The organism is Variovorax sp. dw_954 (genome assembly GCF_018449755.1).
In the GTDB taxonomy this organism is placed as follows: Bacteria; Pseudomonadota; Gammaproteobacteria; order Burkholderiales; family Burkholderiaceae_C; genus Variovorax.
Genome location: NZ_JAAVVD010000039.1, coordinates 1 through 49399 on the forward strand (window position 1 = coordinate 1; position 49399 = coordinate 49399).

Below are 49399 nucleotides of genomic sequence, written 5' to 3' on the forward strand. Positions count from 1 at the left end.
AGCAGCCACGCCCGCGCCTGCCGCAGCCAAGCCGCCGGCCGCCACGCCGGTGAAAGCGGCTGCACCCGCCGAGCGCGGCTTCTTCGCGGAGTTGATGGACAGCCCGCTGATGCTCGGCGCCGCTGCGCTGGTCGCCCTGCTCATCGGGTTCCTGCTCTACCGTGTGCTCGGCCGCAAGCGCCAGGACGCGGGCGACAGCGTGTTCCTGGAGAGCCGCATCCCCAAGGACTCCTTCTTCGGCGCCAGCGGTGGCGAATCGGTCGACACCAAGAACCGCGGCGCGACCGCGTCGTCGCTCTCGTACTCGCCAAGCCAGCTCGATGCCGGCGACGTGGACCCGGTGGCCGAAGCCGATGTCTACCTCGCCTATGGCCGCGACCTGCAAGCCGAGGAAATCCTGCGCGAGGCCCTGCGTGTCACGCCGGAACGCACCGCCATCCACCTCAAGCTGCTCGAGATCCATGCCAAGCGCCGCGACCTGCGCGCCTACGAAGCCCTGGCCGCCGACGTGCACAAGCTGACAGGCGGCACCGGCACCGAGTGGAACCGCGTGGTCGAGATGGGTCGCGAACTGGACCCGGGCAACCCGCTGTACCAACCCGGCGCACGCTCGCTGCCAGCGAGCGCGGCGCCCCTCTCGAGCGCGGACGACAGCCCGGTCACCATCCCGATGGAACCCACGGCCGTGCGGGCCGCACGCGAACCCATCGCAGCGCCGCCGGCCTTCGTGGCATCGGTAGCGCCGCTCGACTTCGACCTCGATCTGAGCAAGCCCCCGGTTGCCAAGGCGCCCGTGCAGCCGGTTCCGATCCCGGTCGCCGTCCCCGTGCCCACGCCGCCAAGCGCCAGCCTGCCGCCGGCACGTCCAGCCGTCATCCCGGACATCGACGACTACGAGCGCACCGTGCGCGCCCCGCTCGACGACGGCCACCAGCACACCGAGTTCGCCAACGATTTCGACACGGCCCCCGCCGCGCTGGAACCGATGCGCCGCGCGCCCTCGCACCACGACGACGAACGCACCCAGCCGGCCACGCTGCGCGCCGGCCTGCCCGGCGATTCGGGCTTCATCGAATTCGACATGAGTTCCATGACCGGCCGTGCGCCGCTCGAAACCAGCCGGGGCAGCCTCGAAGGCCATGACGACCCGCACGAGAGCCCGCATGCGATCAAGCTGTCGCTGGCGCGTGAACTGCAAGCCATCGGCGATGCCGAAGGCGCTCGCTCGCTGGTCGAGGAAGTGGCGGCCGAAGCCACCGGCGACCTCAAGGCCGAAGCCAGGCAGTTGCTGACGCAGCTCGCCTGAACCATGCCCCGCCCATGACCGTTGCGCTGTGAGGCTGGCCCTCGGCATTCGCTACAACGGTCAGGGCTACCAGGGCTGGCAGAGCCAGCTCTCCGGGCTGACAGTGCAGGACAAGCTGGAGAAGGCCCTGGCGGACTTCGCCCAGCGACGCATCGGCACCCTCTGCGCGGGTCGCACCGATGCCGGTGTACACGGCATCCTTCAGGTCATCCATTTCGACACCGACGTCGAGCGCACGCCCAACTCCTGGGTGCGCGGCACCAACCGCTTCCTGCCGGACGACATCGCGGTGCAATGGGCCGTGCCGGTGCCCGACGAGTTCCACTGCCGCGCGCAGGCGCTGGCGCGCCGCTACCTGTACCTGCTCTCGCAATCGCCGGTGCGGCCGAGCCTGGAGGCGGGCCGCGTCGGCTGGTCGATGCGCGCCTTGGATGGCGACGCCATGCGCGCTGCTGCGGCGCTGCTGGTCGGCGAACATGATTTCAGTTCGTTCCGGGCGTCGGCCTGCCAAGCGAAGTCGCCGGTGAAGAACCTGCGCCGCATCGAGGTCCAGCGCATCGGCGAGGGCGAGCGCTGCCGCTGGCAGTTCGAATTCGAGGCCGACGCGTTTCTGCATCACATGATCCGCAACATCATGGGCTGCCTGGTGCGCATCGGCCATGGCGACGAGCGGCCGGAGTGGATCGCCGAGGTCTTGCAGGCACGCAGCCGCGTCGTCGCCGCGCCGACGTTTTCTCCCGACGGGCTCTACTTCCTTGGGCCGTTGTACGACGCCAGGTGGGGCTTGCCGGCCGAGGCGACGATGCAGTCCGACCGCCCTGCCTATGATGGCTGGGCATGAGCGCGGCGCCACGCTGCGCCAGCCAAGAAATGACCCCCACGACCCGAATCAAGATCTGCGGGCTGACCCGCGAGCAGGACGTCGATGCCGTCGTCGAAGCCGGCGCCGACGCGATCGGCTTCGTGCTCTACGCCAGGAGCCCCCGCGCCGTGAGCGCCGAACGCGCGGCCGCACTGGCTTCCCGGCTGCCGCCCTTTGTCACGCCCGTGCTGCTGTTCGTCAATGAAGGCGCCGCCACCACCATTGCATCGCTCGCCCGCGTGGCAGGTGCCATGGCCCAGTTCCACGGCGACGAATCGCCCGCACAATGCGACGAAGGCGCCGGCAACGGCCGATTCCGCTACATGCGCGCCGCCCGCATTCCGATCGGTGCGGCCGGCGCGGCCTTCGACCTCGTAAAATACGCGGCTGATTTCTCCAACGCCCAGGCCATCCTGCTCGACGCGCATGTCGACGGATTCGGCGGAGGCGGCAAGGCATTCGATTGGTCACTCCTTCCACACGTCGCAAACGCTCACCTCGTCTTGTCTGGTGGGTTGTCGCCTGCCAACGTCGGCGATGGCATCCGTGCGCTGCGCCCGCGTTGCAAGACGCTGGCCGTTGACGTGAGTTCCGGCGTGGAAGCCTCAAAGGGCATCAAGGACGCCGGCAAGATCCGCGAATTCATTGCCGCCGTACGCGCGGCGGATTCGACCGCCACCTGACCGTCGCACCCCATGTTTCCTCCGGGCGTGGGCTGCGGCCAACGAGCTAGAGAAACATGGACACCACCACCTACCAGCAACCCGACGCCAGCGGCCACTTCGGCCCCTATGGCGGCACCTTCGCCAGCGAGACGCTGACCCACGCGATCAACGAACTGCGCGATGCCTACGCGCGCTTCAAGGACGATCCGGCCTTCCTCGCCGAATTCCACTACGAGCTGAAGCACTTCGTCGGCCGGCCCTCGCCGGTCTACCACGCGGCGCGCACCAGCCAGGAAATGGGCGGCGCCCAGATCTACCTGAAGCGCGAAGACCTCAACCACACCGGCGCGCACAAGATCAACAACGTGATCGGCCAGGCCATGCTGGCCAAGCGCATGGGCAAGCCGCGCGTGATCGCCGAGACCGGCGCCGGCCAGCACGGCGTGGCCACAGCCACCATCTGCGCGCGCTACGGGCTTGAATGCGTGGTCTACATGGGCAGCCAGGACGTGAAGCGCCAGAGCCCGAACGTCTACCGCATGAACCTGCTGGGCGCGACCGTGGTGCCGGTGGAATCGGGCAGCAAGACGCTCAAGGACGCGCTCAACGAGGCCATGCGCGACTGGGTCACCAATGTCGAGAACACCTTCTACATCATCGGCACCGTGGCCGGCCCGCACCCGTACCCGACGATGGTGCGCGACTTCCAGAGCGTGATCGGCATCGAGTGCGTCGACCAGATGCCGGCCATGCTGGCGGCGCAGGGCATCACCGGCGAGGCGGAAGGCAGGCAGCCCGACGTGGTGGTCGCCTGCGTGGGCGGCGGCAGCAATGCGATGGGCATCTTCTACCCGTACATCCCGTTCAGGAACACGCGGCTGATCGGCGTGGAAGCGGCCGGCGAAGGGCTCGACAGCGGCAAGCATTCCGCCTCGATCCTGCGCGGCAGCTCGGGCGTGCTGCATGGCAACCGCACCTACCTGCTGCAGAACGAGGACGGCCAGATCACCGAGACGCACAGCATCAGCGCCGGCCTGGACTACCCCGGCGTCGGCCCCGAGCACGCGTACCTGGCCGACATCGGCCGCGCCGAATACGTCGGCATCACCGACGAGGAAGCGCTGCATGCGTTCCACTACCTGTGCCGAACCGAAGGCATCATCCCCGCCCTTGAATCCAGCCATGCGATGGCCTATGCGATGAAGCTTGCGAAGACCATGCGACCCGACCAATCGATCCTTGTGAACCTTTCGGGTCGCGGCGACAAGGACATCGGGACGGTGGCCGATTTGTCGGGCGTCGATTTCTACGACCGCCCGTCGATGCGCGGCCTGCAAGTAAAAGGAGGCAAAGCATGAGCCGCATCGCTGCAACCTTCGAGGCGCTCCAGAAGCAGGGCCGGCGCGCGCTGATCCCCTATGTGACCGCCGGTTTCCCCTTCGCCGACATCACGCCGGAGCTGATGCACGGCATGGTCAAGGCCGGCGCCGACGTCATTGAACTCGGCGTGCCTTTCTCCGACCCGATGGCCGATGGGCCGGTGATCCAGCAGGCCGGTGAGAGGGCGCTGGCGCTGGGCATCGGCATGAGGCAGGTGCTGGCGATGGTCGCCGAATTTCGAAAGTCCGACGCGCAGACACCGGTGGTCCTGATGGGCTACGCCAACCCGGTCGAGCGCTACGACGGCATCCACGGCAAGGGCGCGTTCGTGCGCGATGCGGCGGCAGCCGGCGTCGACGGCGTGCTGATCGTCGACTACCCGCCGGAAGAATGCGAGGACTTCGCGGCCGCGCTGCGCGCCGCCAACATCGACCTGATCTTCCTGCTGGCCCCGACCAGCACCGACGAGCGCATGGCGCAGGTGGCACGCTTGGCCAGCGGCTATGTCTACTACGTCTCGCTCAAGGGCGTGACGGGCGCGGGGCACCTCGATACCGACGCGGTCGGACAGATGCTTCCGCGCATCCGCAGGCACGTGAGCATTCCGGTGGGCGTGGGCTTCGGCATCCGGGATGCGCGCACGGCGCAGGCGGTGGGCGCGGCAGCGGACGCGGTCGTGATCGGCACCAAAATCATCCAGTTGATCGAGGAACAGCCGCGTGACAAGGTGGTTCCGGTGGTGGGCGAGTTCCTGGCGGGGATTCGCCAAGCGCTGGATTCGCTGCCGGCGGCTACCGCGAAGGGCGTGGCTGGTCGATAATTGATCGTTTCGCCCTCACCCCGGGCCTCCCGGCCCTCTCCTGCTTGCGGGAGGGGAGTGAGCAGAGGGGCTGGTCGATGACTCCACGTTTTTCCCTCACCCCGACCCTCTCCCGCTTGCGGGAGAGGGAGTGAATGGTCAAGAAGGTGCCCTTCTTGAATTCTCAGGATTCCAGGATTTCTTATATGAGCTGGCTTGAAAAACTGCTTCCGTCCAAGATCGTCCAGACCGACCCGAGCGAGCGTCGGCAGGTGCCCGAAGGCCTGTGGATCAAATGCCCGAGTTGCGAGACGGTGCTTTACAAGACCGACCTCGAGCACAACCAGAATGTCTGCCCGAGCTGCAGCCATCACCATCGGATCGGCGCCCGCGCGCGGCTCAACGCCTTTCTCGACGCGGAAGGCCGCTACGAACTCGGCCAGGAAGTGCTGCCGGTCGACGCGCTCAAGTTCAAGGACAGCCGCAAATACCCCGAGCGCCTGAAAGAAGCGCTCGAGAGCACCGGCGAGACCGATGCGCTGGTGGTCATGGGCGGCTCGGTGCACTCCATCAGCGTGGTGGTCGCCTGCTTCGAGTTCGAGTTCATGGGCGGCAGCATGGGCAGCGTGGTCGGCGAGCGCTTCGTGCGCGGCGTCGAGACCGCGATCGAGCAGAAGGTGCCCTTCATCTGCTTCACCGCCACCGGCGGCGCGCGCATGCAGGAAGGCCTGCTGTCGCTGATGCAGATGGCCAAGACCAATGCGGCGCTCACGCGACTGGCCAAGAAGGGCTTGCCCTACATCAGCGTGCTGACCGACCCGACCATGGGCGGTGTCTCGGCCGGCTTTGCGTTCGTGGGCGACGTGGTGATCGCGGAGCCCAAGGCGCTGATCGGCTTTGCCGGCCCGCGCGTCATCGAATCCACCGTGCGAGTGACCTTGCCCGAAGGCTTCCAGCGCGCCGAGTTCCTGCAGACCAAGGGCGCGATCGACTTCATCAGCGACCGCCGCGAACTGCGCAAGACGATTGCCAGCACGCTGGCCATGCTGCTGCGCCAACCCGCCGACGCGGTGTCCTGAAGTCCTGTGGCAACACCGACGGCCCGGCAAAGCCGGTTCCGTGGTGTTCCCGGGATTTGGCGGCCCCGGTTTCCGACGCCGCTTACTTGTCGATGACCCGTCGCGCGAATCTCTCGAGGTAGTCCAGCAACTGGTTGGCGCCGGCCACGGCCGCGGCCTCGTCGCCCGTGGCGATGCCTTCTGCGAGTTTCATGTGCATGCGCGCGGCTTCGCCGATCTCGCCCTCGTGCTGGTAGGCGTACCAGAAGCGGCGGCATTGCACGACCAGCGGCACCACGCACTTGACCGCCGACTGGTTGTGGCTGGCCTGGTGGTTGACCACGTCGAGTTCGTGGTCGGCCTGCATGTAGTCATGGAGATTGCCGCGCGACGCGGCCTTGATCATCTTCCCGGCGCGCAGGACGATGGCCTTGCGCTGCTCGGCCGTGGCCCGGCGCGCCGAACATCCTGCTATCAGGCACTCCAGCACGCGGCGCGTCTGGATCACGTCCAGGTGGTCGGCCAGGTCGATGGATGACACCAGCAGGCCGCGACGCGGCTGCTGCACGACCAGCCCGCTGGACACCATGCGCAGCAGCGCCTCGCGCACCGGCGTGCGCCCCAAGCCCGTGCGCTCCACCAGGTCGCCCTCGACCACGGGGCTGCCCGGCTCGAGTTGCAGCGTGGCGATCAATGCCTCGATGGCGTCGTACGCGACGTCCGCGGCGCGGCGCTTGGACGGTGCGGGAGAGGCTGCGGGGGCGAGTGAAGGCATGGCGGGGGCGCTGTCTGCGGGCCTCATTCTCCCTGCGTCATGGGGGAATCCGGAAGCGGCGGCGCGAAGCCGGCAAGGGTGGAGGCGCGCACCGGCGACAACGGGGGACGCGGCGTCCCTGGCGACCAGCCAAACAGAAACTGCGCCGCCGCCCCGCAGACCCGACCTTGGCAAGCTCCCATGCCGCAGCGCGTGTGCAGCTTGGCATCGTTCCAGTCGGCGCAGCCGGTCAGCGCGCCCAGCGGCACGTCCTCGCAGCGGCAGAAGACGGTGTCCGGTTGCGCCAGCGTGCGAATCCCTGCCCCGGGCGAGAAGCGGCGATGCAGTTGCACGGCGAAAGCGTCCCAGCGTGCCAGCGCCTCGCGCATGCCATCCGACGGAATGGTGCGCCCCACCGCCGAATGCCCCGCGATCGCACCCTGCAGCAGCGCCCGCTCGCTGCCGCCGATGCCGGTGCATTCGCCGGCGGCGAAGATGTCCGGCACGCTGGTCGCCTGGTTGGCATTCACGTTGAGCGCGGGTCCGCTTGGCCGCGGCGTGACCGCGCAACCCAGCATGCGGCCCAGTTCGGTGTTGGGCACCAGGCCGAAGCCGCATGCGAGGCGATCGCAGGCGAACTCCTCCATCCCGCCGTGCCCGCGCCGAAGCGTCACCGATGCCAGGCGACCATGGCCCCGGGCCGAAAGCACGTGGGTGCTGCTGCGGTAGCCCGGGTGCATCAGGTTCAGCGCCTGCAGCGCCTTGCCCGGCCACCGCGCCAGCTGCGCAGCGAAACCGAGCACGTCGCGCAGCGGGGCCTGCTCCGCCACGCGCAACACCCTGGCGCCAGCCTGGGCGGCGGTGGCAGCCGCGGCGAGCAGCAAGGGCCCGGTGCCCGCGACCACGATGCGTTCGCCCTTGACCGGCATGCCGCCCTTGATCAACGCCTGCAACGCGCCGGCGCCGGTCACGCCGGGAAGGGTCCAGCCTGCAAAGGGCAGCAGCAGTTCACGGGCGCCCGTGCACAGGATCAGCTTCTTCCATTGCAGCAGCCACCCGCGTTCCGCGTCTTCCAGCAACAGTTGCCGCGCGCGGGGCGCAGCGACCACGCGCGTGCCACAGTGGACGCGGATGTTGGCGCGCTGGACCATGGCGTTGCGGGACTCGCGCGCCGCCGCAGGCAGCTCGACGCCCGGTCCATCGCGCCAGATCTGGCCACCCGGCGCCGGGTTGTCGTCGATGACGACCACCGAGCCCCCGCCGAAAGCCGCCGCGACCGCCGCGGCCATGCCTGCCGGGCCGGCGCCGATGACGAGGACATCGCATTCGTCGAGCGTGAGCTGGGTCACGTCAGTGTCTCCACTTGCATTCCGGCGACGCAGGCGGTCTGGCAGGCCAGGCGGCGCGCGCCGTCGATGGTCACGCGGCATTCCTGGCAGATGCCCATGCCGCAGAACGGCGCACGCAGTTCGCCACTGACGGAGCGACGCGCCACACCCAACCCGGCGACGTCCGCGATGCGCAGCGCAGCGGCCACCGAACTCCCGGCCGAGACAGCGACTGGTTTGCCGTCGATTTGCAACACGATGGACGCATGCTTCATGCCGCAGTCGCCTGTACAAAGCGCCCTGCCGCGTAGGGCGCCGGGTCGAAAGCCGCGGTGCGCCCCGTCATCAGGGCGGCCAGCAAGTCGGCGCTGCCCGTGGCGGTGGTCACGCCCAGGCCTTCATGCCCCACGGCCAGCCAGAGGCTTTCGCGCGAAGGATGCGGGCCCAGCAGCGGCAGGCTGTCGGGCGTGGCGGCGCGCAGGCCGGTCCAGGTTCGCAGGATGTTGAGCCCGGCCAGCCCGGGTACGTAGTCCATCGCGCGCCCCAGCATCCGGGCGAGCATGTCGGGCTCCACGCGCGGGTCGACCGTGTCGAACTGGCGCGACGAGCCCAGCAGCAACTGGCCGGTGGGCCGTGGCTGCAGGTTGAAGGCGACCGAGGGCTTTTCGCTGTGGTGCGCGCTGGTGACGTAGCCCAGTTCCACCAGCTGGTGGTGCACCGTGCCGGGGTAGCGGTCGGTGATGGCGAGATGACCCTTCTTGGGACGGATCGGAAGCCCGGGGCACAGTTGCGTGGCCTGCATGCCGTTGGCCAGCAGCACTTGCGGCGCCTGGCGCAGGCCGCCGCCGACCAGGCGCACGCGGCCGTCCTCGATGGCCTCGACCTGCGCATGCTCGACCTCGATGCGTCCACCACCCTGGGCCAGCAGCCAGCGGGCGGCGTTGGGCGCGTAGACGATCGCGTCGCCCGTGACTTCGAGCGCTCCAGCAAGGCCTGCCCGCAGCGCCGGCTCGGCGCCTGCCAGCGCTTGCGCATCGAGCATGCGGCAGGCGACGCCGTGCAGCGCCAGTCGCGCCTGCTTGTCCTCTGCGGCCGCCATCTCGGCGGCGTCGCCTGCGATCCAGAGCGTGCCGCAAGGACTCCAGGCGCAGTCGGCGGGCATGCGCGGCGCGAGGCCGCGCCACAGTTCGAGGGAGCGGCGGCTGAGTTCCAGTTCCGCCGGGTTGTCGTCCATGACGACGAGGTGCCCCATGCCGGCCCCGGTCGCGCCACCCAGGCGCGCATCCAGCACATGGACCCGCAGCCCCGCCTGAGCGAGCGCATGGGCGCAGGCGGCGCCCACGATGCCGGCGCCAATCACCAGAACATCAGCGTGCATCGGGAAGCCGACCGCGAGGCGTCGGAAGGCGTGGAAATTTCGTGGCGAGGGCGCCGCGGTTATCAAGCGATCGACGCGGCGTCGAAAGACGTGAAGATTTCGCAGCGAGGTCGCCGAGGTCGGGTTGAGGCGCGGAACTGCACTCTCGTGCAGTGAGCACCGCAGACCCGAGATCGGTGGTCGCAGTAGAAATATTCACGCCTTTCAGGGGTGGATGCCCCAGGCGAATGGATCGTCGTCATCGACCAACAGGTTGGCTTCAGCGCTGATGTGCGCACGGCCGCGCAGCGTGGGAACGACCTGGCCGCCGACCATGGCGTAGCTGGCCTCGAACACGCTGCCGATCACGCTGGCCTGGCGCCACACGTCGCCGGGCGCCAGCTTGCCGTCGGCGGCGAGGCAGGCGACCTTGGCGCTGGTGCCGGTGCCGCACGGTGAACGGTCATAGGCGTCGCCCGGGCACAGCACGAAGTTGCGGCTGTCGGCATCGTCGGTGGGGCCGGCGAAGAGTTCGATATGGTCGATCTCGGCGCCCTCGGCGCCAGTGACGCCCTGCGCCGCCAGGGCCGCGCGTACAGCGACCGTGTAGGCCGTGAGCGCGGCGAGGTTGTCGCTGGCCACGCGCTGCCCGTGATCGCTCGCCAGGAAGAACCAGTTGCCGCCCCAGGCCACGTCGCCATGCACTCGGCCATGGCCCGGCACGTCGACCGGCACCTGCGCCAGGTGGCGATACGCCGGCACATTGCGCACGCTCACCGAGCCGTCGTCGTGCAGCGTCGCGGTGACGGTGCCGACCGGCGTCTCGATCCGGTGGTCGCCGACGCCGATGCGCCCCATGTGCGCCAGCGACACGACCAGGCCGATGGTGCCGTGCCCGCACATGCCGAGGTAGCCGGTGTTGTTGAAGAAGATGACGCCGGCCGCCGCTTCGGGCGAGACCGGCTCGCAAAGCAGGGCGCCGACGACGACGTCGCTGCCGCGCGGCTCCAGCACCGTGGCCGCGCGCCATTGGTCGTGGTCACGCGCCAGCAGCGCCTTGCGCTCGGCCATGCTGCCGCGACCCAGGTCGGGGAACCCGCCGACGACGAGCCGCGTCGGTTCGCCGCCGGTGTGCGAGTCGATGACCTGGATGCGGTGCATGTCGATTCAATAGCTCGCGAGTGGCGTCGGCGCGGCGTTCTTGAACGTCGACACCGTGATCGGCGCCTGCGTCATGTTGCCCTTGTCGTCATAGCTGTAGGTGCCGACCGCGCCCTTGTAGCTCGTCTTGTTGAGGTAGGCCGCGACCTTGTTCTGGTCGACCGAAGCGGTCTTCTCGATGGCCTCGCCGATGAACATCAACTGGTCATAGAACGAGGCGGCGTAGGCATCCGGATCGAGGTTGAATCGCTTCTTGAACTTGGCCTTGAAGGCCGCGCCGCCGGCCGCCTTGTCGAGCATCGTGCCGCCCTGGGCGCAGTACACGACGTCGTTGACCGCGTCGCCGCCGATCTTGCCCATCTCGGGGCTGCAGAGCGTGTCGCCGCCCAACAGCTTGGCCGACATGCCCAGGCCCTTCATCTGCCGCACCATCGGCGCGGCCTGCGGTGCGTACCCGCCGAAGAAGATGGCCTGTGGGTCCTGCGCCTTCAGGCGCGTGAGGATCGGCTGGAAGTCGACCGATTTGTCGGTGGTGAACTCCTGGCCCACCACGGTCAGGCCCTGCTTCTTCGCTTCCTTGACGAACTCCTCGGCCACGCCCTGGCCGAAGGCGGTGCGGTCGTCGATCACGCCCACCTTGGTGGCCTTGAGCACCTTGGCCGCGTAGACGGCCATGGCCGAGCCGATCTGGTTGTCGCTCGCAATGATGCGGTACAGGTTCTTGTAGCCGCCCATGGTGACCTTGGGATTGGTGCCCACGGTCGACACCAGCGTGTCGCCCTGGCTGTAGACGCGCGACGCGGGGATGGCCACACCCGAGCAGTAGGGCCCCATGACGAACTTGACGTTGTCATCCACCAGTTTCTGCGCCACCGCGACGCCGGCCTTGGCATCGCACTGATCGTCTTCGGAGACCTGCACGAACTTCAGCGTCTTGCCGCCGACCACGATCTTCTTCGCGTTGAGTTCCTCGATGGCCAGGCGCACGCCGTTCTCGTTGTCCTTGCCGGCGAATGCGTTCGGCCCCGACAACGGCCCGGTCTGCCCGATCTTGACGACCTGTTCCTGCGCCATCGCATGACCCGCGAATGCCACGGCCGCGATGGCCGCCACCGAAACGATATTCCGCTTGTTCTTCATTCCCTTGTCTCCTTCAGTTTGTGGAAAGTCCAACCGGTTTGCCGTCAGGCCACCGATTGATATTGAACCGGCCGCGTCGCCAACGCCTTCTGCACGATCGCTTCGATGGCTTTGCGCTCGTCGCCGATCAGCGGCAAGCGTGGACGACGCATGTGCTCGGTGCCGACACCGACCAGCACATCGATCAGCTTGAGGTTCTGCACCAGTTTCGTCGATACGTCGAGGTGGAGCATCGGTGTCATCCACTGGTACAGCTTGAGCGCCTCGGCGAACCGGCCGGCTTTCACGAGGTCGTAAAGCGCCACCGTCTCGCGCGGAAAGGCGCAGCCGACACCGGCCAGCAGGCCATCGCAACCCAGCGCCAGGCCTTCGTAGGCCAGGTCGTCCACGCCGAGGAACAACTGGTAGCGGTCGCCCAGCGCATTGCGCAAGTCGGTGATGCGGCGGATGTTGTCCGTGCTTTCCTTGATGGCCGCGATCCATTGGCAATCGGCCAGTTCGACCATGTGCTCCGGCTTCAGGTCGACGCGATATGCGACCGGGTTGTTGTAGACCATCACCGGCTTCTGCGCCGCCTCGGCCATGGTGCGGACATTCAGCATCGCCTCGCGCGCATCAGCCACGTAGATGACTGACGGCATCACCATGAAGCCGGCCACGCCGAGCTTGTTGGCCCCGTCGATGTAGCGCAGCGCCTCGCGCGTGCTGGTCTCGGAGACATTGGCCAGCACCGGGATGCGACCGTTGGCGGCTTCCAGCGCGACGCGGGCGACTTCCAGCTTTTCCTCCAGCATCAGCGTGCTGGCTTCGCCGAGCGAGCCACAGGTCACCAGGCCGTGGATGCCGTTGCGGATCTGGAAGTCGATGTGCCGCGCGGTGCCTTCGGCATCGATGCTTTCATCGGCATGGAACTTGGTGGTGACGGCAGGGAAGATGCCTTGCCAGCGGGGGTTGCTCATTGCGTGACGCTCCTGGATTGGGGGCATCGCGCTCCGTGGCGAGGCCTGGAAGCGAGTTTAAATATATTAGCAAGATATCAACGATATCTTTTACCGCCTGTAGCAATCTCGTGCGCTGGGTCCGGCAAGGCGCGCCGGCGGCCCCTGTCCGGCTACCCTTACCCGAGGTGCATTGCCCAGCCCCGCAGGTCGACCAGCACGAAGGCGATGATCTGCAGCAGCACCACGGCGATGAGCGGCGTGAGGTCGACGCCGCCGATCAGCGGCACATAGCGGCGCAGCGGTCGAACCAGCGGCTTGGACAACCGGGCGATCAGGTCCTGCAGCATCGACGAGGCCCCGGGCACCCAGGACAGCACGGCATAGACGATCAGCAGCGCCATCAACCCCGAGACGGCCAGCCGCATCAAGTCGACCAGCGCCACCAGCGGCAGGGTCGTCCAGCGCGTCGCCTCGCCCATCCACATCAGGAACAGGCACTTCACCAGCACCAGCAGCCAGGCCGCCAGGGCGCTCGATAGGTCCCACCGGCGAAACGGCGGCACCACCCGGCGCAGCGGCACCACGATCCAGTCCGACACCGCGAATACGAAGCGTCCCAGCGGATTGCCGAAGGGCACACGCTGGTATTGCATGTAGAGCCGCAGCAGGCATGCGCCGCCGAGCAAGCCGACGATCACTTCCAGGAGATACGAAAAAATCTGAGTCATTGGCGCAATCAGGAACGTGCGGTGATGATAGCCACCGGTCCGGCCGGCGGCGGGCAACAATGGCGATCTGTTCCGCGCGAAAAGAGAAATGCTCGCGCGGCTCCAGCCAGCCAAACGCCAGAGAATTCGTCATGCAGCAGCCTCCCCCGACGACCACACCATTGCCGCTCTTCCCCCTGGGTACGGTGCTGTTCCCCGGCGGGTTCATGCCTTTGCGCATCTTCGAAGTGCGCTACCTCGACCTCATCAACAAGTGCTACAGGAGTGGCGAGCCCTTCGGCGTGGTGAGCCTCACGCAAGGCAGCGAGGTGCTCCGGGCCGGCGCGCAGACGGAGCGCTTCGCGGAGGTCGGGACGGTGGCCAGGATCCGTTCCTTCGATTCGCCGCAGGCCGGCCTCCTGCAGATCGAATGCGTGGGCGCCCAGCGCTTTCGCATCCACAGCAGTGCGCAGCAGCAGTACGGCCTCTGGATGGCGCAGGCGGAGACCATCGAGGACGACGTCGCGCTGGCCGTTCCCGACGACCTGCGCCATGCCGCCGTGGCGCTGCAGCGCCTGGTCGACACGCTCGCGGAGCGGCGCAGCATGCAGGCCATGCACGACATGGGCTTGCCGATCTACAAGCCCTACCGCTTCGACGATTGCGGCTGGGTGGCCAACCGCTGGTGCGAGTTCCTGCCGATCCAGACCCAGGCCAAGCAGCGACTGCTGGAACTCGACAGTCCGCTGATGCGGCTCGAACTGGTCTCCGATCTGCTCGCACACACGGGCATTGCTGAATAGTTTGCTACTTTTTTCATAGCATCCGATGCAGGATTGACGGGCACTCCGGCCCCGATCCGGGAGAACCCCATGGGCTAAAATGCCCGCCTTGCGCAACGCGACTCCCATTCGCCCGCCGCGCCCTCCCCCTCACCTGATTCGCAGCAGCACCCATGTCCGATCACCTGACGCCATCCGTTTCCACGCCCGCAACCGTCGCAGCCACGCCCGCCGTCGACGACAACCAGCTCATGGCGGAGCGTCGCGAGAAACTCAAGGCCATCCGGGCAGCCCAGGCCGAGGGCAAGGGCGTCGCCTTCCCCAACGATTTCAAGCCGGCCCACCGCGCCGCAACGCTGATCGCCGCGCACGGCGAGACCGAAGCAGAGCCCCTCGAAGCGCAAGCCGTGACGGTGAGCGTCGCCGGCCGCATGATGCTCAAGCGCGTGATGGGCAAGGCCAGCTTTGCAACCCTGCAGGATTCGACCAGCCGCATCCAGCTCTACGTCACCCGCGATGCCATCGGCGAGGAAGCCTACGCCGACTTCAAGAAGATGGACCTCGGCGACATCCTCGGCGCCGAAGGCACGCTGATGAAGACCAAGACCGGCGAGTTGTCGGTGAAGGTGACGAAGCTGCGCCTGCTGACCAAGAGCCTGCGTCCGCTGCCCGACAAGTTCCATGGCATGGCCGACCAGGAGCAGAAGTACCGCCAGCGCTATGTCGACCTGATCACCGACGAAGCCGCGCGTGCCCGCTTTGCCGCCCGCAGCAAGGCCGTGAGCGCGCTGCGCGAGTTCATGGTCGCCAACAACTTCCTCGAAGTCGAGACGCCGATGCTGCACCCCATCCCCGGGGGCGCCAATGCCAAGCCCTTCAAGACGCACCACAACGCGCTCGACCAGGAGATGTACCTGCGCATCGCGCCCGAGCTGTACCTGAAGCGCCTGATCGTCGGCGGCTTCGAGCGCGTGTTCGAGATCAACCGGAGCTACCGCAACGAAGGCATCTCGGTTCGGCACAACCCCGAGTTCACGATGATGGAGTTCTACGCGGCCTACTGGAACTACCAGGACCTGATGGACTTCACCGAGATGATCATCCGCACCATCGCGAAAAAGACCGTCGGCACCGAGCAGCTCACGTACCAGGGCAAGGCCGTGGACCTGAGCCAGCCCTTCGAGCGCCTGACGATCCGCGAAGCCATCCTCAAGCACACCGACGCCGGCGCGAATGTCGACGACGTGACCTGGCTCATCAACGCCCTGCGCAAGATCGGCCTGAGCGAAGAGAAGGACAAGCTGTCGCAACGCAGCCTTGCTTCTCTGCAGGTCATGTACTTCGAGGAGACCGTCGAAGAGAAGCTCTGGCAGCCGACCTTCATCATGGAACACCCGACCGAGATCTCGCCGCTGGCCCGCGCCAACGACGACCGGCCGGAAGTCACGGAGCGCTTCGAGCTCTACATCACCGGCCGCGAGTTCGGCAATGGCTTCAGCGAGTTGAACGATGCCGAGGACCAGGCCGCCCGCTTCAACGCGCAGGTCGCCGCCAAGGACTCCGGCGACGACGAGGCCATGTTCTACGACCACGATTTCGTGCGCGCCCTCGAATACGGCATGCCGCCCACCGGCGGCTGCGGCATCGGCATCGACCGTTTCATGATGCTCTTGACCGACTCGCCCAGCATCCGCGACGTGATCCTGTTCCCTGCCTTGCGCCGCGAGGCATAGGCCTGCCGGAATACGGGAGCGGACAGCCGTACGCAGAGGACGCGAAGGTTACGCGAAGGACGTGAAAGGAACACCAAGTTTCTTGTTTGAATTCTTTCGCGTCCTTTGCGTTTCTTCGCGACCTTCGCGTACGGTCAAGTCCGGTCCCGTGTTCGAGTTGATTGATTCCTACCGCATGAAGCGCTCACCCTCCCCCACCGCCATTGGCATCGACTTCGGCACGTCGAACTCGGCCATCGCCTCGGCGGTCGCCGACGGGCCGGCGCGACTGCTGCCGCTCGAAGGCAGCTACACGGCGATGCCGACCGCGCTCTTCTTCAACGCCGAGGACCGCAGCACGCACTTCGGCCGTGAAGCCGTTGCCCTGTACCTCGCCGGCACCGAAGGCCGGCTGATGCGCTCGCTCAAGAGCCTGCTCGGCAGCGCGCTGATGCAGGAGCAGACGGCCGTGTACGACGGCATGCTGAGCTTCGAGGACATCATCGCGCGCTACCTGCACGAACTGGCCACGCGGGCCGAGCGCGAACTGGGTCATCGGCCCGAGCGCGCCGTGATCGGCCGGCCGGTCCACTTCGTCGACGACGACGCCAAGCGCGACCAGCGCGCGGAAGACAGCCTGCGCGCAGCGGCGCGCGTCGCGGGCTTTCGCGAGGTGAGCTTCCAACTGGAGCCCATCGCCGCCGCCTTCGACTACGAGCAGCGCGTGACGAAAGAATCGCTGATCCTCATCGCCGACATCGGCGGCGGGACCTCCGACTTCACCGTGGTCCGCGTCGGCCCCGAGCGCATCGCGCGCGCCGATCGCAGCGACGACGTGCTCGCCACCACCGGCGTGCACATCGGCGGCACCGACTTCGACCAGCGCCTGAACCTCGAGCGCGTCATGCCGCACCTGGGCTTTCGCCACCTCGGGCCGCAAGGCCGCGAAGTGCCGAACACGGTGTTCTTCGAACTCTCGACCTGGCACCTGATCCACTGGCAGCAGACGCCCAAGGCCATCCGCCAGACCCAGCTCCTGCGCACCAACTACAGCGACACGCACCTGCACGATCGGCTCATGCGCGTGCTCAGGCAGGCCGATGGCCATCGCATTGCCAACGCGGTCGAGCAGGCCAAGATCGAAGCCTCGGTTTCCGATGCCGAAGTCATCATCGAACTCGACAGCGCCGAATCCGGCCTGACGACCACGCTGACACCGCTCGACATGGCGCAGCAGCTCTCGGCCCAGCTCGAATCCGTCGTCGCGTGCGCGCATACCTGCGTGCATCGGGCGGGACTTCGCAGTGGCGACCTCGACGCGATCTACCTGACCGGCGGCTCGTCCGCGCTGCGCCCCTTCCAGCAGGCATTGCGCCATGGATTCGTCGGCGTGCCGCTGATCGAGGGCGACCTGTTCGGCGGTGTCGCGGCCGGCCTCGCCTACGCGGCGCGCAGCAAGGCGTGAGGCCGGGTCGCCGATGAAGTACCTCGCCGGCTACCCGCCCGCGCTGCTGGCGCAGGTGAAGCAGCAGATGGAGACCGCCACCGGTCTCGCCGGCATGCTGCAGAAGCGTTACCCCTCCGCCCACGAGATCCGCACGGACCGCGCGCTGTACGACTACGTGAACGGCCTCAAGTCCGACTTCATGCGCAACGCGGAGCCGTTGTCGAAGGTCGCTTTCGACAGCAAGCTGCACGTCATCCGCAACGCCCTCGGCACGCACACCACGGTGCAGCGCGTGCAGGGCAGCAAGCTCAAGACCAAGCGCGAGATCCGCGTGGCCAGCCTGTTCAAGGAAGTGCCCGAGGAATGGCTGCGGATGATCGTCGTGCACGAGCTGGCGCACATGAAGCAGCGCGACCACGACAAGGCCTTCTACGCCCTCTGCACGCACATGGAGCCGGCCTACCACCAGCTCGAATTCGACCTGCGCCTGTACCTCACGCACCTCGATGCCGGCGGCGAGCGCCTCTGGCTCGCAGACGGCTCGCGCACGCAGTAGCCTGCCGCCGCGCAAATCACTGCATCCATTTGCGGGACAGACCGCCAGCCCGCCGCTACAGTCCCGCCTCATGACACAGTTCCTCTGGCAGGACCGGGACCGGCAGCCATACAACTACGTCTTCAATCCGCGCCCCGAGTGCCTGGCCTTGATCCAGCGCATGCCGACGGTGGCGCTGGACATCGGCTGCGGCTCCGGCGCCGTCGGCCACGCGCTGCGCCAGCGCTTCCCGGATTGCGCACTGTGGGGATGCGAGTTCGACCCTTCAGCCGCTCAGTTGGCCCGCCAGCATTTCGACCACGTCGTCGAACAGGACGTCGAGACGATCGACTTCAATGCGATGGGATTGAGCAAGCCCTTCGACCTGGTCTGCCTCTTCGACGTGCTCGAACACCTGGTCAACCCGTGGCAGTTGCTGCACGGCCTGCTGCGCATCATCGCGCCCGACGCGCAGGTACTCGTGAGCCTGCCCAATGCATCGAACCTGCCGATGCTCTACGACGCATTGCGCGGCCACTGGCACTACCGCCGCTGGGGCCTGCTGGACTTCACCCACCTGCGCTTCTTCGCCGACTTCGACGCACGCAAGATGTTCTACCAGGCCGGCTACCGCGTGCTCGACCATCGGGTCACCTACCTCGGCGAAGGCGGCGCGATCTTCCAGCGCCACTGCGGAGAGACCTTTCCGCTGACCTTGAGCGTGGGCGACCTGGCCATGAAGGTCCAGTCGGCCGAAGACCTGTCGCGCCTGTGTGCCGACCAGAACCTGTATCTGATCACGCCGCACCATGGCGAACTGCGCGACGACGCAGAGCGCGCCTTCGCCTCGGCGGCGTACCCGCACACCTTTACCTTTGGCGGCGATTGATGGCCTCCCGGATTCGGGACCGGACAGCCGAACGCAGAAGGAATACCAAAGCTACGCAGAGGTCGCAAAAGAATCCAAAGAAAATTTTGGTATTCCTTCTGCAACTTCTGCGAAACCTTTGCGCCTTCTGCGTTCGGTCCCCGCTTCCGTTCCCGCATTGAGATCAAGCCTCGTCCAGATGCCCCTGCCAAAGCGCGCAACGTTGCGCCAGGTAAGCCTCGACCGCGGCGCGATCCTCTCCCGACACGCTCGGCCGCGGCGACGCCATCGCCTTTCGCAGCACCGCCACGCCGCGCGCGGCCGACTCGCGATCGAGGAACACCACGGCGTTGGCCCGCAGCAGCGGCTCCATCGCCTGCACCTCGGCAAAGCTCAGGTCCGGAAACCACTTCAGCAGCAGCCGCGTCTTGGCCTGTATGACGCCGACCTGCAGCGCGACCATGTCGACCGAGGCCTGGCCCTCGTGCGTGCGATAGCGCGTCATCACGCCGGGGAGGTTCGCGAAGCGGCCGCCGGCCAGCGTGCAATCGACCCACATCCCGTAGTCGCAGCTCAGCGGGAAGCGCGGGTCATTGAGGATGGAATGCTCGCGCAGGAACGCTGTGCGAACCGTGCTGGCCGGATTGCCGATGTTGTTCATGCCGGTCAGCAGGTTGGCCTTGATGGTGCCGTCGTCCGCGGGCAAGCTGGCCACGCCGTTCTCGCGCCCGAAGTACAGCATGGCGCCGCCGCAGACGTCGACTTCCGGGTGCGACTCCATGAAGGCCACCTGCTCGGCCAGCCGCGTCGGCTCGGCCAGGTCGTCCTGGTCGAGCCGCGCCAGGTACTTGCCGCGCGCGAGCCGCAACGCGAGGTTGGAGGCATTCGCGACGTTGAGATTGGCCGGCTGCCGGTAGGCCCTGAAGCGCGGGTCGCGTTTGCAGGCGTCGTCAAGGATGGCCGGCGAGGCGTCGGTCGAATGGTCGTCGATGAGGAGGCACTCCCAGTCGCCAAAGGTCTGCGCCGAGATCGAGGCCAGCGATTCGCGCAGATAGGCGGCGCCGTTGTAGACCGGCACGTAGAAGGTCACGAGTGGCGTGCGCTGCGCATCGGCCACTGCGGTCGCTCCTCAGGCAGTGAAGCGTGCCGACACCGTGCCGAGCACGCCGAAATCGACCTGTACCGAATCCCCCGCGACGATTTCCAGCGGCACCACGCAGGTGCCCGTGGTCACGATCTGCCCCGCGCGCAGCGTGATGCCCAGTTGCGACAACTCGTTGGCAAGCCACGCCAGCGCGATGCGCGGGTCGCCCAGCACATTGGCGCCGATGCCATCGCGCTCGTAGCTGCGCGCGGTGCCGGCCACTGTGGCGTTTACGCGGTGCGCCGCAAGATCCAGGTCGCGCCACGTCACCGGCACCGTGGGGCCGAGAACAAACTCATGGGCGCAGGCGTTGTCCGCGATGATCAGCGCCTCGCCTGCCGTCACGAAGTCCGCGAAGCGGGAGTTGGGCACTTCGATGCCAAGGCAGAGGTCGCCCACCGCCGCCAGCGCCTCCTCGACGCTGTACGCCTTCGCGCGCGGCGGCATGTCGCGCGCCATCCGAAAGACGAACTCGGCCTCGGTCACCGCCATGCGGTTGCCTTTCATCGAGAACGCGCTGCCGTCCGGGTGTACGCGCTCGGCCATCAAACGGCCGGCGAGCGGTCCGCTCACGTTGATGTGCTGCTGCCCGGCCGCGCTGGTGGCGGCGATCTTCCAGCCCGCGATGGGCTTGTCGCTGCGGCCTTCCAGCATCGCCTGGATGGCGTAGCCCTCGGCACGAGTGGTGGGGCGATCAGCAGGCAACAGGTGATCGATGGCCGCACCCAGTTGCCATGCGCTCCAGAACGCGTTGGCGGCCTCGCTCATCTGGTTGGGCGTCATGGTTTTCCTCCGGGTCAGGCTTGCAGCAACGCGCGGGCGCGCACATGGGGTTCGGATGCGACCAACTCCGCCCACGCCGGCGCGGGTGTGCGTGGCAGCAGCGCGCGGCGGCGCCGTTCGCTTTGCGCATCCGGTGCCCAACGTCCATCGTCGCGGGCCCTGGTCATGTCGACCAGCAATTCGTCGAGCGGTGCGCCCTCGCCCACGCTCTGGTTGCACAGCAGCGCCAGGTCGCAGCCGGCGCCGAGCGCGGCCAACGCGGCATCGCCGTAGCTCAGCAGCGCACCGTCGATCCAGCGCGCAGCCTCCATGCTCAGGTCGTCGCTGAACACCGCGCCACCGAAGCCCAGCCGGGTGCGCAGGATGTCGCCGAGCCATTTGCTGGAAAAGCCCGCCGGTCGCGCATCCACCTTCGGGTAGATCACGTGGGCCGGCATGACCGCGGTGAGCGTGTTGGACAGCCAGTCATAGGGTCGGGCGTCGTCCGCGAGGATCGCCTTGAGGCTGCGCCGGTCGACCGGCATCGCCACATGCGAATCCGCCTTGACGAAGCCATGCCCCGGAAAGTGCTTGCCGCAGTTGGCCATGCCCGCCTGCAGCAGCCCTTGCATCAGGCTCTTGGCCAGCAACGAGGCCACGCGCGGGTCGCGGTGGAAGCTGCGGTCGCCGATGACGCTGCTCTCGCCATGATCGAGGTCGAGCACCGGCGTGAAGCTGAAGTCCACGCCGCAAGCGCGCAGTTCCGACGCGAGCACCCAGCCGCAGGCGGTGGCCGCGCGCGTGGCATCCATCGGGTCCTGCATCCAGCGTTCGCCGAGCGTGCGCATCGACGGCAGCCGCGTGAAACCGTCCGTGCGAAAGCGCTGCACGCGGCCGCCTTCGTGGTCGACGCAGATCAGCATGTCGGGCCGGATCTTGCGGATCTCGGCATTGAGCGCCGTGAGCTGCGCGCGGCTTTCCCAGTTGCGCGCGAAGTGGATGATGCCGCCGACCAGCGGATCGGCCAGGCGGCGCCGGTCGGCGGCGGTGAGTTCAGTGCCCGCGACGTCGATGATCAGCGGGGCGTGGATTGCTTCGGTACTCATTGGATGACCTTCGCGCTGCGCGCTGCGGTGCGAGCGCCTTCGGGCGGCCGGGCGCCGCTCATGTCTTTTCAACGACGACGAAACTCGCCGCATAGTCGGTTTCATCGGTCACGGTGACGTGGGCGATCAAGCCTCGCGCCTCGAACCATTCCTTCAGGGCGCCGTGCAGCACGATGGTCGGCTTGCCGCTCGGCAGGTTCGCGATCTCGCAGGAGCGCCAGGTCATGGGCATGCGCATGCCCATGCCGATGGCCTTGCTGAACGCCTCCTTGGCGGAAAAGCGCGTCGCCAAGTAGCTCACGCCGCGCTTCGGCCAGCGCGCGCTGCGGGCTTGCCAGGTTGCGAACTCCGCGTCGCTCAAGACCTTGCGCGCAAAGCGCTCCCCCTGCCGCTCGAAGGTGCGGGCGATGCGGCGCACATCGCAGATATCGGTTCCGATGCCGTAGATCATCGGACCCCCACGCTCGGCACCGACGTGTTCTCGCTGACCCTGGCGCCGATCCAGTCGCCCGCCATGCCCGGCGCGCTCATTCCGCCTCGGCAATGCATTGCAGATAGGACCTGGTCGTCACCTCGTAGCCCAGCTCCAGCGCATCGGACACGAAGGCGTGGCCGATCGACACCTCCCGCACGCCCGGCACGGCGCGCAGGAATTCCGTGAGGTTCTCGCGGCTCAGGTCGTGGCCGGCGTTGACTTCGAGGCCCGCGGCCTGGGCGGCGCGCGCGGCCTCGGCATAGAGCGCCAGCACGGCGTCGGCGCGCGAGGTCCCCCGCGAGGCCGCATAGCCTTCGGTGTATAGCTCGACCCGGTCCGCGCCCACGGCCTTGGCCGCCGCCATCATCCCGGGCTCCGGGTCCATGAAGAGGCTCACGCGCACGCCCAGCGCCCGCGTCTCGGCGATCAGCGGACGCAAGCGTGCCGCGTCCTCCGGGAAGGTCCAGCCGTGGTCGCTGGTCGACTGCGTCTCGCTGTCCGGCACGAAGGTCGCCTGCTGCGGCCGCAACTCGCGCACGAAGTCCATCAGGTTGTGGAACGGGTTGCCTTCGATGTTGAACTCGACGCCCGGCCACTCCTTGGCGATCAGTGCCGAAAGCTGATGCACGTCGTCCGGGCGGATATGGCGCGCATCGGGCCGCGGATGCACGGTGATGCCCTGCGCCCCGGCATCGAGGCAGGTCGCCGCCGCGAACAACACGCTCGGGATGCCGAGCGAGCGCGTGTTGCGCACCAGCGCGACCTTGTTGAGGTTCACCGAGAGCGCCGTCCCGGTGTGCTTCCTGGCAGTGGTGTTGGTATTCATAGGCCTTGCAGGTCCCGGATCATTTGGCGGGTGCGCAGTGTGGTGACGCCGCAATGGTAGTTGAGCAAGGTACGCAATTGCGTGCGCAATGCGGCCCCCAGCCCGGGCTCCATGCCCGCCACGTGATGCACCGTGGCCGAGAATGGCGCGCGGTCGTCGAGCGTTTGCTGCAACGCCAGCCATTCGGCACCGCGCAAGGCAGCCAGTTCGTCGGGCCCGGCTTCGCGCAAGCCGGCTTCGGCGACCAGGCTGTAGCGCGCGTCGGGGTCCAGTGGCGCCAATGTCGACGTCTGGGCCGCCAGCGACGGCAGCAGTCCGATCTCGCGCAGCAGCAGCAATTCGAAGGCGCGCAAGGCCGACGACTGCGTCGCCGCCTGGGCATCGCCATGGTTCGTCGCCAGCACCTGCACCACCGCCGCATAGGCATCGAACAGCGCCTCATGCGCATCGTCGCGCGCCAGCAGCCGCATCATCAGTTCGTTGACGTAGTAGCCCGACAGCAGCGACTCGCCCGTCGGCATGACGTGCCCGCCCATCCACTCCGCGCCCTTGAGCGTGCGGATCTCCGCGTCGCCGCTGTAGTTGAGTTGCAGCGGCTGCAACGGCAGCAGCACCGGGCGAAAGTTCGAACTCGGCCGCTTGGCCCCCTTCGCCACCAGCGCGATGCGCCCATGGTGCCGCGTGAAGACCTCCAGGATCAGGCTCGACTCGCTCCAGTCGTAGCGATGCAGCACATAGGCCGGCTCGTGGGAAACGCGGTGCGTGGCCATGTCAATGAAGGGAATCGGAAAGCGGACTTCCGAACGCAGAAGTCGCAAAGGATTCGGAAAGGTCGCAAAAGAAGACCTTGGAGAATTCTCTTTCGAATCCTTTTGCGACTTCTGCGAAACCTTTGCGACTTCTGCGTTCGCCTTCCGTATTCGAATCCGAGGGCCTATTCGTACCCAAAGCTGCGCACCCGCGCCTCGTCATCCGCCCACCCCGATCGCACCTTCACCCACAGTTCCAGGAACACCTTGGCATCGGCCAGCTTCTCCAGCTCGACGCGGGTCTCCATGCCGATGCGCTTGATGCGCTCGCCCTTGTCGCCGATCACCATCGCCTTGTGGCCATCGCGCTCGACCACGATGGTCGCGGCGATGCGCAACAGGCGCTTCTGGCCCTTTTTCTGCGGCGGCTCTTCCTCGAACTTGTCGATGATGACGGTCGAGGTGTAGGGCAACTCGTCGCCGGTCAGCCGGAACAGCTTCTCGCGCACCAGCTCGCTCGCCAGGAACTTCTCGCTGCGGTCGGTCAGTTCGTCCTCGCCGTAGAACCACGGCTGCTCCGGCAGGTACTTCTCGCAGATGCCGAACAATCGCTCGATGTCTTTCGCGTTCTTGGCCGACATCGGCACGATCTCGGCGAAGTCGTGCTTGGCCTGCATGGTCTGCAGCCACGGCGCGATGTCGCCGCGGCGATGCACGTTGTCGAGCTTGTTGGCCAGCAGCACCGTCGGAATGCCCTTGCCCAGCAACTTCAGCACGCGTTCGTCGGCCGGCGTGAAGCTGCCGGCCTCCACCACGAACAGGATCAGGTCCACATCGCCGACCGCGCCCTGCACCGTCTTGTTGAGCGACTTGTTCAGCGCATTGGCATGCAGCGTCTGGAAGCCCGGCGTGTCGACGAACACGAACTGCGTCGCGCCGATCGTGCGCATGCCCGTGATGCGGTGCCGCGTGGTCTGCGCCTTGCGCGAGGTGATGCTGATCTTCTGGCCGACGAGAGCGTTGAGCAACGTCGACTTGCCCACGTTCGGCTTGCCGACGATGGCGATGAGGCCGCAGTGTTGCGGGCCGGTGTCGCCCGCGCCCTCATCGGTGGGCGTGGTGGAATTTGGGGTATCCGAGGTCATGGTGGCATTGTCGTGGAACACCGCGGAGCGGACCGTGCCGAACCGCTGGAGTTTGCCCCCGGTCAAAGGGGGCGGAGAAGCGACGCGAGGCGTCGCGGAGCCCGGGAGCGGGCGTTACTTTTTCGACTTGAGCCGGATCAACATGGCCGCCGCGGCCGCCTGCTCCCCGGCGCGGCGTGAACCGCCGATGCCGCGTTCGCTCAGGTCCAGTTCCGGCACCTCGCAGACGACATCGAAAGTTTGCTTGTGTGCCGCGCCGAGCGTGTCGACCACGCGATAGAGCGGCAGCTTCATTTTGTGGCCCTGCAGCCATTCCTGCAATTCGGTCTTCGGATCCTTGGAGGCAGCCTCCATGCGCGGATTGATCTCGACCGCCTCGTACAGTCGATGCACCAGGGCTTCCGCCGCGGCGTAGCCGGCATCGAGGTACACCGCGCCGATCAGGGCTTCCAGCGCATCGGCCAGGATCGATGGCCGGCTCGGCCCGCCCGACTTGGCTTCGCCTTCGCCCAGGCGCAGCAATGGCGAAAGCTGCAACCGCAGCGCGATCTGGTGCAAGGTGTCCTGCTTGACGAGGTTGGCCCGCACGCGCGAGAGGTCACCTTCCGGCAAGGCTGCGAGACGGCGGTACAGCAGATGCGCCACCGCCAGGTTCAGCACCGAGTCGCCAAGAAATTCGAGGCGCTCGTTGTGGTCCGCCGAAAAACTGCGATGCGTCAGCGCAAGCTGAAGCAGGCGCCCATCCGCGAATCGATGCTGCAGGCGCGCCTGCAGCGCAACATGGCCGCCCTCACTCACAACGATTGCTCACGACATTCAGCGCGATTGGCCCTTGTATTTCATCGTCAGGTACGCAGGTCCGAACAGATGGATCTCGCGCTCGTACGAATACGAGACGACCACCTTCTCGCCCACCTTTTCAACGACGATGTCCTTGCCGGACAGCTTGAAGTCGTCGATGGCCTGGGCACGATCGAAGATGGAACGCACCTCGGGGACGGTCACGCCTTCCTTGGCCTTGTTGGCCGCCTTGTCGATGGCCTGGTATTCGACCAATGTCGGAATCACCTGCGCCACCACCACGCCCACGCAAGCCAGCACGATGGCCACGAACAGGAGTCCGATGAACGAAATGCCGCGCTGCTTGTCTCTTGGAGTCGACCGATATGCCCTCATTGCCCTCTGTCCTTCGAATAATGTTGCTTGCTCGTTGAACGGCGCGAATGCGACCGGACGAGATCCACTCATGCTTGAAAGGCCTGCTCGCGCGACATTGGCCGGACACGAATCCCGGGCATGCGCGACGGGGATTGTCGCGCTCGCCACATGGGAAACAGGGTGCCCGCCAATACCTTGCGAATCAAACCGTCAACACTGTAACGACAAATGTCACGGTTCGGTAACGACTTGATCCGCCATTCGGCATCGATCAGACGGCCTGCCCGGGCTAGGCGCCCCCTCTGTTGAGCCGCTTGCAGCGCCCAGAAGGTGTGAAGATTTCGTAGCGAGGGCGCCAGCCAGGAGGCCGGTTCGCGGACCGGAACCGCACTTTCGTGCGGTGAGGACCGCAGGCCCGAGATCGGCGTCCGCAGTAGAAATATTCACCCTTCTACTCGAAGCCGCCGATGCGCTTCCAGTTGCCGAAGTTCATCCAGACGAAAAACGCTCGCCCGACGATGTTCTGGTCCGGCACGAAACCCCAGTAGCGGGAGTCCGCCGAATTGTCCCGGTTGTCGCCCATCATGAAGTAGTGGCCCGGCGGCACCTTGCAAACCACGCCCTCCACGTTGTAGCGGCAGTCGCCCTGGCCTTCGAACGGAATCACCTCGGCTTCCGACAGGCCGGCCCGGCGACTGTCGTTGTTGAGGATCTTGTGCTTCTTGTCGCCAAGCACCTCCTCGAACTGGGGCGTTTCCTTCATGTAGGTGTCTTTGTCGTCATTGCTGTCGCCGAAGTACGGCGGCAATGGCGTCTTGCTGACCGGTTGCCCATTGATGGTCAGCTTCTTGTTCAGGTAGGCCACCTCATCGCCCGGTACGCCCACCACGCGCTTGATGTAGTCCATGCTCGGCTTGGGCGGATAGCGGAACACCATCACATCGCCGCGCGCCGGCGGCGTCCCCTGGGTGATCTTGGTGTTGAGCACCGGCAGGCGCAGGCCGTAGGTGAACTTGTTGACCAGGATCAGGTCGCCGGTCAGCAGGGTCGGCATCATCGAGCCTGAAGGGATCTTGAACGGCTCGAACAGGAAGGAGCGCAGCAGGAACACCGCCACGATCACCGGGAACAGCCCCGCGGTCCAGTCCAGCCACCAGGGCTGCATCAACAGGCGTTCGCGCGCCTTGTCGTCGACCGTGTCGACCTTCGTGATGCCCTGCTGCGCCAGTCGCTCGTTGCGCGCGCCGAGCGAGGCTTCGTAGACGGCCGCCGCCTTTGCACGCCGCGGCAGGAAATAGAAGCGCTCGGCCAGCCAGTAGAGGCCGGTGACCACGCTGGCCAGGAACAGCAGCAGCGCGAAGTTGCCTTCGACCGCGCCGAAGTACCAGGCGCCGATGTAGCCGACGAACGCGGCGAGGATCACGGAGGTAAGAAAGGCCATCTTTTTAGTTCGATGCAAATTGCGCCGCGCGTGCCATATGAAACTGGCGCGCCGTCATGCCGGGAACACCGCGGAGCCGGCTCTGCCGTGCCGCTGGTGTTGGCCCCGGCAAGGGGTTGGAGGAGCGACACAAGGTGCCGCGGAGCCTGGTGGGGAGCATCAATCCTCGACTTGCAGGATCGCGAGAAAGGCCTCTTGCGGAACTTCCACGGAGCCAATCTGCTTCATGCGCTTCTTGCCCGCTTTCTGCTTTTCGAGCAGCTTGCGTTTGCGCGACACGTCACCGCCATAGCACTTGGCGAGCACGTTCTTGCGGAGGGCCTTGATTGTCTCACGCGCAATGATGTTGACTCCGATCGCCGCCTGGATGGCAACGTCGTACATCTGCCTGGAAATGATCTCGCGCATCTTGCCCACCACCGCGCGGCCGCGGTACTGGCTCTGGCTGCGGTGCACGATGATGGAGAGAGCATCGACCTTCTCGCCGTTGAGCAGGATGTCGACCTTGACGACGTCGGAGGCCCGGTACTCCTTGAACTCATAGTCCATGGATGCATAGCCTCGGCTCACCGACTTCAGCTTGTCGAAGAAATCGAGCACGATCTCGCCGAGCGGCATCTCGTAGGTCAGCATCACCTGGCGGCCGTGGTACGCCATGTTCATCTGGATGCCGCGCTTCTGGTTGGCCAGCGTCATCACCACGCCGACGTATTCCTGCGGCATGTAGAGGTGCACCGTGACGATGGGCTCGCGGATCTCCATCATCTTGCCGACGTCGGGCATCTTCGACGGGTTCTCGACCATGATCACCTCGCCGCCGGTCTTGACCACCTGGTAGACCACGCTCGGCGCGGTGGTGATCAGGTCCTGGTCGAACTCGCGCTCGAGGCGCTCCTGCACGATCTCCATGTGCAGCAGGCCCAGGAAGCCGCAGCGGAATCCGAAGCCCAACGCCTGGCTCACCTCGGGCTCGTAGTGCAGCGACGAGTCGTTGAGCTTGAGCTTCTCGAGCGCGTCGCGCAGCGACTCGTACTCGCTGGCCTCGGTCGGGTACAGGCCGGCAAAGACCTGGGGCTGGATTTCCTTGAAGCCGGGCAAGGGCTCGGTTGCTGTGAAAGCCGCGCCACCGGTGCCGGCCTTGATGAGCGTCACGGTGTCGCCGACCTTCGCGGCCTGCAGTTCCTTGATGCCCGCGATGATGTAGCCCACCTCGCCCGCTTCGAGCGATTCACGTGGCTCGTTGTTCGGCGTGAAGACACCAAGGCTGTCGGCGTTGTACATCGCGCCCGAGGCCATCATCTTGATGCGCTCGCCCTTGGCCAGGCGACCATCGACCACGCGCACCAGCATCACCACGCCGACGTACGCATCGAACCAGCTGTCGATGATCATCGCGCGCAGCGCCGCATCGGGATTGCCCTTCGGCGGCGGCACGCGCGCGACCACCGCCTCGAGAATCTCCTCGATGCCCATGCCGGTCTTCGCGGAGCACGGGATCGCATCGGTGGCATCGATGCCGATCACGTCTTCGATCTCGGTGCGCGCGTTGTCGGGGTCTGCATTCGGCAGATCCATCTTGTTGAGCACAGGCACTACTTCAACACCGAGGTCGAGCGCTGTGTAGCAGTTGGCCACTGTCTGCGCTTCGACACCTTGCGATGCATCGACGACGAGCAATGCGCCTTCGCATGCAGAGAGCGATCGACTCACTTCATAAGAGAAGTCGACATGGCCCGGTGTATCGATCAGATTGAGGTTGTAGACCTTGCCATCGAGTGCCTTGTAATGCAGCGCAGCGGTCTGTGCCTTGATGGTTATCCCACGCTCTTTCTCGATGTCCATCGAATCCAGGACCTGCGCTTCCATGTCGCGTTCAGCGAGGCCACCGCAACGTTGAATCAGGCGGTCTGCGAGCGTCGACTTGCCGTGGTCGATGTGCGCAATGATGGAGAAATTTCTGATGTGATTCATCAAGGGGAACGCTTAAGTACTTGAATTGCCTTGCACGCAGAAGGGGTGGGGCAAGAAAAAAGGGCGCGTCTGCTGGAGACGCGCCCTGAACCAACAAGCAATGGCAACTGCAGTAGTTGGAACTTCATTGTAGGCAAAAAGGGGGTCGCGTACATGCGGGGACGGGCTCTCGACGGGTCGTTGCAGGTCAGCAACATCTAACTTATATACATGTTATCCACAGGGTAGGTGGAGCACTCTCTTAACAACTTGTGGGTGATCTGTGGAGCACCAGTGGACGGATGGCTGGAATCTCGCATCGTGGAGAAGCCGTTCCACGCTTATGCGTGCAGTCGGCCCAAAGGCACGCCTATTCTACTGAAAACCATCATTAGCCCAATATCAAGTTAGCGAGCGCAAACTACACTTGAGGCGTTTTCAAGGTCAAAAAAAATTTCCAAGGGCGTGGCAAGTAGGCCGAAAGATGCAAAAAAAGGCCCCAATCCCGACTAATGGTTGGGGCCACTTGACGCCGCGCGAGCCTCAGCGCGCGGGTCGGATCAGCGCATATTGGGCCCACTCGCCGCGGCGGAACAGCACGCTGACGGCCTTGGATCTGTCGGCCTTGCCAATCGCGCCTTCAAACTCCTTCATGTTCGCAACCTCGGTGTTGGCCACCGCCAGGATCACGTCGCCCTCGCGCAAACCGGCGCGCGCTGCTCCCTCGGTCGCGGCGTCCACCTTCACCCCGCCCTTGAGCTTGAGCTCCTTCTTCTGCGCATCATTGAGGTCGCTCACTGCGAGGCCCAGCGATTTCGCCGCGGCGGATGCGGTCGACTTGGGCACTGGCTCCTCGCGATCATTCGAAGCGCGCTTGGCCGGCTTGTCGGGCTCGATCTCGGCAATGACGACCGTGAGATCGCGCGACGCGCCGCGGCGGAACACCGTGAGCGTGCTCTTCGTGCCGGGCTTCGTATTGCCCACCAGTCGCGGCAGGTCGCTCGGCTTCTCGATCGACTTGCCGTCGAACCTGGTGATGATGTCGCCCGGTTCCACGCCGCCCTTCTCGCCCGGCGAGCCCGCTTCGACACTGCGCACCAACGCGCCTTGCGCCTTGCCAAGGCCGATCGACTCGGCCACGTCCTTCGTGACCTGGTCGATCTGCACGCCGATGCGTCCGCGCGACACGCGGCCATTGGTGCGCAGCTGCTCGCTCACGCGAATCGCTTCGTCGATGGGAATCGAGAACGAGATGCCCATGAAGCCGCCCGAGCGCGAATAGATCTGGCTGTTGATGCCAACCACTTCGCCGCGCATGTTGATGAGCGGGCCGCCCGAGTTGCCGGGGTTGATGGCCACGTCGGTCTGAATGAAGGGCAGGTAGTCGCCGGTATCGCGCTGCTTGGCGCTCACGATGCCTGCGGTGACGGTGTTCTCGAGTCCGAACGGCGAGCCGATGGCCATCACCCATTCGCCCACGCGCAGCCGGCTGATGTCGCCGATCTTCACTGCCGGCAGGCCGGTGGCCTCGATCTTCACCACGGCAACGTCGGTGCGCTTGTCGGCGCCCACGATCCGCGCCTTGAACTCGCGCTTGTCCGTCAGTGTGACCAGCACTTCGGATGCGTCTTCCACCACATGGGCGTTGGTCATCACATAGCCGTCGCCCGTCAGGATGAAGCCGGAGCCCACGCCGCGCGGACGTTCGCGTTCTTCTTCCGGGGGCTGCTGCGGCCGGTTCTGGCGCGGGCCCTGGCGCGGCTGGCCCGGCATCGGCTGCCCGAAGAAGCGCCGGAAGAAGTCCTGCATCTCCTCGTCCATCTCCGGGCTGTTGCCACGCTGGGTGACCTTCTCGATGGTGCGGATGTTGACCACGGACGGCCCGACCTGATCGACCAGATCGGTGAAGTCCGGCAGCGTGCGCGTCTGCGCATGCGCGGAAGTCGCCGGCAGGAAGGTGGCGCTCGCGGTTCCCGCCAGTGCGAATGCCAGCAGCGCTGCGCGGATGCGACTTCCCTCAACCTTGAAAATCATCATGTTTTCTTTCAACTGAACAATGAGCGAGAACGAACCACGAGACGGTCTTGTGAATATGGGGCGTCCAAAAGGTTCGACAACGGGCGCGTTCAATGCGTTCGCGCCAATCCTTGTGCAAAGGCCTCGAGTGTCTGCGGCGGCACCTCGCCCACGGCCGTCAGCCACCAATCACCATTCTTGTCGGTGAGCCGGCGCGTCAACGTATAAGTGGCGCCGAGCGTCAGCACGACCTCCTGCGAACGCCGCTGCGCATCGTAGGGCTCGAGGAACAGCGACACCGACGCCAGTCCATCCGAGAAGGTCCATTGCAGGGTATTTTCGCCGTTCGTGCTTCCACCCATGGCGCGCCGATAGCAGCTGAGCGGCTTGAAGCCCGCGACCGGTGACTTCAAGACCCATCCTTCCGACTGGGCCGTGGTGCGCTGCAACTCGGACTTCTCGACCTTGTAGCCGGCCGTGCCGGCCATCATCTGCGACAGCGTGTGCATCTTGATCGGCGCGTCGAGCTGAAGCTCCGAGAACGCAGATTGTTCGACCACATTGCCTTCACTGTCCAGTGTCTGCAACTTGACGACCAGACCTGAACGACGCTCGCTCCACACGCGATAGCCGAAGCGCAGCGTGTCGCGCGGCACCAACTGCACCACGTCGGCATCGAAGCCGGCCACGCGGTCGCGGCCGGTGACCCGCGCGCTGTACAACTCGCCCAGCGAGGAATCCGGCGCGCCCAGCAGGTTCGGGAACAGCTCGAGGTTCTCGCGGCGCTCGCTCCGGGCCACCCGGCTTTCGGGCAGGAAGGTCATCACCTTGTCGTTGCGGCGGAATGTCGTGCGAGGCACGCCGGAAAGCGCCTCGATGCGCTCCATCTGCTGGTCGCCTTCGCAGACATGCCAGATGCGCGCGCTGGACAGGTTGCCGACTGCGGCCGACACCACGAAGGTGCCGACATAGCTGCGCTGGCGCGACGCCGACCGCATGCGCTGCAGCCACTCGACCACGCCCATGGACGGAGGCGGGTCGGTCGCAAGGCCTGGCGACGCTCCCTTGTCGGTCGGCGGGACAGCGGGCCGCGCACCATGCACCTGTGCGGATGCCACCTGCCACAGGCAGAGCACGGTCAAAGCCAACGCGGCCCGGCGTGCGACCGTCGACGGCCAAGCAGTCATTGCGACGAGACGGGACAGCACGATCAGCGCGACGGCCCTTCGAACGTGGCATTGCGCAGGAACATCGACGGCATCTGCGAGCCGCCACCCGCCTGCTGGTGCGCGGCAAGCAACTCATCGAGCCGGGCGTCCCGCAACATCACCTGCGGCGCACCGTTGCCGACCTGCACGCGGGTCGGCACGGCGACGGCGCTCGTCGCATGCGGGTCCGCCGCCGCCAGCACCGAGCCTGCCGGAGGCAGTGGCGGCACTTGCGCCTCCGGCTGCTGCAACGGTTGCACTTGCGCCATCTGGGCGCCAGCCGGCGCGCCGCCCAGCGTGCTGGCCAGGCTCCAGCCGATCGCCGCCACCGCCACCAACGAGGCGGCGCCCGCGACGAGCTTCCACCGGAACACCGGCTCGTTGGCCGGCTCGGCGCGCAGCGGCAGCGCAACCGCCGCCGGCGCCACGGGCACGGCAAGCCGCAGCGGCGGCTCGTGCGCAAGGCGTTGCTGAAGCTTGGCCAGGAATGCGTCGCTGTCGCTGCAAGGCGCATGCGAGCCCGAGCGCAGCACATCGCCGACCAGGTGGTAGGTGCGCCAGGTGGCCCGCAATTCCTCCTGCACGCCGATGTCGGCAACGGCCTCGGCGAAGGCCTGGCCCTTCAACTGCCCGTCCGCCAAGGCGGACACCTGTTCGCGAATACTGTCTGATGGATGGTTCATCTCTTTCACCCTGCTTACCAACGTTTGCCGGACTGGTTGTCGAGCAGCGGTTTGACCCGCGCCGATATCGCCTCGCGCGCACGGAAGATCCGCGAGCGCACAGTGCCGATCGGACAATTCATGACCTCGGCAATCTCTTCGTAACTCATGCCCTCGATCTCGCGCAGCGTCACTGCCTGGCGCAATTCGGCCGGCAGCGCATCCATGGCAGCCTCGACCGCACTTGCGATCTCCTGGGCCGCCAGCACCGTTTCGGGGGTTTCGTCGGTGGTTGGTTCGTTTGTCGGGCGGTAAGTTTCATCTTCGTCTTCGGAAGATGGCCGCAATGCGCTTTCGGACACGGTCGGATCGCGCTTCATGTCGACCAGCGCCTTCTTGGCGGTGTTGACGGCAATGCGGTAGAGCCAAGTGTAGAACTGGGCCTCGCCGCGAAACTGGTGCAACGCACGATACGCCCGGATGAAGGTCTCCTGGGCGATGTCTTCGACCAGGTCGACATCGCGCACCATGCGGCCGATGAGCCGCTCGATCCGGCGCTGGTACTTGAGCACCAGCAATTCGAACGCCTTGTGGTCACCTGCGACGGTGCGCTGGACCAACTGGAAATCAACCTCGCCCGGCCGCGGACCTGCTGCGGGATCGGCAATCGAACCCGTCTCGGGTGGCACGGGTGGCGGCGCGGATGCGGTCATGGAGAGTCTTGCGAGGCGCCCTGCGGCGCCGATGGCTGCGGCGCAGCGGCTGGCCCGTCGGGTTCAGCCGGCGAGGCGCGCGAATATACCGCACGGCGCAGTGCCAGCCAGCGTTCGGGGGCACTGCCGCGCTCCAGCCACTGCCAGCGGCTGCGCTGCTTCGGCGCCCAAATGCGCACCAGCATCAGGGACTGGAAATCGAGCGCCGGCGTCAGGCGCGCTGCGCGGAGGTTAGCCGCGCCCGTCATCTGCCAGCCGCGCCCGTCGAAACGCAACTCCCCCGGACGCTGGCGCTCCAGCAACGCCCTGGCGCCGAGCGCCGCCAGCAGCACGCTGAATGCGAGCACAGGCCCTCGCCAACCCTGGGCACCCACCTGCCAGCACACCCAGCCTGCGCAGCAAGCACCCGCCGCCCAGATCGCCACCAGGAGGCGCGCCGCAATGCGCGAGCGCCCCATCGGATAGCTCACCGATGGGGCGCTGTGCATGGGGATTCCCGAAGACTCAAGCCCGCTTGAACACCAGCGTGCCGTTGGTGCCGCCGAAGCCGAAGTTGTTCTTGACCGCGATGTCGATCTTCATGTCCCGCGCCTCGTTGGCGCAATAGTCCAGGTCGCACTCCGGGTCCTGGTTGAAGATATTGATCGTCGGCGGACTTTTCTGGTGGTGCAGCGCGAGCACGGTGAAGACCGACTCGATGCCGCCCGCACCGCCAAGCAAGTGGCCTGTCATCGACTTGGTGGAGTTCACCACCAGTTTCTTCGCGTGCTCGCCGAAGCAGTTCTTGATCGCGTTGGTCTCGTTCAGGTCGCCGAGCGGCGTGGAGGTGCCATGCGCATTGAGGTATTGCACTTCGTCCCTGTTGACGCCCGCATTGGCCAAAGCCATGTCCATCGAGCGCTTTGGGCCGTCGACGTTGGGCGCGGTCATGTGATACGCATCGGCGCTCATTCCAAAGCCGAGCACCTCGGCATAGATCTTGGCGCCGCGCGCCTTCGCGCGCTCGTATTCCTCGAGCACCAGCACGCCCCCGCCCTCGCCCAGCACGAAGCCGTCGCGGTCCTTGTCCCACGGACGGGACGCGGTCTTCGGGTCGTCATTGCGCGTGCTGAGCGCACGTGCGGCCGCAAAGCCGCCAATGCCGAGCGGAGAGACGGTGGACTCGGCGCCCCCTGCGATCATGACGTCGGCATCGCCGTACTCGATCATGCGGGCCGACAGGCCGATCGCATGGAGGCCGGTGGTGCACGCGGTGACCACTGCGATGTTCGGGCCCTTGAAGCCGTACTTGATCGACACATGGCCCGAGATCATGTTGATGATCGACGCCGGCACGAAGAATGGCGAGACACGGCGCGGGCCGCGGTTCACCAGTTCGGCATGCGTCTCCTCGATCAGCGGAAGTCCGCCGATGCCCGAGCCGATGTTGCAGCCGATTCGAACGGCTTCTTCATGCGACAAGGCCTCGCCCGTGGGCAATCCGCTGTCGACCACGGCCTGCATGGCCGCAGCCATCCCGAGGTGGATGAAGCGGTCCATGTGACGCGCTTCCTTCTCGGGGATGTATTGTGTGATGTCGAAACCCTTGACCTCGCCTGCGAATTTGCAGGCGAAGGGGCTCGCATCGAAACTGGTGATCGTGTCGATGCCCGTCTTGCCGGCCAACAAGTTGGTCCAGCTTTCGGCAACGGAGTTTCCGACAGGAGCGATGCAACCGAGTCCGGTCACGACGACGCGGCGTTTGGTCATGCCGGCAAACCTTTCTGGATGCGTTGGAAACCGTGTCGGGGCGCGCAGGGTGCAAAGGTGCGCCGAGGGCCCGGACGGTCGTCAGCGTGGCCTGTCAGGCCTTTTGATTCTTGGAGGCGTAGTCGACGGCGTTTTGCACCGTGGTGATCTTCTCGGCATCCTCGTCGGGGATCTCGATGCCGAATTCGTCTTCGAGGGCCATCACGAGTTCAACAGTGTCGAGCGAATCGGCGCCGAGGTCGGCCACGAAGGCCTTCTCGTTGGTCACTTGGGACTCTTCCACACCGAGTTGTTCGGCAATGATTTTCTTGACTCGTGCTTCGATATCGCTCATTTGGTTCCCTCTGAGGGTTGTAAAGAATCGTTGGATTTTAGCCGGCCGAATTGTGGCATTTGCCGCAGCTCGCCGTCCGATGAAAAGCAGGGCCCTTGCCCTTGCTTACATATGCATGCCGCCATTGACGTGCAGTTCCTGCCCTGTCACATATCCCGCTTGCGGCGACGCGAGGTACGCCACGGCATTCGCGATGTCGGCCGGCTTGCCCAAGTGGCCCAGCGGGATCTGGCCCAGCAGCGCTTGCTGCGCCGCCTCGGGAAGCTTGGCCGTCATGTCGGTTTCGATGAAGCCGGGCGCCACGCAATTCACGGTGATGGCACGGCTGCCCAGCTCGCGCGCGAGCGCTCGGGTCATGCCGGCCACCCCGGCCTTGGCGGCCGCGTAGTTGGCTTGGCCCGCATTGCCCGACGCTCCCACCACGCTGGTGATGCTGATGATGCGGCCATAGCGCTGCTTCATCATGGGCTTGATGACGGCGCGCGAGATGCGGAAGACGGAGCGCAGGTTGGTGTTCAGCACCGCGTCCCAGTCCTCGTCCTTGAGGCGCGCGGCCAGCATGTCGCGCGTGATGCCGGCGTTGTTGACCAGCACGTGCAGGCCGCCATAGGCCTTGACGATCTCGTCGACGAGCGCATCGACGGCCGGCCCCTCGTTCACGTCCAGCGCGCGGCCGCGGCCACCGTAGGCGCCAAGCGCCGCAGTGATCTTCTGGGCGCCCTCTTCCGTGGTGCCGGTGCCAATGACCTTGAGTCCACGCTGCGCCAGTTCCAGCGCAATCGCGGCGCCAATGCCGCGTGATGCGCCCGTCACCAGGGCAATCTGACCTTCGAACTGGATGCTGCTCATGCTGTGGTGCTCAACAGGGTATGGGTTTCGGCAAGCGTTGCAGGGTCGTAGACCGAGGCCGCAGCCAGGTCGGGCGCAATCCGCTTGGCCATCCCGGCCAGAACGCGGCCAGGGCCGCATTCGATGATGGCCGTGACGCCGCGTGCCTTCAACGCCTGGACACTCTCGACCCAGCGCACCGGGCCGGCCGCCTGTCGCACCAGCGCCTCGCGGATCCGCGATGGCTCGGTCTCGACCGCCACATCGATGTTGTTGAGCACCGGAATCCGGGGGGCTGTCAGTTCTATCGTCGCGAGTCTCTCGCGCAGCGCCAGGGCGGCCGGCTTCATCAGGCTCGAATGGAACGGGGCCGACACCGGCAGCGGCAAAGCACGTTTGGCGCCGCTGGCCTTCAGCACTTCGCAAGCCTTTTCGACTGCAGCCTTGCTGCCGGCGATCACTGTTTGCATCGGATCATTGAAGTTGACCGCTTCGACGACTTCGGCGCTGCCCGAGCCAAAGCTCGCCGTCACCTCGGCGCAACCCGCGATGACCTTGGCGGAATCCATGCCAAGGATGGCTGCCATCGCGCCGGCACCGACGGGCACGGCCTTCTGCATCGCGTCGGCACGAAATCGCACGAGCGGTGCGGCTTGGGCCAGGCTGAGCACGCCAGCGGCAACCAACGCCGAATACTCGCCCAGCGAATGGCCGGCGACGACGGACGGCTGCGCACCACCCTCGGCGAGCCAGGCGCGCCAGGCAGCCACGCCGGCCACCAGCATCACCGGCTGGGTGTTCGTCGTCAGGCCGAGCGCTTCCTTGGGGCCTTCATGAATCAGCTTGGCAACATCTTCGCCGAGCGCATCGGAGGCTTCCTGAAGCGTTTGGCGAACGGCCGGGTGATCACCCCAGGCGTCGAGCATGCCGACGGCCTGCGAGCCCTGGCCCGGAAAAACAAATGCGAAGGACGTCATCGTTGTCATGTCTCCAGTCGCGTGGCGCGCCCTTCTTGCGGGCGCCTCACGCTCAATAATTCAATAGCACCGCACCCCAGGTGAAGCCCCCACCCACGCCTTCCAGCATGCAGGTGTCCCCCTTCTTCACCTTGCCGCTGCGTACGGCGTCATCGAGTGCGAGCGGAATCGATGCAGCCGACGTATTGCCGTGCTCATGCACCGTCACGATGAGCTTGTCGCGCGACAGCTTCAGCTTCTTCGTGGTGCCCTCCATGATGCGGATGTTCGCCTGGTGCGGAATGAGCCAGTCGATATCGGCTTCGGTCTTGCCGGCCTTGGCCAGCGTCGTCCGCGCCGATTCCTCCAGCACCCGCACCGCCAGCTTGAAGACTGCCTGGCCGTCCATGTGCAGCAGCGGCTTGCCCAGCACCTCGCCGCCAGACACATGCCCCGGTACGCAAAGAATGCCGACATGCTTGCCGTCGGCGTGCAAATCGCTGGCCAGGATGCCGGGCTCCTCGCTGGCCTCGAGCACCACCGCGCCGGCGCCGTCGCCGAACAGGACGCAGGTGGTGCGGTCGTTGAAGTCGAGAATGCGCGAGAACACTTCCGCGCCAACCACCAAGGCACACTTCGCGGTGCCGGTGCGAATCAAGGCGTCGGCGACAGTCAGCGCGTAGACGAAGCCGCTGCACACGGCTTGCACGTCGAATGCGGCACAACCGGCAATGCCGAGCTTGTGCTGCAGGATCGCGGCTGACGAGGGGAACACCATGTCTGGCGTGGACGTCGCCACGATGATCAAGTCGACGTCGCCAGCGGTGCGGCCCGCCGCCTCGAGCGCCTTTCGAGCGGCCTCCAACCCCAGGTCGCTGGAGTTGACGCCTGGATCTGCGAAGTGACGCGCGCGGATACCGGTGCGCTCGATGATCCATTGATCAGAGGTTTCGATGCCATGCGAAGCGAGTTGCTTCGCGAGGTCATCATTGGTCACTCGTCGGGGCGGTAGAAAGCTGCCGGTGCCGGTGATTCGCGAATAGAGGGTCATCAAGCGTGGATTGCCGCCGCTTCGGCCGGCGCCGCTGGCTCTTGCCGCGCAAGAAGTGGCGCGGCGTGGGCGATGCGGGCCCGCACGCGTTCGAGCAGGTTGTTGCGAGCGGCATCATAAGCGCGATCCAGCGCATGCCCGAACGCGACCTCGTCGGCGGAGCCGTGGCTCTTGAACACCAGGCCGCGCAATCCGAGCAATGCCGCGCCGTTGTAGCGGCGATGATCGAGCCGCTTCTTGAGGGATTTTAGGACCGGATACGAGACGATCGCGGCCACTTTGCTGAATATGCCGCTGGAATACTCTTGCCGGAGGAAGTCGACGATCATTGCGGCGACGCCCTCCGTAGCCTTCAAAGCGACGTTTCCGACGAAGCCATCGCAGACGACGATGTCCGTGGTGCCCTTGAAAATGTCGTTGCCTTCAACATTGCCGAAGAAATTCAGGTCGCCCGAGTCGCCCGCCATTTTCAGCAACTGACCGGCCTTCTTGATGACCTCGCTGCCCTTGATGGCTTCCTCGCCGATGTTCAGCAGGCCAACGGTGGGGGAATCATTGCCGGTGAGCGCGGAAACCAGCGCCGATCCGAGCACTGCGAACTGGAGCAGGTCTTCCGCATCGCAATCCACATTGGCTCCGAGGTCGAGCACCGTGGTGGCGCCACCCTTGCTGTTGGGCATCTGCGGGGCGATGGCAGGCCGGTCTATACCTTCGAGCGTTTTTAGCAGATAACGCGCGATCGCCATCAATGCGCCCGTGTTGCCAGCAGATATCGCCGCTTGCGCGGCACCATCCTTGACTTGCTGGATCGCGATGCGCATCGAGGAATCCTTCTTCCTCCTCAGGGCGATCTCGATCGGGTCGTCCATGCCGACGACTTCGCTGGCCGGCACGACGCGGGCACGTGGATGGGTCAGGCCCGCCAGCGCGGCAGGCGCTCCGACCAGCAGCAGCGATGCGTCCTGATGACGATCGAGGAAGGCACGACAGGCGGCAAGCGTGACGCGCGGGCCATGGTCGCCGCCCATGCAATCGACGGCAAGCGTGATTGCGGCGGACGCCGGCGTGGGGGCAGCGGACGTGAGCATCAAGACAAAGGCCCGACGCTACAGCAAAAGTAGCTTCGGGCCTTGGCGTCGAAACGGGGCGTCAGGCTTCGGACTTGGTCTTCAGCACCTTGCGGCCACGATAGAAGCCGTTGGGGCTGATGTGGTGACGCAGATGGGTTTCGCCGGTGGTCGGCTCGACAGCGATGCCGGGCACGTCCAATGCGTTGTGTGAACGGTGCATGCCGCGCTTCGAAGGCGACTTCTTGTTTTGCTGGACTGCCATGGTGGCTCCTGGACTGGAAAAAGGTTAGTGGAGGTGCGCCCGGCGTACTGTCAACAGTTAGCCGGCATTGCCGGAATTGCTGCAACCGGCATGGGGCCAGTAAATCAAAGGCGAAGCGCGCGAAGCCCATGATTATAGCCCAAGCTCGTCGAAGGAGCCAAGTCGACCGTGCACGAGGCTACTCCGGCTTGCCACCGCGCAACTTGCCGAGCACCGCGAAGGGGTTGGGCCTGGAGCCGTCGGCAACGTCGAAATCGGCATCCGCTGCGGACAACGGGGGAGCGTCCGGACAGGCGTCGTGGCGAGGCGTGACCGGGATTTCCATCAGCAGTTCGTCCTCGATCAACGCGTGGAGATCGAAATCCCGGCTGGTCACGAGGATGTCTTCCTCTGACTCCTCGTCCTCGATTGCCGCCGTTTCCTCGTCCCTGACGAATCGAAACCAGCGATCAACGCTCAAGCCGATGTCCACCGGCGCCAGGCATCGTTGACAGACTAGCGGCACCACCGCGTCGGCTTCCAGATGCAGCCAGGCGTCCGGGGCGCCGGTCACGCCGGTACGCTGCTCGCCTTCCGCCGTCCATGTCACCTCCGCATCCGGCGACACGCCGGTGGTTTCAGCCGCCAGGCGGGTGAAGTCGAGCAGGGGCGTGTGGCCGGACAAGGTGACGCCGTCTTCTGCAAAGGCAGCAACGTCAAGGCGTCGGGGGGCAAATTCTCTGGTCATCGCGGGCAGTCTAAGCCAATGCAGGTCAATCCCGGGGGTGGCGTGCGCCAGGCCATGCGGGAGAACTCGTTGCCGGCCCGTCCCCCACAATCAGGCCTATGCAACGCACCGTGATCCTTGCCTCCACGTCGCGCTATCGGCGCGAGTTGATGAATCGCCTGCGCCTGCCCTTTGAAGTGCATGCGCCCGAAGTCGACGAAACCCCGCTTCCCGGCGAAAGCCCCGGCGCGCTCGCGAGCCGATTGGCCCTGGAGAAGGCGCGCGCGGTCGCCCGGCGCTTTCCGGAGGCCGTCGTGATTGGTTCCGACCAAGTGGCCGACCTCGCCGGTGAATCGCTCGGCAAACCCGGTGATCACCAGCGCGCAACCGCACAGTTGCAGCGCATGCGCGGACAGACCCTTGTTTTCCAGACCGCCGTGGCCGTGGTGTGCCAGGCCACCCACTTCGCACAACAAGACATTGCACCTGTGCGCGTGGTGTTCCGCAATCTCGACGACGCTGCAATCGAGCGCTATTTGCGCCTCGAACAGCCCTACGACTGTGCAGGCAGCGCGAAGAGCGAAGGGCTGGGCATTGCCCTGCTGGAATCGATCGACAGCGATGACCCCAGTGCGCTGGTCGGCCTGCCGCTGATCCGCACCTGCCGCATGTTGCGCGCCGCGGGCGTGGACCTGCTATGAGCCGGGGCACGCTCTACCTCGTGCCGGCGCCGCTGGATTTCGGCTGCGACGACCAGGCGCCCTTGCAGGACGCCCTGCCCCTCGGCACCTTGCAGAAGGCAGCGGCGATCACGCACTGGATTTGCGAGAACGCAAAGTCGGCGCGTGCGTACCTCAAGCGCATCGACGCTGTCGCGCCCTTGGCCGCATCATTGCAGGCGCAAGAGATCACCGAACTGCCGCGCGATGTGCACAAGAAGGGTGACCATGCCGGACAGTTCGACGCTCGGCCCTTGCTGGCGGCCGCGCTGAACGGCCATGACATCGGCCTGCTCAGCGAAGCCGGCATGCCGGCCGTGGCCGACCCGGGCTCGTCGGTCGCACGTGCGGCACACGATCTTGGCATTGCCGTCGTGCCGCTGACGGGGCCGGTGTCGTTGTTGCTGGCACTGGCCGCGAGCGGCCTCAACGGCCAGAACTTCGCGTTCGTCGGCTACTTGCCGCAAGAGCCCGGTGCACGCAACCAGCGCATCCGCGAACTGGAAACGCTGGCGCTGCGCACCGGCCAAACCCAGCTCTTCATCGAGACGCCCTATCGCAATGCCGCCTTGCAGCAAGCGCTCGTGCAAACCTTGCAGCTCAACACGCGGCTGGCCATCGCACGGGGGTTGACGCTGGCGGGAGCGAGCGTGCGCAGCGACACCATCAAGGGCTGGCGCGCGGCTCCCGGGCAGTCCGAAGACCGCCTGCCGGCCGTCTTCGCGATCGGGCGCTGACCTGTGGGCGGCGGGATCGGCGCCGGCACCCGTTGGGCTTCGCGCACGCAGTTCTTCGCGTCGGGTTTCATATTCGCGACCTGGGGCGTGCATATCCCGACCGTCAAGGGCCACTACGCTGTCGACGAGGCACAGTTGGGATTCGCCATGCTGGCGGCGGGGTTCGGCGCGCTGGCCGGCCTGTCCCGCGCCGGCCACTGGATCGGCCGCTATGGCGCACGCGACACGGCGCGACTCTGCGGCACGGTCTATGCCTTGCTGATCGCCGCGTTGATCGTCATGCCGGGGTATGGCGCGCTGCTTGGGTTGTTGGCCGTGTTCGGCATCGCCACCGGTGTGTTCGACGTGGCCATCAACACCGAAGCCGCGAAGCTGGAACTGCTCGATGGCGGCACCCTGATGAGCGGCATGCATGGCATGTTCAGCCTGGGCGGCATGGCCGGCGCCATGACCGGCGGCGCCGCGCTCGCGGCGGGAATGTCGCCGCAAACGCATCTGCTCTGGGTGGCGGGCGTGACTGCGCTCGCGATCCTGCTGGCGTCGCAATACATGCTGCCTCGAGCGGCGACCTCCTCCGCGTCGCCTGTGGCCGAGGGATTCAGCTTGCCGCGCGGTGCGCTGGTCATCCTCGGCGTTCTCGCAGCGTTGGGGCTGATCGCCGAAGGTGCGATCTACGACTGGAGCGTGCTGTACCTCCAGCAGGAACTCGGCAGCCCGCAGGGCCAGGCCGCCCTCGCCTATGCAAGTTTTTCCGCCGCCATGGCTGCGGCCCGATTCGGCGGCGATGCCATGCGGGCTCGCTTTGCACCGGCCGTGCTGTTGCGCGGGAGCGCGGTGTTGGCGGCGGCGGCCATGGCCCTGGTGCTCGTCGCGCGCCAGCCCTGGCTCGCGCTGGTCGGATTTGCCGGCGTAGGCGTGGGGTTTGCCAACGTGGTGCCCATTCTTTTCTCGGCGGCGGCGCGGGTGCCGGGGGTGGACCCGGCGCGCGGCATCGCGGCTGTCTCGGCCGCGGCGTACCTGGGGTTCATGGCCGGGCCACCCGCGATCGGCTTCGTGGCACGCGTCAGTTCGCTCGGGTGGGCGCTGTGGCTGGTGGTCGGCTTTGCGGTCGCACTCGCCGCCTCGGCTCGGCGCGTCGACGCGCCGCCGCAGGGTTGAAGATCAGCGCACGCCGGGCGACAGGCGCAGGGCGCGGACGGTGGCGTCACCCATCGCGGCGCCAAACTTCTTGGCCAGCTTTTCCGCCACGTTGTCGCGCCGCGTGTAGTCGATCACCTCTTCGGCCTTGACCACTTCGCGCGCCACGAAGTCGACATTGCCAAGCTGGTCTGCCAGGCCGAGCTCGACGGCCTGCTGGCCGCTCCAGAACAGTCCGCTGAACAGGCCCGGCGTCTGCAACTTGAGCCGGTCACCGCGCCCCGTCTTGACGACGTTGATGAACTGCTCGTGGATCTGGTCGATCATCTGCTGCGCATGGGTGCGCTGTGCGTCGTTCATCGGGCTGAACGGGTCGAGGAAGCCCTTGTTCTCGCCCGAGATGATCAGGCGCCGCTCGACGCCGAGCTTTTCCATCGTGCCGGTGAATCCGAATCCGTCCATCAGCACGCCGATGCTGCCGACGATGCTGGCCTTGTCGACGAATATCTTGTCCGTCGCGGCGGCGATGTAATACGCAGCGGACGCACATGTCTCTTCGACCACCGCGTAGACGGGCTTGTTGTACTTGGCGCGCATGCGCCTGATCTCGTCGTTGATGATGCCGGCCTGCACCGGGCTGCCGCCGGGCGAGTTGATCAGCAACACGACAGCCTTGGCGCCGTCGTCTTCGAATGCCGTCTTCATCGAGGCCACGATGGCTTCGGCACTGGCATCGGCGCCGTTGGCAATTTCACCCTTGATCTCGACGACCGCGGTGTGGGCTGTCGACTTGGCGGTGGTCGGTGTCGCACGCGACAGGCCGATCCAGAGCACGACCGCCAGGAACGCCAGCCAGGTCAGCCGCACGAAGGTCCGCCATCGGCGCGCCGCCTTCTGCTCGTTGAGCGAGGCAAACGCCAACTTCTCGAGGGTGGCGCGCTCCCATCCGCTGGACAGCGTCGGATCACCCTGCCCTGCCCTCTTGCCAGCGGCCTGCGACGCCGCAAGGGGCGCCGTGGATTCAAAGGGCTCGAAACCCTCGGGTTCCTTTCGGGTGGGGTCAGTCATTTGGAGAAGCCGCTCTAGAAGGCCAAGGGTTGAAGGTCCCAGGCAGTATGCCAGTGCACCACGCCGTCACGTTCGCTCAGGGCTATCTTGACCAGGCCGCCGCGGCAGGGTCCGCCGGCGCACTCGCCGGTATCCGGCTTGTAGACGGCGCCGTGCGTGGCGCAGAGCAGCCATTGGCCGGTGTCATCGAAGAAACGGTCCGGCTGGAAGTCGAGTTCCATTGCCACATGGCTGCAGCGATTGAGGAAGGCATGCGGTCGTTTCTCGAAGCGGATGGCAAAGGCGCGGCAGCTTTCTCCGCGAAAGACCACATCGAACGGCACGGCACGCCCGCCTTCGACCAAGTCGGAAGCGTTGCACAGGGGAATCGCTTGCTCGGTCATGGGATGTTTCAACTTCCTGGCGTCTCAACCGTTGGCGAGCAACCAGTCTTGCAACGAGGCCACGGAATGGGCGATGAACAGCGGATGGAGCGCGTCGAAGTCATCGGGCTCATGCGCGCCGTAGCTCACGCCGATGCTGGAACAGCCGGCATTCAGGGCCAGTTGAAGGTCGTGCGTGGTGTCGCCGATCATCAGCGTGCGTTCGGGTGGAACGGCAAGCTCTTCCATCAATTCCAGCAGCATGCGCGGGTGCGGCTTGCCAGCGGTCTCGTCGGCGGTTCGGGAACTGTCGAATCGGTCGTGCAAGGTCGAGGTGGCGAGTGCCGCGTCCAGGCCGTTGCGCGACTTGCCGGTGGCGACGGCAAGCTTGTGGCCGCGCGCGCGCAGCGCATCGAGCATCTGCAGCACGCCTTCGAACAGCACCAGGTCGTTGTGGTGACCGATGTAGTGGTGGCGATAGCGCGCACCGAGCTGGGCGTACTTCTCGCGCGGGACGTCGGGCGCCGCCTTGGCGAGCGCTTCGACCAGGCCGAGGCCGATGACCCAGGCCGCGTCCTTGTCGGACGGCCTGGCGCCACCCACGTCGACCACGGCCGCCTGGATGGATCGCACGATCAGCGCCGTGGAGTCGTACAGCGTGCCGTCCCAGTCGAAGGCGATCAGGTCGAAGCGGCGGGTGCGGGCGTCAGTCATGGCTGGACAGTTCGAGAACGGTGGCCGGCGGGAGCAATCGCGCCAGTTCCGGCGGAAGCATCGCCTCGACTGCGATGCGCTCGCCGGTGGATGGATGATTGAATTGCAGGCGCCAGGCGTGCAGGAACATTCGCTTCAGGCCCGCCTTCTGCAGGGCGCGATTGCGCTCGAAATTGCCGTACTTGTCGTCGCCGGAGATCGCGTGGCCCTCCGACGCAAGGTGCACGCGGATCTGGTGCGTGCGGCCGGTCTTGATGGTCACGGCCAGCAAGGACATCGGATGGCTCTCGCCGGGCAGCGCGAAGCGGGCCTTGACGCGCACCAGGGTCACGGCGCGCATCGCATCCGCATGGTCCTTGGCGACCACACGCACGCGGCGCTCCCCGTCAGGCAGGAGATATTTGGCGAGGGGAGCGTCGAGTACCTTCCTCGAGGCGGGCCATTCGCCGTCGACCAGCGCCAGGTAGGTCTTGCCGGTCTCACGCTCGCGAAACTGGTCCTGCAACGCCACCAGCGCGCTTCGCTTCTTGGCAACCAGCAACACGCCCGAGGTTTCCCGGTCGAGCCGGTGGACCAGTTCCAGGAATTTCGCGCCCGGTCGGGCGGTTCGCAACTGCTCGATGACACCGAAGCTCACGCCGCTGCCACCGTGGACAGCGACGCCCGCCGGCTTGTCGATGGCCAGCAGGGCATCGTCCTCATACAGCAGGGGAAACTCACGCGCCGGTGCGGGCGGCGTGGCGCCCTCCTCGGACCGGGCCGATACGCGCACCGGCGGCAGCCGCAGCACGTCGCCGGCCTCGATGCGCGTCTCCGCCTGCACGCGCCCCTTGTTGATGCGCACCTCCCCCGACCGGATGATCCGGTAGACATGGGTCTTGGGAACGCCCTTCAGGTGGCGGAACAGGAAGTTGTCGAGTCGCTGACCGGCAGATTCCGTATCAACCGTCAAAAACCGAACTTCTGCCGCCGCGGTGTCGGGCTTCGCACCTATAATGTTTTTCACCAGCGCGGTCGTGTAAGTGCTTGATAAGACAGAAGTTTAGAGCACTCATGTCTGCGTTGTGAGGTCGATGCCGCTTTGTCGCGTCGCCTGCAAGCCAAACGCAAGAGCGCACGGCGGCCGGCGCAGCGTCCAAGTCAAGCCGACGCCCAACGAAACACCGATACGGAATACCAGCAGGCAGGCCCACAGGCTGTCTGCGGATCAAAGCGAGTCCCCTAGTGTTGATGCTGCTGATTCAAATGTGCTTGCGCTGGCTGATGCCCGCGCCTGCAAACATTGAGTCGCCCGCAGAGCGCGCCATCATTGCGCACCCCGCTATCAAAAAGATAGCTAATCAACACCGCATCTGGCTCGCGCCCATCCACGCGCCCCCACCCCCACTGTCCTTGTTGAGCTGACGTTCAATATCGGGCCGCCTGCGCTTTTGCGTGAACGGCCAGGGCAAGCGGGATCAAGCGGCAATTCCCCTCGTTTCGCAAGCGTCGTCCGTGCATCGTGCGCCCGTCATGGGCCGGTAAAACGATAGAAACAAGGACAACGCATCATGAAGCGGATGCTGATCAATGCCACGCAGGCCGAAGAACGCCGCCTGGCCATCGTCGACGGACAAAAGCTCCTCGACTACGAAATCGAAATTGAAGGACGCGAGCAGCGCAAGGGCAACATCTACAAGGCCGTCGTCACGCGCGTCGAGCCTTCGCTGGAAGCCTGCTTCGTCGACTACGGCGAAGACCGCCATGGCTTCCTGCCGTTCAAGGAAATCTCGAAGCAGTACTTCGCCGAAGGCGTATCGGCCAGTTCGGCGCGCATCAACGAAGCGATCCGCGAAGGCCAGGAACTGGTTGTGCAGGTCGAAAAAGAAGAGCGCGGCAACAAGGGGGCGGCACTCACCACCTTCATCTCGCTGGCCGGCCGCTATGTCGTCCTGATGCCGAACAATCCGCGCGGCGGTGGCGTCTCGCGCCGCATCGAGGGCGACGACCGGGCCGAGCTCAAGGAAGCGATGGACCAGCTGGAGTACCCGAAGGGCGCCAGCATCATCGCCCGTACGGCCGGCATAGGCCGTTCGGCACCCGAGCTGCAATGGGACTTGAACTACCTGCTCAAGCTCTGGAGCGCCATCGACGGCGCGGCCAAGGGCGGCAAGGGCGCCTTCCTGATCTACCAGGAATCGAGCCTCGTCATCCGCGCCATCCGTGACTATTTCAATCACGACATCGGCGACATCCTGATCGACACGGACGACATCTACGACCAGGCGCAGCAGTTCATGGCGCATGTCATGCCCGAGCATGCCGCTCGCGTGAAGCGCTACCGCGACGACGCGGCCCTGTTCAGCCGCTTCCAGATCGAGCACCAGATCGAGTCGGCCTACGCACGCACCGTGCAGCTGCCGTCGGGCGGCGCCATCGTGATCGACCACACCGAAGCGCTGGTTTCGGTGGACGTCAACTCGGCCCGCGCCATCAAGGGCGGCGACATCGAAGAGACCGCCACCCGCACCAACCTCGAAGCCGCCGACGAAGTGGCCCGCCAGATGCGCCTGCGCGACCTGGGCGGCCTGATCGTCATCGACTTCATCGACATGGACGAGTCGAAGAATCGCCGCGAAGTCGAAAGCCGCCTGCGCGACGCGCTGCGCCAGGACCGCGCCCGCGTGCAGTTCGGCTCGATCAGCAAGTTCGGCCTCATGGAAATGAGCCGCCAGCGCCTGAAGCCGGCGTTGAGCGAAGGCTCATCGATCCCCTGCCCACGCTGCGGCGGCTCCGGCCACATCCGCGACACCGAATCGAGCGCGCTCCAGATCCTGCGCATCATCCAGGAGGAGTGCCTGAAGGACAACACGGCCGCCGTGCACGTGCAAGTGCCGGTCGAGGTGGCCTCCTTCCTGTTGAACGAGAAGCGCCCCGAAATCGCCAAGATCGAGCTCAAGCAGCGCGTCACGGTGCTGATGGTGCCGAACAAGACGCTCGAGACACCCAACTACAAGCTCGAACGCCTGAAGCACGACGATCCGCGCCTCGACCACATCGACGCCAGCTACAAGATGGCCGACGAGTTCGAGGATCCGACCTCGGTCACGCGCCGCTCGCAAGAGCCGACCAACAAGCAGACGCCGGTGATCAAGGGCGTGCTGCCCGACGCGCCCGCACCCGTCGCGGTGCCGAAGCCCGAGCCCGTGCGCGCACCCGCGCCCGTCGCGACGGCACCGGTCGTGGTGCCTGTTGCGCCGCCGCCGCCGGCCGAAACCGGCTTCTTCGCCAAACTCAAGAGCTTCTTTGGCGGCACGCCAGCCGCGGCGCCGACGCCAGCACCGGCGCCCGCCCCGGCGGTCGCGGCTGAAGAGACGCCTCGGCAACCGCGTCGCGAAGGCCGCGATGGCCGCCAAGGCGGCGCAGGCCGGGGTGGCCGCGACGGCGAGCAACGCCGCGGCGGGCGCGGCGGGCGGGGCGGCGAGCGGCGCAACGGCCGCGCCGGAGAGCGGCGCGAAGCACGCCCCGCAGGCGCACGCGCGGGCGCCCCGGGGGGCGGGGCGCCCGGGG

Annotated in this window: 51 protein-coding genes; 15 read left to right on the forward strand and 36 right to left on the reverse strand. The window is 66.1% G+C overall.

Annotation, left to right across the window (positions count from 1 at the left end; genetic code table 11):
• The 6 genes from HB681_RS35100 to accD all read left to right on the forward strand — a co-directional run.
• A partial coding sequence (locus HB681_RS35100) for a FimV/HubP family polar landmark protein (protein WP_275946424.1) occupies positions 1–1306 on the forward strand: 1306 nt, incomplete at its 5' end.
• Between the two features lie 28 nt (positions 1307–1334).
• Positions 1335–2147: a tRNA pseudouridine(38-40) synthase TruA gene (gene truA / locus HB681_RS35105; RefSeq protein WP_213959515.1), complete on the forward strand. Its 813-nt coding sequence runs from the start codon at positions 1335–1337 to the stop codon at positions 2145–2147.
• Positions 2148–2176: 29 nt separating this feature from the next.
• Entirely contained in the window at positions 2177–2851 is a 675-nt protein-coding gene (locus HB681_RS35110) for a phosphoribosylanthranilate isomerase (RefSeq protein WP_256354663.1), read from the forward strand.
• Between the two features lie 56 nt (positions 2852–2907).
• Complete coding sequence (gene trpB, locus HB681_RS35115; RefSeq protein WP_213959517.1) at positions 2908–4191, forward strand: tryptophan synthase subunit beta; 1284 nt, start codon at positions 2908–2910, stop codon at positions 4189–4191.
• Positions 4188–5033, forward strand: a complete 846-nt coding sequence (gene trpA / locus HB681_RS35120) for a tryptophan synthase subunit alpha (protein ID WP_213959518.1) — start codon at positions 4188–4190, stop codon at positions 5031–5033. Before trpB ends, trpA begins: the two co-directional genes overlap by 4 nt.
• A 185-nt stretch (positions 5034–5218) precedes the next feature.
• Positions 5219–6091, forward strand: a complete 873-nt coding sequence (accD, locus tag HB681_RS35125; RefSeq protein ID WP_213959519.1) for an acetyl-CoA carboxylase, carboxyltransferase subunit beta — start codon at positions 5219–5221, stop codon at positions 6089–6091.
• 82 nt (positions 6092–6173) lie between these two features.
• On the opposite strand, the gene HB681_RS35130 is transcribed toward accD, so the two are convergent.
• The 8 genes from HB681_RS35130 to HB681_RS35165 form a co-directional block, all read right to left on the reverse strand.
• Positions 6174–6845: a GntR family transcriptional regulator gene (locus tag HB681_RS35130; protein WP_213959520.1), complete on the reverse strand. Its 672-nt coding sequence runs from the start codon at positions 6843–6845 to the stop codon at positions 6174–6176.
• 23 nt (positions 6846–6868) lie between these two features.
• A complete protein-coding gene (locus tag HB681_RS35135) occupies positions 6869–8173 on the reverse strand; it encodes an FAD/NAD(P)-binding oxidoreductase (RefSeq protein WP_345944808.1) in 1305 nt (434 codons plus the stop codon).
• A complete protein-coding gene (locus HB681_RS35140) occupies positions 8170–8412 on the reverse strand; it encodes a (2Fe-2S)-binding protein (RefSeq protein ID WP_213959559.1) in 243 nt (80 codons plus the stop codon). The genes HB681_RS35135 and HB681_RS35140 overlap by 4 nt, the downstream gene beginning before the upstream one ends.
• Positions 8413–8423: 11 nt before the next feature.
• Positions 8424–9530 carry an FAD-dependent oxidoreductase gene (locus HB681_RS35145; RefSeq protein ID WP_213959522.1) on the reverse strand — a complete coding sequence of 369 codons (1107 nt, stop codon included), beginning with the start codon at positions 9528–9530 and terminating at the stop codon, positions 8424–8426.
• A 204-nt stretch (positions 9531–9734) separates the two neighbouring features.
• Entirely contained in the window at positions 9735–10670 is a 936-nt protein-coding gene (locus HB681_RS35150) for a 4-hydroxyproline epimerase (RefSeq protein ID WP_213959523.1), read from the reverse strand.
• A 6-nt stretch (positions 10671–10676) separates the two neighbouring features.
• On the reverse strand, positions 10677–11810 hold the full coding sequence (locus HB681_RS35155; RefSeq protein ID WP_213959524.1) for a branched-chain amino acid ABC transporter substrate-binding protein: 1134 nt from the start codon (positions 11808–11810) through the stop codon (positions 10677–10679).
• Between the two features lie 44 nt (positions 11811–11854).
• A complete protein-coding gene (locus tag HB681_RS35160; RefSeq protein ID WP_213959525.1) occupies positions 11855–12769 on the reverse strand; it encodes a dihydrodipicolinate synthase family protein in 915 nt (304 codons plus the stop codon).
• Positions 12770–12927: 158 nt separating this feature from the next.
• The gene (locus tag HB681_RS35165) at positions 12928–13479 is read right to left on the reverse strand and encodes a YggT family protein (protein WP_213959526.1); all 552 of its coding nucleotides are present in this window, start codon (positions 13477–13479) and stop codon (positions 12928–12930) included.
• Between the two features lie 131 nt (positions 13480–13610).
• On the opposite strand from HB681_RS35165, the gene HB681_RS35170 reads away from it, so the two are divergent.
• The 5 genes from HB681_RS35170 to HB681_RS35190 all read left to right on the forward strand — a co-directional run bounded on the left by HB681_RS35170 (position 13611) and on the right by HB681_RS35190 (position 18823).
• A complete protein-coding gene (locus HB681_RS35170) occupies positions 13611–14261 on the forward strand; it encodes an LON peptidase substrate-binding domain-containing protein (protein ID WP_213959527.1) in 651 nt (216 codons plus the stop codon).
• A gap of 152 nt (positions 14262–14413) precedes the next feature.
• On the forward strand, positions 14414–15973 hold the full coding sequence (gene lysS / locus HB681_RS35175) for a lysine--tRNA ligase (protein ID WP_213959528.1): 1560 nt from the start codon (positions 14414–14416) through the stop codon (positions 15971–15973).
• 175 nt (positions 15974–16148) lie between these two features.
• Positions 16149–17417, forward strand: coding sequence for an Hsp70 family protein (locus tag HB681_RS35180; protein WP_213959529.1), 1269 nt, complete (start codon positions 16149–16151; stop codon positions 17415–17417).
• Between the two features lie 13 nt (positions 17418–17430).
• Positions 17431–17955, forward strand: coding sequence for a YgjP-like metallopeptidase domain-containing protein (locus HB681_RS35185; protein WP_213959530.1), 525 nt, complete (start codon positions 17431–17433; stop codon positions 17953–17955).
• A gap of 70 nt (positions 17956–18025) precedes the next feature.
• Complete coding sequence (locus HB681_RS35190) at positions 18026–18823, forward strand: class I SAM-dependent methyltransferase (protein WP_213959531.1); 798 nt, start codon at positions 18026–18028, stop codon at positions 18821–18823.
• 163 nt (positions 18824–18986) lie between these two features.
• On the opposite strand, the gene HB681_RS35195 is transcribed toward HB681_RS35190, so the two are convergent.
• The 24 genes from HB681_RS35195 to HB681_RS35310 all read right to left on the reverse strand — a co-directional run bounded on the left by HB681_RS35195 (position 18987) and on the right by HB681_RS35310 (position 41134).
• Entirely contained in the window at positions 18987–19919 is a 933-nt protein-coding gene (locus HB681_RS35195; protein ID WP_213959532.1) for a glycosyltransferase family A protein, read from the reverse strand.
• A gap of 12 nt (positions 19920–19931) precedes the next feature.
• Positions 19932–20729 (reverse strand): fumarylacetoacetate hydrolase family protein, encoded by a 798-nt coding sequence (locus HB681_RS35200; protein ID WP_213959533.1) that lies wholly within the window; start codon positions 20727–20729, stop codon positions 19932–19934.
• 14 nt (positions 20730–20743) lie between these two features.
• On the reverse strand, positions 20744–21814 hold the full coding sequence (gene nagZ, locus HB681_RS35205) for a beta-N-acetylhexosaminidase (RefSeq protein ID WP_213959534.1): 1071 nt from the start codon (positions 21812–21814) through the stop codon (positions 20744–20746).
• 58 nt (positions 21815–21872) lie between these two features.
• On the reverse strand, positions 21873–22265 hold the full coding sequence (acpS, locus tag HB681_RS35210; RefSeq protein ID WP_213959535.1) for a holo-ACP synthase: 393 nt from the start codon (positions 22263–22265) through the stop codon (positions 21873–21875).
• Between the two features lie 76 nt (positions 22266–22341).
• Positions 22342–23115 carry a pyridoxine 5'-phosphate synthase gene (locus HB681_RS35215; RefSeq protein WP_213959536.1) on the reverse strand — a complete coding sequence of 258 codons (774 nt, stop codon included), beginning with the start codon at positions 23113–23115 and terminating at the stop codon, positions 22342–22344.
• Positions 23112–23885, reverse strand: a complete 774-nt coding sequence (gene recO, locus HB681_RS35220) for a DNA repair protein RecO (RefSeq protein ID WP_213959537.1) — start codon at positions 23883–23885, stop codon at positions 23112–23114. Before recO ends, HB681_RS35215 begins: the two co-directional genes overlap by 4 nt.
• Before the next feature lie 164 nt (positions 23886–24049).
• Positions 24050–25009: a GTPase Era gene (gene era / locus HB681_RS35225; RefSeq protein WP_213959538.1), complete on the reverse strand. Its 960-nt coding sequence runs from the start codon at positions 25007–25009 to the stop codon at positions 24050–24052.
• A gap of 114 nt (positions 25010–25123) precedes the next feature.
• Positions 25124–25807 carry a ribonuclease III gene (rnc, locus tag HB681_RS35230; RefSeq protein WP_213959539.1) on the reverse strand — a complete coding sequence of 228 codons (684 nt, stop codon included), beginning with the start codon at positions 25805–25807 and terminating at the stop codon, positions 25124–25126.
• An 18-nt stretch (positions 25808–25825) separates the two neighbouring features.
• Complete coding sequence (locus HB681_RS35235) at positions 25826–26185, reverse strand: DUF4845 domain-containing protein (RefSeq protein WP_213959540.1); 360 nt, start codon at positions 26183–26185, stop codon at positions 25826–25828.
• A gap of 433 nt (positions 26186–26618) precedes the next feature.
• Entirely contained in the window at positions 26619–27608 is a 990-nt protein-coding gene (lepB, locus tag HB681_RS35240; protein WP_213959541.1) for a signal peptidase I, read from the reverse strand.
• 159 nt (positions 27609–27767) lie between these two features.
• Positions 27768–29579: a translation elongation factor 4 gene (lepA, locus tag HB681_RS35245; protein ID WP_213959542.1), complete on the reverse strand. Its 1812-nt coding sequence runs from the start codon at positions 29577–29579 to the stop codon at positions 27768–27770.
• Between the two features lie 522 nt (positions 29580–30101).
• Complete coding sequence (locus tag HB681_RS35250; protein ID WP_213959560.1) at positions 30102–31592, reverse strand: DegQ family serine endoprotease; 1491 nt, start codon at positions 31590–31592, stop codon at positions 30102–30104.
• A gap of 92 nt (positions 31593–31684) precedes the next feature.
• Entirely contained in the window at positions 31685–32761 is a 1077-nt protein-coding gene (locus tag HB681_RS35255) for a MucB/RseB C-terminal domain-containing protein (RefSeq protein WP_213959543.1), read from the reverse strand.
• A 23-nt stretch (positions 32762–32784) separates the two neighbouring features.
• Positions 32785–33465 (reverse strand): sigma-E factor negative regulatory protein, encoded by a 681-nt coding sequence (locus tag HB681_RS35260; protein ID WP_213959544.1) that lies wholly within the window; start codon positions 33463–33465, stop codon positions 32785–32787.
• 14 nt (positions 33466–33479) lie between these two features.
• Positions 33480–34157: an RNA polymerase sigma factor RpoE gene (rpoE, locus tag HB681_RS35265; protein WP_218628392.1), complete on the reverse strand. Its 678-nt coding sequence runs from the start codon at positions 34155–34157 to the stop codon at positions 33480–33482.
• Positions 34154–34645, reverse strand: a complete 492-nt coding sequence (locus HB681_RS35270) for a hypothetical protein (RefSeq protein WP_213959545.1) — start codon at positions 34643–34645, stop codon at positions 34154–34156. The genes rpoE and HB681_RS35270 overlap by 4 nt, the downstream gene beginning before the upstream one ends.
• A 16-nt stretch (positions 34646–34661) precedes the next feature.
• Complete coding sequence (gene fabF, locus HB681_RS35275) at positions 34662–35906, reverse strand: beta-ketoacyl-ACP synthase II (protein ID WP_213959546.1); 1245 nt, start codon at positions 35904–35906, stop codon at positions 34662–34664.
• A 94-nt stretch (positions 35907–36000) separates the two neighbouring features.
• Positions 36001–36240: an acyl carrier protein gene (gene acpP / locus HB681_RS35280; protein ID WP_140843300.1), complete on the reverse strand. Its 240-nt coding sequence runs from the start codon at positions 36238–36240 to the stop codon at positions 36001–36003.
• A gap of 105 nt (positions 36241–36345) precedes the next feature.
• Positions 36346–37089, reverse strand: coding sequence for a 3-oxoacyl-ACP reductase FabG (gene fabG, locus HB681_RS35285; RefSeq protein ID WP_213959547.1), 744 nt, complete (start codon positions 37087–37089; stop codon positions 36346–36348).
• Positions 37086–38045, reverse strand: a complete 960-nt coding sequence (gene fabD / locus HB681_RS35290; protein WP_213959548.1) for an ACP S-malonyltransferase — start codon at positions 38043–38045, stop codon at positions 37086–37088. The genes fabG and fabD overlap by 4 nt, the downstream gene beginning before the upstream one ends.
• A 52-nt stretch (positions 38046–38097) precedes the next feature.
• On the reverse strand, positions 38098–39075 hold the full coding sequence (locus tag HB681_RS35295) for a beta-ketoacyl-ACP synthase III (protein WP_213959549.1): 978 nt from the start codon (positions 39073–39075) through the stop codon (positions 38098–38100).
• Positions 39075–40163 (reverse strand): phosphate acyltransferase PlsX, encoded by a 1089-nt coding sequence (gene plsX, locus HB681_RS35300; protein WP_213959562.1) that lies wholly within the window; start codon positions 40161–40163, stop codon positions 39075–39077. Before plsX ends, HB681_RS35295 begins: the two co-directional genes overlap by 1 nt.
• 61 nt (positions 40164–40224) lie before the next feature.
• On the reverse strand, positions 40225–40407 hold the full coding sequence (gene rpmF, locus HB681_RS35305; protein WP_213959550.1) for a 50S ribosomal protein L32: 183 nt from the start codon (positions 40405–40407) through the stop codon (positions 40225–40227).
• 178 nt (positions 40408–40585) lie between these two features.
• On the reverse strand, positions 40586–41134 hold the full coding sequence (locus HB681_RS35310) for a DUF177 domain-containing protein (RefSeq protein ID WP_213959551.1): 549 nt from the start codon (positions 41132–41134) through the stop codon (positions 40586–40588).
• 98 nt (positions 41135–41232) lie between these two features.
• Here HB681_RS35310 and HB681_RS35315 point away from each other — a divergent pair, with 98 nt between their 5' ends.
• From HB681_RS35315 to HB681_RS35325, 3 genes are read left to right on the forward strand one after another with little or no spacing between them, the layout of a single operon-like run.
• A complete protein-coding gene (locus tag HB681_RS35315; protein ID WP_213959552.1) occupies positions 41233–41814 on the forward strand; it encodes a Maf family nucleotide pyrophosphatase in 582 nt (193 codons plus the stop codon).
• Complete coding sequence (locus HB681_RS35320) at positions 41811–42569, forward strand: SAM-dependent methyltransferase (RefSeq protein WP_213959553.1); 759 nt, start codon at positions 41811–41813, stop codon at positions 42567–42569. Before HB681_RS35315 ends, HB681_RS35320 begins: the two co-directional genes overlap by 4 nt.
• Before the next feature lie 3 nt (positions 42570–42572).
• Positions 42573–43727: an MFS transporter gene (locus HB681_RS35325; RefSeq protein ID WP_213959554.1), complete on the forward strand. Its 1155-nt coding sequence runs from the start codon at positions 42573–42575 to the stop codon at positions 43725–43727.
• Between the two features lie 3 nt (positions 43728–43730).
• On the opposite strand, the gene HB681_RS35330 is transcribed toward HB681_RS35325, so the two are convergent.
• The 4 genes from HB681_RS35330 to HB681_RS35345 are packed head-to-tail and all read right to left on the reverse strand — an operon-like array spanning position 43731 to position 46856.
• Entirely contained in the window at positions 43731–44774 is a 1044-nt protein-coding gene (locus HB681_RS35330; protein ID WP_213959555.1) for a S49 family peptidase, read from the reverse strand.
• 14 nt (positions 44775–44788) lie between these two features.
• Positions 44789–45157, reverse strand: coding sequence for a Rieske 2Fe-2S domain-containing protein (locus HB681_RS35335; protein ID WP_213959556.1), 369 nt, complete (start codon positions 45155–45157; stop codon positions 44789–44791).
• Positions 45158–45181: 24 nt separating this feature from the next.
• Positions 45182–45850, reverse strand: a complete 669-nt coding sequence (locus tag HB681_RS35340) for an HAD-IA family hydrolase (protein WP_213959557.1) — start codon at positions 45848–45850, stop codon at positions 45182–45184.
• A complete protein-coding gene (locus HB681_RS35345; protein WP_213959558.1) occupies positions 45843–46856 on the reverse strand; it encodes an RluA family pseudouridine synthase in 1014 nt (337 codons plus the stop codon). Before HB681_RS35345 ends, HB681_RS35340 begins: the two co-directional genes overlap by 8 nt.
• 544 nt (positions 46857–47400) lie before the next feature.
• On the opposite strand from HB681_RS35345, the gene HB681_RS35350 reads away from it, so the two are divergent.
• A partial coding sequence (locus HB681_RS35350; RefSeq protein ID WP_256735228.1) for an Rne/Rng family ribonuclease occupies positions 47401–49399 on the forward strand: 1999 nt, incomplete at its 3' end.

Bases quoted from the DNA above. Each gene is read 5' to 3' on its own strand.
- HB681_RS35110 (WP_256354663.1), top strand. From the start codon at position 2,177: ATGACCCCCACGACCCGAATCAAGATCTGCGGGCTGACCCGCGAGCAG.
- trpB (WP_213959517.1), top strand. From the start codon at position 2,908: ATGGACACCACCACCTACCAGCAACCCGACGCCAGCGGCCACTTCGGC.
- trpA (WP_213959518.1), top strand. From the start codon at position 4,188: ATGAGCCGCATCGCTGCAACCTTCGAGGCGCTCCAGAAGCAGGGCCGG.
- accD (WP_213959519.1), top strand. From the start codon at position 5,219: ATGAGCTGGCTTGAAAAACTGCTTCCGTCCAAGATCGTCCAGACCGAC.
- HB681_RS35130 (WP_213959520.1), bottom strand. From the start codon at position 6,845: ATGCCTTCACTCGCCCCCGCAGCCTCTCCCGCACCGTCCAAGCGCCGC.
- HB681_RS35145 (WP_213959522.1), bottom strand. From the start codon at position 9,530: ATGCACGCTGATGTTCTGGTGATTGGCGCCGGCATCGTGGGCGCCGCC.
- HB681_RS35150 (WP_213959523.1), bottom strand. From the start codon at position 10,670: ATGCACCGCATCCAGGTCATCGACTCGCACACCGGCGGCGAACCGACG.
- HB681_RS35155 (WP_213959524.1), bottom strand. From the start codon at position 11,810: ATGAAGAACAAGCGGAATATCGTTTCGGTGGCGGCCATCGCGGCCGTG.
- HB681_RS35160 (WP_213959525.1), bottom strand. From the start codon at position 12,769: ATGAGCAACCCCCGCTGGCAAGGCATCTTCCCTGCCGTCACCACCAAG.
- HB681_RS35165 (WP_213959526.1), bottom strand. From the start codon at position 13,479: ATGACTCAGATTTTTTCGTATCTCCTGGAAGTGATCGTCGGCTTGCTC.
- HB681_RS35170 (WP_213959527.1), top strand. From the start codon at position 13,611: ATGCAGCAGCCTCCCCCGACGACCACACCATTGCCGCTCTTCCCCCTG.
- lysS (WP_213959528.1), top strand. From the start codon at position 14,414: ATGTCCGATCACCTGACGCCATCCGTTTCCACGCCCGCAACCGTCGCA.
- HB681_RS35180 (WP_213959529.1), top strand. From the start codon at position 16,149: ATGAAGCGCTCACCCTCCCCCACCGCCATTGGCATCGACTTCGGCACG.
- HB681_RS35185 (WP_213959530.1), top strand. From the start codon at position 17,431: ATGAAGTACCTCGCCGGCTACCCGCCCGCGCTGCTGGCGCAGGTGAAG.
- HB681_RS35190 (WP_213959531.1), top strand. From the start codon at position 18,026: ATGACACAGTTCCTCTGGCAGGACCGGGACCGGCAGCCATACAACTAC.
- HB681_RS35200 (WP_213959533.1), bottom strand. From the start codon at position 20,729: ATGACGCCCAACCAGATGAGCGAGGCCGCCAACGCGTTCTGGAGCGCA.
- nagZ (WP_213959534.1), bottom strand. From the start codon at position 21,814: ATGAGTACCGAAGCAATCCACGCCCCGCTGATCATCGACGTCGCGGGC.
- acpS (WP_213959535.1), bottom strand. From the start codon at position 22,265: ATGATCTACGGCATCGGAACCGATATCTGCGATGTGCGCCGCATCGCC.
- HB681_RS35215 (WP_213959536.1), bottom strand. From the start codon at position 23,115: ATGAATACCAACACCACTGCCAGGAAGCACACCGGGACGGCGCTCTCG.
- recO (WP_213959537.1), bottom strand. From the start codon at position 23,885: ATGGCCACGCACCGCGTTTCCCACGAGCCGGCCTATGTGCTGCATCGC.
- era (WP_213959538.1), bottom strand. From the start codon at position 25,009: ATGACCTCGGATACCCCAAATTCCACCACGCCCACCGATGAGGGCGCG.
- HB681_RS35235 (WP_213959540.1), bottom strand. From the start codon at position 26,185: ATGAGGGCATATCGGTCGACTCCAAGAGACAAGCAGCGCGGCATTTCG.
- lepB (WP_213959541.1), bottom strand. From the start codon at position 27,608: ATGGCCTTTCTTACCTCCGTGATCCTCGCCGCGTTCGTCGGCTACATC.
- lepA (WP_213959542.1), bottom strand. From the start codon at position 29,579: ATGAATCACATCAGAAATTTCTCCATCATTGCGCACATCGACCACGGC.
- HB681_RS35250 (WP_213959560.1), bottom strand. From the start codon at position 31,592: ATGATTTTCAAGGTTGAGGGAAGTCGCATCCGCGCAGCGCTGCTGGCA.
- HB681_RS35255 (WP_213959543.1), bottom strand. From the start codon at position 32,761: ATGACTGCTTGGCCGTCGACGGTCGCACGCCGGGCCGCGTTGGCTTTG.
- HB681_RS35260 (WP_213959544.1), bottom strand. From the start codon at position 33,465: ATGAACCATCCATCAGACAGTATTCGCGAACAGGTGTCCGCCTTGGCG.
- rpoE (WP_218628392.1), bottom strand. From the start codon at position 34,157: ATGACCGCATCCGCGCCGCCACCCGTGCCACCCGAGACGGGTTCGATT.
- HB681_RS35270 (WP_213959545.1), bottom strand. From the start codon at position 34,645: ATGCACAGCGCCCCATCGGTGAGCTATCCGATGGGGCGCTCGCGCATT.
- fabF (WP_213959546.1), bottom strand. From the start codon at position 35,906: ATGACCAAACGCCGCGTCGTCGTGACCGGACTCGGTTGCATCGCTCCT.
- acpP (WP_140843300.1), bottom strand. From the start codon at position 36,240: ATGAGCGATATCGAAGCACGAGTCAAGAAAATCATTGCCGAACAACTC.
- fabG (WP_213959547.1), bottom strand. From the start codon at position 37,089: ATGAGCAGCATCCAGTTCGAAGGTCAGATTGCCCTGGTGACGGGCGCA.
- fabD (WP_213959548.1), bottom strand. From the start codon at position 38,045: ATGACGTCCTTCGCATTTGTTTTTCCGGGCCAGGGCTCGCAGGCCGTC.
- HB681_RS35295 (WP_213959549.1), bottom strand. From the start codon at position 39,075: ATGACCCTCTATTCGCGAATCACCGGCACCGGCAGCTTTCTACCGCCC.
- plsX (WP_213959562.1), bottom strand. From the start codon at position 40,163: ATGCTCACGTCCGCTGCCCCCACGCCGGCGTCCGCCGCAATCACGCTT.
- rpmF (WP_213959550.1), bottom strand. From the start codon at position 40,407: ATGGCAGTCCAGCAAAACAAGAAGTCGCCTTCGAAGCGCGGCATGCAC.
- HB681_RS35310 (WP_213959551.1), bottom strand. From the start codon at position 41,134: ATGACCAGAGAATTTGCCCCCCGACGCCTTGACGTTGCTGCCTTTGCA.
- HB681_RS35315 (WP_213959552.1), top strand. From the start codon at position 41,233: ATGCAACGCACCGTGATCCTTGCCTCCACGTCGCGCTATCGGCGCGAG.
- HB681_RS35320 (WP_213959553.1), top strand. From the start codon at position 41,811: ATGAGCCGGGGCACGCTCTACCTCGTGCCGGCGCCGCTGGATTTCGGC.
- HB681_RS35330 (WP_213959555.1), bottom strand. From the start codon at position 44,774: ATGACTGACCCCACCCGAAAGGAACCCGAGGGTTTCGAGCCCTTTGAA.
- HB681_RS35335 (WP_213959556.1), bottom strand. From the start codon at position 45,157: ATGACCGAGCAAGCGATTCCCCTGTGCAACGCTTCCGACTTGGTCGAA.
- HB681_RS35340 (WP_213959557.1), bottom strand. From the start codon at position 45,850: ATGACTGACGCCCGCACCCGCCGCTTCGACCTGATCGCCTTCGACTGG.